Here is a 57,671-nt window from a genome sequence, read left to right on the forward strand (position 1 = left end):
TAATCCTATTGGATAAAATATGACTCTCAGGAATGCCTTGTTCACCCGTGGCCGGTAACTGCCTAAAGAAGCGGAAAAATGAGGCGTCAAACTGAGGACGACGGACAAAAGTGCCTCGCCCTTGGTTACGTTCCAATAAGCCATCATTGACCAAGCAGTCAATGGCTTTGCGTACGGTGCCGACCGCAACGCCATAGTGTTGGGTTAATTCGGCTTCTGTGGGAATGGCTTCTCCAGGTTGCCACTCGCCAGAGGCTATCTTGGCGAGCCATTCATCGCTAAGTCGCTGATAGAGCGGGAGCCGACTATCAGATGATGATGTGATCTTCATGAAAAATGATCCCAAATTGTGCCAGCATTTATTTTACACCTATCGATTAAAGTATCTAGCTATCGACCAAAATCTTCATTGCTGACGACCCCTTTATTTATCGACTAAACGCTTCATTTATCGCATTGATTAACAGGTGATGACATTGCCATGGTGAGCTTTCAATGACGGAATGTCAGCCATCGATCAAGGCCTCACCGGGTTGGCCATCGCAGCAATGAAGAGTGCCTCTTACGTTTACGGCGTCTTTTAAGTTTATTGCCTCTAAGTTTATTGCCTCAAAATCTTAAACCTTAGTCTTATTTGCCTCTTCTGAGGGGTGCTGATCGTTGACAGCGTTAGAGGGGATCGATAATGTCATCTATTCATATAAATGAATAGATATATGGATATATGGATGTACGGATGAGCCGTTCGATCAGGCTCAATAACATGACAAACGATTGCGCAGTATGAGGAACCGCCATGACGATGGCTTCTATTACCGGTGTTGATACGCACGCCCATGTTTTTCATCGGCGTCTGCCCATGGTCTCAAAAAGGCGTTATACCCCAGACTATGACGCGACTGTTGAGCAATACCTCGCTCATCTCGATACACAAGGGTTATCCCATGGGGTATTGGTTCAACCGAGTTTTCTGGGGACCGACAATGGTTATATGTTGGAAGCCATTGCACAGCATCCTGATCGGCTGAAAGGGGTTGCGGTTGTTGATCCGAGTATTTCAGAGGCGGAGCTGGATCGATTTAAGAGTTTGGGTGTCGTCGGTTGTCGTTTGAACCTGGTGGGGCTGACCTTAGAGGATTATGCCGAGCCGCGTTGGCAACAGTTCTTCAAAGCGATGGCGGCACGCGACTTATCGTTGGAAATCCATCGTACCATGGTCGATTTTGACACTTTCTTGCCCGCTATGATGGACAGTGGCGTGTCGGTTGTTATCGATCACTTCGGTTTACCCGAAGGCGGTTTAAAGCTTGAACAGGCTGGGCATCGTTGTTTTCTGGATGCTCTGGGCAGTGGTCAATTATGGGTCAAATTATCAGCCCCCTATCGCGCACAGCTTGCGCCCGATCAGGCGCTCGCCATGCTTGCTCAGATGCGTGAGGCCTGTGGTGGTCTGCATCGTTTTTTATGGGGGAGTGATTGGCCACATACCCGCTTTGAAACTGAGGTTCATTATGATCAGCAGTGGGCACGGCTTGAAGCGTTATTGCCGGATCTGAGTGAGCGTCGCAAGGTGCTCGTCGATAACCCCGATGAACTGTTCCAGTTCACTTAATTGAGATCAGGGATGTACCAATTATGATGAGTTTAATCACTGTTATTGCGATTATTGCGGCGATTACGCTGGGATACCGCACCAAAATCAATATTGGCTTGTTTGCGATTGCGTTTGCTTATCTCATTGGTTGTTTTGTGATGGGATTATCGCCCAAAGCTGTTGTCAATATGTGGCCGCTCAAGCTGTTCTTTATTATTTTCTCAGTTTGCTTGTTTTATGGTTTTGCCATTGTGAATGGGACGCTGGAACGCTTGTCTGAGCATTTGTTATACCGCTGTCGCAACTTCCCTCATTTATTGCCTTATGCCATTTTTCTGACTTCAGCGCTGATTGCGGCTATGGGCGCCGGGTATTACACCGTATTGGCCTTTATGGCGCCTTTGACGCTGTTGCTGTGCCAGCGGACTGGCATGAGCTTGATCATTGGTGGTATGTCAGTGAACTACGGGGCTTTGGGCGGGGCTAACTTTATGTCCAGCCAGAGCGGGATTATTTTCCGGGGTCTGATGACCAATAATGGCATTGCTGAGCAAGCGGCATTTGTGAATAGTTTTGGTATTTTTGCCAGCACGATGTTGATTCCATTATTGGTGATTACCTTGTTTGTCTTTATGGGGAACCACCGTCAGTCCATGCAAAATGGCGGCTTTGCCATTGAAGCACCTCAGCCCTTTACTAAGCCGCAGCGTCAAACCTTAGGATTGACGTTATTGATGATGGTTGTTGTGTTGTTGCCCCCGATTGCTCATTTGGTTGCGCCCGATAATGAGATCATCGGTTTTATCGATTCGAAACTGCACATTGGGTTGATTGCCAGTGTCTTTTCGGTCATTGCCCTGCTGATGAAGTTGGCCGATGAACGTAAAGTGATGACCAGCTTGCCCTGGAATACCATCATCATGATCTGTGGTGTGGGGATGCTGATTTCAGTGGCCATCGAGGCCGGTACGATTGATCTGCTGGCGAGCTGGATGAAGGGCAATATTCCTGCAGTCTTTGTGCCTTTGGTGATTGGACTGGTGGCGGCGGCGATGTCCCTATTTGCCAGCACCTTGGGTGTGGTCACACCCGCGCTCTTCCCGATTGTGCCGTCATTGGCCAGCTCGCTGTCGATTGATCCGATGGTGATGTTCATTTGTATTGTCGTGGGTGCTCAAGCCACTTCGATTTCGCCTTTCTCTTCTGGCGGTAGTTTGATCCTCGGCTCTTGCCCGACGGATGAAGCACGTGCAGGGCTGTTTAATAAGCTGCTTTTCCGCGCCGCACCGATTGGTTTAGGGGCTGCTTTGTTATACAACCTGGCATTAACTTTCGTGATGTGAATGTGAGGTTAGGGGGAATCGAAAAACCGCCGGATCAATGCCGGCGGTTTTTTTATGAGTCAAGGGTCGTTTGATTGTGGTGATGAGGCAGCGGTATCAGCGTTACGCTTGATAAGCGATGGGGTCGGTAATGTGGCAAGCGGCAAAAGCCCCCAGGCGTTCGCGGCAGGCGCTGCATTGACCACAGGCTTTCGCCTCACCTTGGTAGCAGGTCCAGGTCTGACTATAGTCGAGCCCTAAGTCGAGCCCTCGACGTAAAATGCTGGCCTTGTCATCTAATAGGAAAGGCGCATGAATTTTGACCGGTTGCAGGTTCGCGATTTGGCTCACGCTGTTCATGGCTTCGACAAACTCAGGTCGGCAATCAGGATAAATCACGTGATCTCCCCCATGAGCGCCATAAAAGCAGATACCCGCTTCAATATTGACGGCATAACCCACCGCCAGTGAGAGCATAATCATATTGCGATTGGGGACGACCGTGGTGGCCAGGTTATCCGGGGCATAGTCGCCTTGGGGGACCTCAATGTCACCGGTTAATGCCGAATTATCAATCAGCGGTGTGATGCTGCGTAAATCAATAACCTGATGTTTCAGTTTCAAGGATTCACAAACGGCGCGCGCGCACTCCAACTCTTTGGCGTGGCGTTGGCCGTAATGAAATGAAACGGGATAAACATCATAACCTTCTGCCAAGGCCTGATGTAATACGGTAAAGGAATCCATTCCGCCGGAATAAATGACAACGGCTCGGGCGGGGGCGGGTTGAGTCGACATGGGGTCTCCTGACACAAATTCTGCGGTGCCGACGGGCGGCATCATACTCGCCATCTGCTTGTGAAGGCACTGAGATCGATTAACGTGCGTTACAAGGGGGAGCGATCAGGCCAAGCCTAGCAGAAGCGCCGCATAAGGGCATCTCTCAGAGCTGAAGCAGCGCTCAGTGCTGTGATACAATCAATCCTGATTCCGGCAGTTTCACTGCCTTTAAATGACCCAGTGGTTTTACTGCGGTGTGATACCTGATCCAATCTTGTTAGGTCTAATGTCGATTGGAAAACACCGGCCACGTGATACCACAATATTCAGCCAAAGCGTGCAAGATGATGACCAGTGTTTATGATCAGCTCCGTGTGCGCGAGCACTTGGCCAAGGCCAAGCCGGTCGCCACACTCTCTGAAGCCGAGTCTTCAGTGTATCGGGAGCGCATTAAAAAGCGGTTACAGGAGCGTAATGCGGTCTTGATTGCGCACTATTACACAGACCCCGAAATTCAGGCACTGGCGGAAGAAACGGGCGGCTTTATCGGGGATTCACTTGAAATGGCTCGTTTCGGAGCACGCCATGAGGCGCAAACGCTGGTGGTTGCTGGTGTGCGTTTCATGGGGGAAACAGCCAAGATTTTAAGCCCAGAAAAACGGGTGTTGATGCCGACTTTAGAGGCCACCTGCTCACTGGATGTGGGCTGCCCGGCCGATGAGTTTGCTGCCTTTTGTGACCAACATCCGGACCGTACCGTGGTGGTCTATGCCAATACTTCAGCGGCGGTGAAGGCACGCGCCGATTGGGTGGTGACCTCCAGTATTGCATTGGATGTGGTGCGTCACTTGAAAGATCAGGGGCAAAAAATTCTGTGGGCACCTGATAAGCACCTAGGGGATTATGTGCGTCGTGAAACCGGTGCCGATGTGCTGCTCTGGGATGGCGCTTGCATTGTGCACGAAGAGTTTAAGGCGAAAGGGGTTTTGGATCTGAAAAAGGTTCACCCCGGTGCGGCGGTGTTGGTGCACCCTGAATCTCCTCAAAGTATGGTCGAGGTGGCCGATGTCGTGGGGTCGACCAGTCAGTTATTGAAGGCGGCGCGCGAGTTGCCTAACGATACCTTCATTGTGGCCACTGATCGCGGTATTTTTTATAAAATGCAGCAGGAAAATCCACAGCGCCGCTTTATGGAAGCGCCGACTGCGGGGAATGGCGCAACCTGCCGTAGCTGTGCGCATTGCCCTTGGATGGCGATGAACAGCCTAGAGCGCATGTTACGTGTGCTAGATGACGAGCAGCCAAGCAATCCAGAAGAAATTCATGTCAGCCCGGACCTGATCGATCAAGCGCTCAAGCCACTGACCCGTATGCTGGAGTTTCCACGCCCCTAAGCTTTGTTTGGTCGTTGCTTTGAGCCTCATTTTGGCCCCATATCAAAAGCCCGCGGTGGATGTCGCGGGTTTTTTTATAGGTTTTTTTTATATGGGCTCTTTGATCTGAAACTGAGTTGATCACTTTTGTCGAGAGAAGAGCGTTAATGGCCGTGAGTAGGGCTGTTTTTATCGCATGAGGTCATGGAACTGTTGGCGCATATCAACCAGTTCTGCGCGGCGTTCTCGTACAGCGGCTTTGGTCGCATAATGATCCGCTTTGTCCAGTGCTAGGTCCAATTGAGTCAGTGCCGCTTTGAAGCGGCCAGTGAGCTGAAAAAACTCAGCTCGTGCGCGGTGGACCTGTACTCGGTCTCCAGCCAGCCCCGCTGTTTCTGCTAGTTGATACCAAATATGCGGGTCCTGCGAGCGTGTTTGGCTCAATTGTTGGAGTAAGTGTTCGGCATCACTGGCTCGGTCTTGGCGCAAGCGCACTTTGGCCAACTCGAATTGAGCCGGGTAATAATCAGGACTCAGATCCAGTAAGGCTTCCAGCTGTTGACTGGCCTGATCCCAATGCTCTGCGCTGGCATAAGCCTCGGCCAGGGTTTCGTTGATCATCAGGCGCGTGGGATGTGCTTGTTGCAAGGCTTTGAGTCGTTGAATGGCCGCTTGCGGGTGCTGCTGATGCAAGTCTTTCAATGCCTTGGCATATTCTTGCGCGATGGGATCTGCATGCGCATTGAGAAAACGAGCCAAGGCATTTTCAGGGTCTGATTCTAAGTGCATGATCAAACGGGCCCGAACTAATGGATAGTCTCGACCATGGGCAATCGCTTTAGGTTTGAGCTGATCCGCTCGGGCTTCAGCATCGGCGATACGTGATTCGGTCAATGGGTGTGTCAATAGAAACTCTGGCGCTCGACCGCCATTGAGCATGACTTGCCGTTGCATCAAAGCAAACATCCGAGGCATGGCGCCAGGGTCATAACCCGCTCGCACCAGGGTGTCCAAACCCACCCGATCGGCTTCTTTCTCGTAGGCGCGGCTATAGGCCAGCTGGTTTTGAATGCCGGCTGCCTGACTTGACGCAATGGCCGCGACCCCCGCATCCGCTTGCCCCTGACTGGCGGCGACAATACCGGCCAGCATCGTAGCCAGCATGGGGAGTTGCATTTGCTCTGCCGCTTCTTGCTGCCGAGCAAAGTGGTGTTGACTTAAGTGTCCCAGCTCGTGGCCGACAACGGAGGCGAATTCATCTTCATTAGGCGCAAACGCAAATAATCCCGCATTGAGGCCCATAATATTACCAGGCACAGCAAAAGCATTCAGTTGGCGGTTATCGACAAGGACAACCGTGAGGTGTTTGTTGTCCAAATGAGGATTGTATGTGGCCATGCGTTGTACCAATTGTTCACTATAGGCCTGAACAAGCGGGTCATAGAGAATGTCGACCTGAGCACGAAAACTGCGCAACCAAGCTTGGCCCAATTGGCGTTCTTCATGAGGGCTAATGTCGTAACTGCTGGCATCGCCCAGGCTGGGTAGGCGAATGTCGCTGAGACCGGATACTGGCAGGGCTAAAGCCGTTATCATCAGCATTACAGCAGCACACAAAGGCCTTCTCGGGTATGCTGTTGAACGAAATCGCATGGCGTATCCTGTTGGGCATCCTATTGACGAAATATCTTAACATTGGCGTGATCGGATATCGCTATTTCGACCGACGACTGATTGAACCCCAAGATTGATTCGATTGCTGTTGGATTGAGTCAATCTGTATTTGGCTTATTGGACACGGAGACTCACGATGAATTCCACCCCCGTTATACCGGAGGCTGATCAGTCACTGGATGTGTGTGGATTACACTGTCCGATGCCTTTACTGAAAGCCAAGCTGGCATTAAATGCTATGCGCGCGGGCGCCGTGTTACATGTGTGTGCGACCGATGCGGGCTCCTGGGACGATTTTGCCGCTTACATCACCTTGAGCCCTCATCAGATGCTGCATCGTGAGGCGCGTACTGAACAGTTTCATTATTGGATTCGTAAGGGAGCCTGAGCATGGCTGTAAAGGATGTGTTGCACCATTGGCTGCAGCGGTATTTTTCAGATGATGAAGCGGTCATCTTTGCTTTGCTATTAGGTGGGTTATTTGCCGCCATTATTGTGCTAGGAGCCATGTTGGCGCCTTTTTTGATTGCGCTGGTGGTCGCCTTCTTGCTTCAGGGGGTGGTGGAAATTTTAGAGCGTTTGCATCTGCCTCGCATGCTGGCCGTGCTGTTGGCATTTAGCCTATTTGTAGGTGGGCTTTTGGCTTTGATCTTCCTGTTGATGCCGTTGATTTGGCAGCAAGGCGTTGCGTTGATGCAAGAGTTTCCAGGCATGATCCGAGCCGCGCAGCATGTCTTGGAAGAGCTGCAGGATCGTTATCCGATGTTGTTATCACAAGATCAATTGCGGCAATGGATTACGGCAGCCTCTGGAGAGCTACGTTCGGTGGGACAAACACTGGTGACTTTTTCCTTGTCCAGTATTCCCAATCTGGTGGCGTTGATGGTGTATCTGGTGCTGGTCCCCATTCTGGTGTTCTTTATGTTGAAAGATAAGGATACCTTGCTGGGGTTTGTCTCTTCTTTGATGCCCCGCCGCCGTCAATTGATGCAACGAATCTGGCAGGAAATGGACGCGCAGATTGCGAATTACATTCGCGGTAAAGTGATCGAGATATTGATTGTCGGCGTGGCCACTTACTTCGGTTTTATCGTCTTTGATCTACGCTATGCCGCTTTACTGGCGCTTTTAGTCGGTTTGTCGGTATTAGTGCCTTATATTGGCGCGGCGGTCGTGACGATTCCGGTGTTGTTGGTCGCAGCCTTTCAATTTGGTCTGAATATGGATTTTGTCTGGGTGATGGTGGTTTACGGCATTATTCAGGCGTTAGATGGTAATGTGTTGGTGCCGTTACTGTTTTCGGAAGCAGTGAACTTGCATCCTGTGTCGATTATTTTGGCGGTCTTATTCTTTGGTGGCATCTGGGGGTTCTGGGGGGTCTTTTTTGCGATACCGCTGGCGACGTTACTCAAATCGGTGATTAATGCCTGGCCGCGCTCATTAAGCGATCAGGATCAGGCGCTACAGCGATCAGATTCGGCCGTTTAATTGTGGTCGATCAGGCCGTACCGTTGCGCATCGCACAACGGTACGGTATCGGATTAATCTAACGGTTGACCCGCATGGAGGGCTTGGGCTGCTGCCAGCACTTCATCAACATGACCGGGCACTTTCACTTTGCGCCACTCTTTGACGAGAGTGCCTTCACTGTCGATTAGGAAAGTGCTGCGCTCAATGCCCATATGTTCTTTGCCATATAATTTTTTGAGTTTGATGACCTCAAATAATTGGCAGAGGGTTTCGTCTTTATCACTGATTAAGTGAAAGGGGAAATCGTGCTTGGCACGGAAGTTTTCATGGGCCTTGAGACCATCACGTGAGACCCCAATCACCCGAGTGTTCGCTGCTTCAAAGGCTGAGTGATGATCACGGAAGCCTTGGCCTTCGGTGGTGCAGCCTGGGGTATTATCTTTGGGGTAAAAATAAATCACCACTTGCTGACCTTTGAGCTCCTCAGGGGTCAAGGTCTGGTCACCGGTGGCGGATGCAGTAAACTGGGGAATGGGTTGCCCCACACTGACACTCATAACGACTCCTTGGGTTGATTAAACTCTGCCAAGAATAGGCGGATCTGCCATTGGGTGAAAGGCTTCTGGTGACCCTATGGGCGTAGACTATGTGCAAAATGGAGCGCACATGGGGGGCGTCGGTTGGTGTTGTGCTTGAGGCTGGGCTGACGTAAAACTTGTCTGCATGCTGTGGGGTGGGTAGAGTCACTCAGTTCATGATCTGAACAATAACAGCATCTGATGACTGATGATCAATAGCGACGCTTGTCGCGCTTTAGCGCCGCTATTAACATCCCATATCCAATACTCATCGTGTATTCTGATGTTGAGTTATTTATCCACCCCCTCATCTGTAGGAGAAGACGGATGTTTCAAGGCAGCATTGTCGCGCTGATCACCCCCATGACCACTGAAGGCGAGGTCGACTGGGTGGCACTTGATCGACTTGTGGACTTTCATCTCGAACATGAGACTGACGCTATTGTCGCGGCGGGGACTACTGGTGAGCCGTCCACACTGTCTTTTGCCGAGCACTTCGATGTGATCCGACGTGTGATTGAGCGGGTGAAGGGACGTATTCCTGTGATCGCCGGTACCGGCGCTAATAATACGGCTGAGGCAGTTGAGTTGACGCGATATGCGGCTAAGGTTGGGGCCGATTACTGCCTATCGGCGACCCCCTACTACAACAAGCCGACGCAAGAAGGTTTGTATCAGCATTATAAAGCGATTGCCGAAGCCAGTGACCTGCCGATTATTCTCTATAATGTGCCGGGCCGTACGGCGGTTGATATGCACAATGAAACCGTGCTGCGTTTGACTCAAGTCGACAATATCGTCGCTTTGAAAGATGCCACTGGGGATTTGGAGCGAGGTAAAGCGCTGATTGATGCCGTTGCCGGTACCGATTTCCGTATTTATTCGGGAGATGATGCGACGGCATGTGAGCTGATTCTGATGGGGGCACACGGTGATATTTCAGTCACGGCCAATGTGGCACCCAATCAGATGCATGAGATGTGTGTCGCTGCACTGAAGGGTGATGCGGCACGGGCTCACCAAATTAATACACGTTTAATGCCGCTACATACCGGATTATTTGTTGAGTCTAGTCCTATTCCGGTGAAGTGGGCTGTCCAGGCGATGGGGTTAGTGGAAGGCGGCATTCGCCTGCCCTTAACGCCTTTGTCTGATAAATATCACCCGACTGTGCGTGAAGCGCTGCAGTTGGCGGGTGTCCTGGAGGCATAATGCAAAGTTGGCAAAAGGTGCAATGCGGGGTGCTGCTGAGCATAAGCATTGCAGTGATGGCGGGGTGTAGCGCTTCTTCACCCTATCGTGATCGGGCAGAAGATTATCGCCACGCCGAGCCCTCACACTATGAATTGCCGCCTATTCCAGGGCAGCGGGATCAAATGCCGATTCCTCAAGGGAGTACACAGGGCTATACCGGTGATGAGTTTATCGCCCCTCGTCCTGAGTCAATGCAGACTGGGGTGGCAGAGCGTCCGCCGGTTGAATTGCGTAAAGATAATCAAGGGCCCTGGCTGTGGGTCAATACTGGTCCGGCTAAGGTTTGGCCCGCATTGCAGCGTTTTGCTGAAGAGAAAAATCTGGATGTGGTGTATACCAACCCGCGTAGCGGTGAATTGATGGTGCGGGCTGATGTAGGCGGTACGCCGGCCCAGCGTTTCAGTTTGCGCCAAGGGGTTGGGCGTCAGACCTCTGAAGTTCGGATCGTTTCCATGAGCAGTGGTCAGGCCTTGCCTTTTTCTGAGTTTGATCGCGAACGCATGATGGCGCTGGAACAGTATTTACTGGTCACTCAACAGCAGCAAAATGGTCGTGTATCACTGGCGGCTCAAAATCTAGATGATGGTGATCAGGTGCGCTGGGTTGACCGGGATGGTCGACGTCTGCTGGTGCTTGATTTCGCCTTTGACCGGAGTTGGGGGGAGCTGCAGAACCTCTTGAGCAATGGCTTTGATGAAGATGCGCAGCGCCTAGATGATCAGGATCGCAGCCAGGGGATTTTCTATATCCATTATTTGGCGCGGGCTGAACGTGATAGCGGCTTCTGGAGCTGGCTGTTTGGCAGTGATAATGCGGATAAAGCGAAAGCTTATCGCTTGGTCTTGACCCCTTCAGGTGATATGACTGAACTGCATGTCGAGGATGCGTCGGGTCAGCCTGCTGATATTCAGGTTGAGCAGGAGCTGTTGGACTGGATTCGACGTCAGCTGACTTGATATGACACAAGCGTTACGTTTTGCATCCTTGGGGTCGGGCAGTAAAGGCAATGCGACGCTGGTCAGTGCAGGGCAAACCCATATCTTGATTGATAATGGGTTTGCCCTACGGGATCTGACTCAGCGGCTGGCCCGTTTTGAGCTGACCCCAGATGATCTTAATGCCGTCTTGGTCACTCATGAACATGGTGATCATGTCGGTGGCGTTGGCCCCCTAATTCGGCGACACCGGCTGCCAGTGCATATGACGTATGGCACCCGTTTGGCGGCTCAAAGGCGATTAGGTCAGCTACCTCATTGGCAGATGTTGACCCCTGAAATCCCAGTGACGATCGGAGATTTGGAAGTCCTCCCGGTGACGGTACCCCACGATGCGCGTGAGCCGTGCCAGTTTCGTTTGACCGATGGTCAGTATCAGCTCGGGATCTTAACCGATCTCGGCTCGGTGACTGCTCATGTTGTGACGACTTTTCAGCATTGCGACAGCTTGGTGTTGGAAGCGAATCATGATCCTCAGATGTTGGCGCAAGGGCCTTATCCGCCTAGTTTAAAAGCGCGTGTTGCCGGTGATTATGGCCATTTGAGCAATCAGCAAGCGGCTGAGTTTTTACAGCACATCGAGACCGGCCATCTCCAGCATTTGGTGGCCTCGCATATCAGTGAACAGAATAATCAGGCGGCATTGGCCGGGCGTGTACTGGCCGAAGCACTGAACTGTACCGAGGATTGGATTACGCTGGCTGATCAGCAGCAGGGCTTTGGCTGGCGTGCTTGCCTTCCTCGTGGTTGATTGATGAACGGGGGCAATGCGCTGATTGTCAATCCAGTGTACTGATTTCTATCGGCGTTTCTCGGCTGGCTCTGATATGATATTGACTGCTTAGCCAGCCTCTTTTCGGAGGCTGGCTTTCTTCCTTCTTTCTTTGAAATACTTTGACTACGACATTTGCACTTGGAGATCCCCATGGAAAAACGTGAAGAACTGTATGCTGGCAAGGCCAAATCGGTCTTCACCACTGATGATCCTGACTATCTCGTATTGCATTTTCGCGATGATACCAGTGCCTTCGACGGTAAAAAGAAAGAGCAGTTGGCACGAAAAGGTCAGGTCAACAACCGCTTCAATGCGTTTATTATGGAAAAATTGAAAGCGGCAGGGGTTCCTACTCACTTCGAGCGTTTACTGAATGATCGTGAAGCTTTGGTCAAAAAGCTCGACATGATTCCAGTTGAATGTGTCGTACGTAATATCAGTGCAGGCAGTTTATGTCGTCGTCTGGGGGTTGAAGAAGGGTTGACGCTAACGCCCTCTACGTTTGAGTTATTTCTCAAGAATGATGCCCAGGGCGATCCGATGATTAACGAATCGCTGGCGGAGACTTTTGGTTGGGCCACGCCTGAGCAGTTGGCTCAGATGAAGACGCTGACTTATCAAGTGAATGATGTGCTCAAGCAGTTGTTCCTGGATGGCGGCATGTTATTGGTGGACTACAAGCTGGAGTTCGGGGTCTTTAAAGGCGAAATCGTATTGGGCGATGAGTTCAGCCCGGATGGTTGTCGTTTATGGGATAGCGAAACCCGTGAAAAAATGGATAAAGACCGTTTCCGTCAAGGCTTGGGGGGGGTGATCGAGGCCTATGAAGAAGTCGGTCGTCGTCTCGGTATCGAATTTGATTGATATCACGGCCGTTTTTCGCCGGTGATGACTGTTGATGTGAGCGCCGAGACTTTTGAAAAAGGGGCCTGATGAGGGCCCCTTTTTTATCGTGTTTATCGTGCTATTGAACTCAATGCGTATAGCTTAAGCCTCAGTATTGATATTCAAAACCTCAATAATTAGATCTGAAACCTCGATACTTGTTGCTTCAGCCCTTGTGCCATCTGAGTCAGGGACTCGATCGCACTACTGGTTTGGTTCGCGCTAGCTGCCGATTGAACGGATAAATCGCGAATATTGACCAGGCTTCTATCCACTTCTCGTGCGACCTGCGCTTGCTCTTCTGAGGCGCTGGCGATGACGAGGTTGCGTTCGTTAATGCCGCTAATGGCCAGTGCAATGGTTTGTAGCGCTTCTTCTGCTTGTTCGGCTGCGGCGAGTGTTTTTTGGACTCGCGAATTACTGTCACGCATCGCTTCGACAGCATCCTGTGTGCCATTTTGAATGCTGCTGATGATTTGCTCGATTTCTGTCGTGGAATCCTGGGTCCGTTGTGCCAAAGCTCTGACTTCGTCAGCCACAACGGCAAAGCCGCGCCCTTGTTCTCCTGCTCGGGCGGCTTCAATGGCCGCGTTTAAAGCCAGCAAGTTGGTCTGCTCTGAAATCTTACGAATCACATCCAACACGGTACTGATACTCTGCGCTTTTTCGGCCAGATCCTCCATGCTCGTCGAGGTTTGGCTCATATTAGTGACCAACTCCTTGATTTCTCGCGCGGTGTTCTGCACTTCCGTACGGCCATGATGCGCTGTTTTTTCTGATTCTTGTGAGGCTTCAGAGGTTGATGTCGCATTGTTCGCCACTTCTTCGACTGCCGTGGTCATTTCGGTGATTGCAGTAGCGGCTTGCTCCACTTCGTCACTCTGCTGGTGCAAGTTGCGGGTACTTTCGTCTGTTGCGCTCTGTAATTGCGTTGATGCTGTGGCCAATTGCGAGCTGGTTTCTAGAATTTGCTGAATGACTTGGCGAAGTGCTTTTTGCATATGCGTGATGGCATTCAATAGCTGAGCGGGTTCATCTTTACCTTCGACGGTGATCTCTTGGGTTAAATCGCCTTGAGCAATGCGCTCAGCGGCCATTAGGGCTGCCTGAATGGGTTGTGTGAGACTACGAGTAATCAGTATGGCCAATAAAATAGTCAGTAACGACGAGGCCACGATTAATAGAGCGACCGCTATCTTAGCATTTTCATATTGTTGACCCGCTTTTGCCGATGACTTGGCAGCACCTTGATGGTTTAAGTCTTTTAAGCGGGCTAGATCATCCGTCATCTGATCACCGGTACGGTTGATCGCATTCTCATTGGCTGGGTCCGCGGGTTGGCCATTGGCTCTTCGCTCAATCATTTGGCTTCGCGCTTGCAGGTATTCTTGTAATTCTGCTTCTAAGCTCTGGTAGACATTACGTTCTTCGCTGGATGAAATTAATGCTTGGTATTTTTTTTGGCTGTTTTGAAGGTCTTCGACCAGTTGAGGCCCCTCTGACAGAATGCCTTTGACTTCCTCCGCGCTGTCCGCCCCCATCACTTTAACGGTATGGACCCGTAGCGTTAGCATATGCTCGGTCACGTTACCTAGCTGATAAATGCTCTCCATCCAGTTTTTTTCAATCTCTTCGGCACTGGCGCGCACATTGGAGATTTGCTGGAGTGCAAACAGGCTGGTGATGATCATAAGGATAAGAATGATGCTGAAGCTGAGCGTGGTTCTAACCCCAATATTAAGTTTTCTTAGCATGGCCTTATGCTCATTGTTGGTAATGATCGTCCTGGCGCCGGGTGTCCCGTACCGGTTCTTCATGCAGCTTAGTTCAGAATCCAGCTTAGTTCAGACTGCCCGTCCTTGCGTTGAAATATCATCACGCCCGCTCGGGAGTAAATCGAGTGGCTGCCTGCTTCAATCACAGACATGAATCGCAGTAGAATCGGGTGAATCTCTTGGTAGGACTCTGCCAATCAATCAGTGAGGTTTGACTATGGCCATGCCTTCTCCTCAGGCGTTAAGACATCAGTTTCGAGATTTACTCAATCGTCAGACATGTTATTACACCGCTTCTACTTTTGATCCTATGTCAGCCCGAATCGCTGCTGATCTTGGCTTTGAAGTAGGGATTTTGGGGGGATCTGTCGCTTCACTGCAGGTATTAGCGGCGCCAGATCTTGCCCTGATTACGTTATCCGAATTTGTTGAGCAGGCGACCCGTATTGGCCGTGTGGCGCGCTTACCGATTATCGCTGATGCTGACCATGGCTATGGTAATGCCCTGAATGTCATGCGTACGGTCACTGAGCTTGAACGTGCCGGTCTTGCGGCGTTAACGATTGAAGATACGGTATTACCCGCCCGCTTTGGGCAAACACCCCCTGAGCTGATTTCGCTTGAAGAGGCTGTGGGAAAAATAGAGGCGGCTCTAGATGCGCGTATTGACCCTGCTTTTGCCATTTTGGCGCGGACCAATGCCGGGGTGCTAAGCGTCGATGACGTGGTTACGCGGGTTCAAGCCTATGAAGCTGCAGGTGCTGATGGTGTGTGTCTAGTCGGTATTCGAGATTTTAAGCATCTAGAAGCGATCAGCAGCCACCTGAGTATTCCATTGATGTTGGTGGCTTATGACAACCCCGCGCTGGCCGATCCGACCCGTTTGGCGGCCAATGGTGTTCGTGTGGTGGTCAATGGCCATGCGGCTTATTTCGCGGCGATTAAAGCCACCTATGATTGTTTGCGTGATCAGCGTGTCGCCGAAGCAGGTGATGTTGAAGCCTCTGAACTGGGCGCTTCCGCGTTATCAATGCGTTATTCGACACTGGATGAAAATCTTGAATGGGCACGGCGTTATTTGGCCATTGATACGCCGTAAAACGCAGCTTTACATGGGCTGTTATGGCGGAGTAGAGGGGAGGGCGACGTCCCTGTCGTTTTTTCGGGTTAATTCAGCGCTTGAGTCGCTCTTGGCCCGGGGGCTTCGACGCAATTACGGCCTCGCTTCTTAGCCGCATAAAGCATTTTATCCGCCAATTCAAATAAGCGGGTCATGGGTTGTTGCGCCTCCGGGATGATACTGGCTATCCCGACACTGACAGTAACGACACCGCCTACGGATGAGCGAGCATGAGGATGCTGCTGATTCACCACCATTCGTCGACAGACTTCGGCGATTTCGACGGCCTCTTCTTGCGTTGTTTCCGGCATCAGTAAGACAAACTCTTCGCCACCATAACGTGCCAGTAAGTCTGAGGGTCTTAGGGCTGCATTATCCAAGGTTTGTGCGACTTTTTTCAGGCAGTTGTCGCCTTCGGCATGACCATAGTGATCATTAAAATCCTTGAAATGGTCAATATCGAACAACGCCATTGAGATCGGACGTTGAGACTGTTGGGCTTGGGCCCAAGCAAGTTCGAGTGAGCGATCATACATGCGGCGGTTGGCAATGCCGGTTAAGGCATCGTGATAAGAGAGCGACTCCAGTTGCTTGTTCAGGCGTAGCAGCACATCTTCCATCTTTTTACGCTCGGAAATATCGAACATAAAGCCCACCAGGGCGACGGTTTTACCCGCCTCCCGAATGACATGCACGACATCGCGGACCCAAACATAGCCGCCATTTGCAGTGAGTGCACGGTAGTCCATCTCATGATCAATCCCGCACTCGGATTGCGAGACACACATATTAAAGCTGTCGGCGCGTTCATTGGGGTGAATTCGATCGACCCAGTCTTGAGCTGACTGCCAGCTTTCCTGAGGCCAACCCAGCAGTTGTTCGATTTGTGGCCCGATATATTCAAAGGCTTTAGTTTCCCAATTCATTTTCCAGGGAATGGCCTTGGTCGACTCCAGCAATGTTTTATAGAGATTATCATCTCGATCAGCCATGAGATTGACCCTCTTTGTTCTCAAAGTCGTCTTGATTGTTAGGCCAATCAGGCACGACATGGTGTGCCATGGTCTTAGTCTTTTGGTTATAGATTAGGACGGTATCGGCTTGGACAAAAGCTGAGTCGGCGACCGTAATCCCATATTCACCCACCAGCGTGCCATCGCCATGAATGGTATACGCTGGGGTATAGAGCGCTTTGCCGTAAGGAATCTGGAATGCTGTGAAGTGATAGGTGTTGCCATCGCTGAGGCGCTTGCCTATGACGATATAGCCCCCGCATTGTTCATTTAGGGGGATATGAATATGGGGAAAGTTATGGGTCTCGACAAAAATACCGCCGCCCCCTTGAGGCTGCATTAGAAAGTCCTTTTTATACTCTGGCGTATAGGTGTAGCGCATCATCACGATTTCATAATCGCGGGATTCGCAAGCCAGTACCTCATCACGGTCGATCAGCGTGAGCCCATAGTGACGCACCGTTTCAGGGGTGGCCATCACGGTGGGAATTTGGAACGCCGGGGGGACAAGTAAGGTCCCAACACCGCCAAAAGTGTTGGCACTACCGCCATGCTCAACGCGAATATTCTGCTCCAGCGCTTGCTGAGTATTCAGCCACTGAGCTTGAACATCAACATAAGGCGTAGGTGATTGACTCGGGCTGACTGGGACCAAGGGCGTTACCTGATCTGGGTTGAAATACCATGAGGTTGTACCCTTATCAATGGTGGTGACGCATCCATTTGTGGTCATCACCGCCTCTGTTGGGTCAGTCGCAGCATAACGTGTCAGCGTCGCACTTTGCTGAAGTGCTTGATTCATCAGTGGAGATAACGCAGATAACGTCAGTGTGGACTTATCATCAGTACTCATGAGCGGTTCCTTGCGAGGGAGGGATGTTTATTATTGTCTCTTATATGTGACATATTGTGTGTCTTCTTATAGATAGCATGTTCTGAAAACCTCCGTCTAGTCACTAAGTTGAGGGGGATGACATGACCATGCTATTGACGTGATGGAGTCACTTATAAGGCCAGACCCTTGATGTACTGTGATAAATTCATTGTATTCGCTCGCTACGTCTATTGGTTGAGGACCTTTAATGAACCCGTCTCAGTATTTTTATGAACCTGCTCAAGGCCATGGCCTGCCGCACGACCCCTTTAATGCCATTGTTGGACCGCGTCCGATTGGTTGGATTTCCTCCCAGGATGCCGAAGGACATTTGAACTTGGCGCCCTATAGTTTTTTTAATGCTTTTAATTACACGCCGCCGATTATTGGATTTGCCAGTATTGGGTGGAAGGATTCGGTGCGTAATATTCAAGCAACGGGAACCTTCTGCTGGAACCTGGCGACGCGCCCCTTGGCTGAGGCGATGAACGCCAGTTGTGAAGCCGTGGATGCCGATATTGATGAGTTTGAACTGGCCGGGCTAACGCCTGAGCCTTCAAAACGTATCGCGGTGCCGCGTGTTAAAGAAAGCCCGGTGGCTTTTGAGTGCCAGCTCAGTCAGCTGATTCAACTGAATACGGCACAAGGTGAAGCCGTTGACACCTGGCTGGTGCTCGGGGAGGTTGTTGGTGTGCATATTGCAGAGCACTTATTGGTTGATGGGGTTTATCAAACGACACTCGCGGAGCCGATCTTAAGAGCAGGAGGCCCCGCTGCCTATTATGGCATCAGTGATGCCGAGCGTTTCGAGATGTATCGCCCGGGTGTGCGGGGTTAACCCATTGATGGATCAATGCAACAGAGTGTCATTGCAATGTGTCAGGCGTTCCTCTATAACCATCGCTTGATGGAGCACTGATCCATCATGCTGACAGGGATGTGGCCACCAGAATCACCGTTAAACCGATTCCCGCTTTGGTCCGGGTCTTTGTGATACGTAAAGCCCCTATGAGCCATGAAATACGCTCAATGCCTGTAAGTCAGATGTTCAGTGCTTTCACATTAAGTCTGTCGGATATGCTGATCGCATGAATCCGGCTCAGGGAACCGAAGGGGATAATGTGAAAAAGCTGGTCTTGTTGTGTTTTGTGGTGCTACTCCAAGGGTGTGGTGGTAAGCCTTTCTATCTGACAACGGTGAGTCCGCCTGTTGAGTTAGGGGATTCGGCAGCGGTTCAGTCATCAAAATTATTGACATCAGATCATGTTGATCATGGGTGGGCTTCTATTGGCGATAAATTGCTAACGGTTGAGGAGTATGGTGCATCTCAGAAGTCTGGTCAGGAAGTGGCTGCTCATGCGCCTACACGTCGTGATTTTCCCCGTCGTGCTCACTGGTCAGGCCTTTATCGCTTTAATGTCGATCGTTTAGACTCGCTTTCAAGTACCCGCAAAATGCAGGGCCATGGCAATGTCTCTCCTGCGGTTGATAAGCTCCTCAATAAAGACTTAACTGGCCTCACTATTTTTACGACACCGGATTATTACCGGGGTGCTATCGGCGTTATTTTGGATGAACAGGGGCATGTTGCGACTGAAGAGCCCTTAATTCAGGTCACTGGGGGCAAGGCTGGACGTCGCTGGGCGATGGATTATCGCGGACCTTTCTTTGTCAGTACCGATGCCATTTCAGGTAAGCCGACGACCTCTTGGTCATTATTTTACAGTGGCTATCGACAAGGCAGTTATGTGCTGACGTTGACTTCTCAGACCATGAATAGCCAAGGTCGTGCGCAGGCGCAACCAGAACAGACCTTGTATGTGTCTGAGCAGGATTTACGCCAGGGCACTATGGTTAAAGGGCTCTTTATCCAAGCGTTGGCGATTAACGAGCAGGGCATGCTCAAACTTAAGATTGAAGACCGCCGTTAACCCGCGCTTACCGAGTCTCTGATCGGAAACAAGCTTTTGATCGGAAAAAGCCCCCATCGGTGTTTCGACCGGTGGGGGCTTTCTATTGGGATTGACGGGCGTTGTGCTAGACCTGTGTGATCAGTTTTGAGCAGTGTCTGAAGCCGCTCGCCAACGGAGGGCATCAATCATTAGGAAGATGATTAAGCTGACGCCCAGTACTGGTAAGCTCCAGCCTAAGAACAACGCGAGCATGACACTGATACTTTTATGTGTGTTGGAGAGTTTGGCCCAGGCCTGTAGCAAGGGTTTGGCTGTTGGCCCGGCAGCGGGGCGCCGTAGCCACCACATGCGATAACCCAGGATAATCATCACGCACAGGGTGATGCCGAATGCTGCTAGCATTAATTGGTTCGGCCAACCGAATAAAATGCCCATGTGGGCATCGATACCCCAGCGAATCAGTTTGGCAATCAACGGGAATTCAGCGAAATCAGCACGGCTGATCACTTTCATCTGATTCGGGTCAATCGCGACGCTATCGACTTGCGTGGGCCATGAGCGGTCAATTTCACGCACAAACCAAGCTTTATCTGCAGATTTAGGTGGTTTGATCTCCAGCTTGCCGGCATCGATACCCGCCGCTCTGGCAGTGGCTAAGACTTGATCAAACTGCTGAGGGGTCCATAGCGGGTGAGTTTCAGTGCTGCTCTGTATATTGCCAGCATCATGATGGGCCGCATGCGGATCATGAGCGGTTGCTTTGGGGGCCTGTGTTTCTAAGTTGAGGGAAACGGAAGGCGTCACCCAGCCAATTTGGGCGCGTAGTTGAGCAATATTACCGCCCGCCCATTTCGACCAGGTTAGGCCGGTGGCGGAGAAAAAGACCAGCCCCAGAAAGATCACCAGACCAATTTGGACGTGGCGTCGGCGATGCCTCAAGTGAGGCGTGCGTGCCGCAAATTCAGCCTTATTTTTCTTGCCGCCACGCCACCATAAATAGAGGCCACCCAAGGCTGCAATCCACATCCAAGAGGCGGCCAACTCACTGTAATAGCGCCCCCATTCGCCTTGCAGCAGCTGACGATGCAAAAAGTCTAGATTCATGCGCAGCGGCAGTATGCCGCTGGTGCCGTACACCGGGAGGTGGCCGGTGATCTGTAACGTGACAGGGTCAACAAAAACCGCGCTGGCGCCAGAGAGCTTAGAGGCCGGGTCTAAAAACATAATGCGTGTGGTTTCGCCGGGGCTCGGCGCGGGTCTGACGGCAAATAATTTTAGCTCATGGGGAAGCGATGCTTGAGCCGCTTGAATCTGTGCGGCTAGCGGCTGTTCAGGGCCTTGACTCTCAGTGGTCAGTACATCCTGATAGATGATGTTGGCTAATTGGGGCGTCAGCACATATAAGGTACCGGTCAGTGCTGCGATAAAAATAAAGGGGCCCACAAACAGGCCAATATAAAAATGCAGGCGTGTGATGAGTAACAAAAGTGCATTATTGGACTTTTGCTTTTGTTCTGGCGGTGTCGGTGTCGACATCGTCTCTCTCTCAACTAAGGCCACCATGATGCGCTGGGCTGCACTTTTGAGTGCAATCTATTCGCGCGATCTCTTAGTGCAATCTCGTTGCCTTTAATAGCGCAATCTCGTTGCTTTTAAGAAAATCTCGTGGCTGTGCATATCATGAAAAAGCCGTCAACCCAGCGCTGGAAGCCTTTTCAGACCTTGGCACAACAGGGTGACGTCTACTGATTAATCGACATGCACAGCGTAGGCGAGTCTGATGAGGAAATGCCTGGCTATGCATGCCTGAAAACACTATGTGGGGGAGAGTGAGGGTGCTTAAGCCTCACTCATTAAGCATGCGGTGGTGCGCGAGGATAAGACGATGAATAGACATCAGCTTCGTCTGCTGATGCGTGACGTACCGCTGGTAGTGGAAGGCTGGGAACCTGAGTCGTTACCAGTGGTATGGCCAGTGCTTGCATCCAGCTCAAGTGAAAGAGCAGTGAGCAGTAGCCACAAGCTTCTAAATGGGATAGATGGGAATGATGATCGCCCGCATGGTGGGGCTGCACGAGCGTATGTGTAACGGCATCAGTCGATGTGCTCTGCTGCTGTGCTGAGAATTGATGTGCCATCACCATGCCCGAAGGCATCGGTGCCGGTCGCGTCAGCTGAGAATATAAAGGCCCCAGATACAGCATCAATACGGCAAGCAGGCTTAGCCCGACCGCATGATAGTGATAGCGTTGAGAGAGGCGCATTAAACTGAAAGTCACGGCAGATTCACAATCTTAGTGAGTCACTCAACTGAGTGATCATCGTCAGTTCGTTCAATAAGTCACATGAGTACACAACCGCATTATATTCTCATGGCGCTATAATAGCATGCGCCATGTCCCTGTGAGGTGAGACGTTTTGTCGCGATGAGGGAAAACGGTCGTTGGCTCGGGCGATCAAATAAGGAGAGGCCTAAGGTGTTTAAACGTCCAGTATTTAAAGGTTCTGAGCTTAAACGTTCCGTGCTTAAAACTTTACGGTTCAAAAGCTTACGGTTCAAAAGCTTACGGTTCAAAAGTTTAGCTCATGTGTTTAAGACGCTGGAGGCCGCATACGATGTGTTGATGCGCTTGCATCATACGCCCGTTCGAAAAGTCGTGATGATGCTCATCTTATCGGGTGTGGCCATGGCGAGCCACGCAGAGAATGACAGCGTGCCTGATTTTATGCGGGGAGATTGGCTGCTTGTTTGCGATAACACGCTATTGTGTCGGGCGGCCGGTTATCCTCCTGAGCGTTATGTTGAGGCGCAACGGGCGGGCTTGATCTTGAGTCGAGCCGCTGGGCCGGGCACAGCGTTAACCGGTCGTTGGGTCTCAACAGAAGATATGGCCGAGACAACGCCTTTGCATTTATGGATGAATCAGCAAGATATGGGCGAGGTCCTTGCTGATGGGCGCTTAACGGACTCACAAGTTGGGCAATTGGTGGCGATGGCCACTCAACATGTCGATATTCGATTGGAAGGGTCGGGGATTGTCTTGCCACTGTCTGATCATGGGATCAGTGCCGTATTACGGCGCATGGATGCGGTACAGCAACGCCTTAATACCCCCGGTGCTTTGATCGTGAAAGGGTCTCGATCTGAAGCCGATATACCGACGGCGCCTCCAAAACCAGAGATTCAGCAAGCCGCCGTGTTGGAGGCTCAACTGCGACCGATCTCTACCTCGTCGGCTCAAGGACAACAATTATTGCGCGCTTTGGCCAATACCCGTGCGGCGGAATGTGATCTGTCTGAAGACTATCTGCAGTATGCGGCCCTGACGGCGGATAAAGCCTTGGTGATGAAAGCATGCTGGCGAGCGGCCTATAACGCGGGCAGTGTGGCTTTTGTGGTTGATCGCAACACCTTCAAGCCATTACAGGAAGTGACATTCAGTGCCACAGATTATGCGCAAGGCACACTGAGCATGATGCAAAAGGGAAGAGGCTTAGGCGACTGTTTCTACCTGAAGCGCTGGGTCTTTGATGGTGAAGTGTTTGTCGTCAGCCAAGAAAATTCCACCGGGTTATGCCGCTTGTTCCCCGGTGGAATGGTGACCTTGCCGAGATATACGACTCGGGTTCTTTCACCTTAAGCGATGCATCCTAGGCGATTTCACTCTGAGTGATTACCTCCGGCACGATCCTTGAAATGAAGCTGAATTGAGCCGAAGCAGGCGCATAGCATTAAATCAAGCTGGGGGTTGTATTCGTCTGCTGCCATCCGCAAATGATTAAACAAGAAGATCATGGCCGTGAATGCCATTTGAGCTTCTATTCATTTGTTTAGCACAATCGCGCAGGAGGTTGTCATGGCCTATGCAACGGTGAATCCGTTTACCGCAGAGCAAGTTAAAAGCTTTCCAAATGCTTCTGACCAGGAGATTCAGCAGGCATTGGAAGCGGCTCAAGAAGCCTTTGACGGCTGGAAAACGACGACCTTTTCCCAGCGCAGTCAAATCTTGCAAAAGGCGGCTGATTTACTGAGAGCAGAAAAACCTGATTTGGCCGGTTTACTGACCCTCGAAATGGGCAAGCTGTTTAGTGAAGCGCAAGATGAGGTCGAGATTTGTGCTGAAATTTTTGAATATTATGCCCGTCATGCTGAGACTTTATTACAGCCGGAGAAACTACCGGCCAGTGATGAACAGGGAGAATACTGGCTCAAGCACGAACCCCTAGGTGTGTTGCTGGCGGTTGAACCCTGGAACTTTCCTTACTACCAAGTTGCCCGGATTATTGCGCCTCAGTTGGCGGCAGGGAATACCGTATTACTCAAGCATGCCTCGATTGTGCCGCAAAGTGCCGCTGCTTTTGAGCAACTGATGCGAGAGGCAGGATTACCGAGCGGTGCTTTCCAGAACCTGTATGCCACCAAGGATCAGGTCGAAACCATGATTCATGATCCGTGGGTTCAAGGGGTCGCATTGACAGGCTCTGAAGGGGCCGGTGCCTCAGTTGCCGAACAGGCAGGTAAAGCTTTGAAGAAAACGACCCTGGAATTGGGTGGGGCTGATCCTTTTGTGGTTCTCCGTGATGCCGATCTCGATAAAACCATCCAATGGGCCGTCATGGGCCGGCATTTTAACGGCGGGCAGGTGTGCACGGCCTCCAAGCGCATGATCATCGACCAACATCTGTATGATGACTTTCTACAGCGCTATACCGAAGCGGTTGCTCAATTGAAGGCGGGTGATCCGATGCTGGCCGAGACGACCCTGGCCCCGCTGTCCTCTCAAGAGGCGGCGGATAACCTTAAATCCATGATTGATGAAGCGGTTCAACATGGTGCCACTGCGACCCCGGTGGGGCCTGCGGTGCCGACCCAAGGGGCTTTTGTACAGCCGACGATCCTCACGGATGTCACACCGGATAATCCGGCCTACTACAAAGAGTTCTTTGGTCCTGTTTCCATGCTGATTCGGGCGGAAGATGAACAGGATGCCATTCGCATAGCCAACGATTCCCCGTATGGGCTGGGCGGCTCTGTCTTTACCCAAGATATTGAACGGGGACAAAAAGTTGCCGACCAGATCTCAACCGGTATGATCTTTATTAACCACCCTACCGTGATTAAACCTGACCTGCCCTTTGGCGGTGTCCGTCGTTCCGGTTATGGCCGGGAATTGATTGGGCTGGGGATTAAAGAATTTGTGAATCATAAACTGGTGGGCGTTGTGGATATTGAGGCTCCCTTTTAACCATCAGCTCACGAGGGGGCTTATTTCCCTCGTGAGCCGATAGGCGTCTTGCTTGGCGCCTTGATCAAACCCCAAAGGTGCAGTGAGTTATGACTTACTGCGCCTTTTTTTGTGAACTTGTGATGATTTTATTTGTGGAATGCTTGAGCTTGCAATTATTTGGGTATAATGTTGACTACTCAAGTATATCGCAAGGAAATGTGACATGTCTGAAACAACAGAAAGTGAGCGGGTTAAAGGCGAGCTAGCCGAAAGTGATCAAGTGATGAGTCTCATCGGCCTCAACAGTAAAATACAGAAACGCATTGGCGGTGCGCTTTCCGCCCATGGTATTGGGGTCACTGAATACCTTGTACTCAACCAATTATATGCGACACCAACACAAACAATGCGCCGCAGCGATCTTGCTGAGCGTGTTGGTTTGAGCCCATCAGGTGTTACGCGCCTGATTACACCGATGGAAAAAACAGGATTAGTTCAAAAGGAAGACAATCCCCGCGATGCCAGAGTCAGCCTGGTGACTTTGTCGGCATCTGGAAAGCAAATCTACGAGGACGCGCAGGCATCATTCGCACATGCTTCAGCGGCCCTCTTGGAACCTTTAACGGATGAGCAGCTGAGGGCGTTTTCTGAGTGCTTGAAGGTTCTCTCCAAAGGTTTTTCATGAAAACCTTCTCGTAAAAGGCTACTCATCAATGCAAAAGCAAAACGCGAGACAAGCCTTGATCGACAGTGTGGGTATCCCAGTGACTCAGGCTGATGTCATGGTCGACACGATCAAGACTGCTTATTTATCAGCGGGCACGGGCTATCCTGTGATTTGTCTTCACGGAGGCGGTGCAGGTGCGGTCACTTGGTATCCTTCTATTGGCCCGTTGTCACAACATTTTCATGTTATCGCGCCTGATATTGTCGGCTATGGCGAGTCTGATAAGCCTGATGCCGCTTATGACAAAGCATATTTCGTCACCTGGCTAAAGCAGTGGTTAGACGAGCTGGGCATTACTCGTGCACACATCATCGGCTTATCTCAAGGTGGCGCCATTGCGTTACAGTTGGCGCTTGATTATCCCGAGGTCGTCGATAAGCTGGTACTGGTTGACTCTGGTGGGTTGGGGGCAAAGTCTCCGCTGTTATCGATTGTCGGAATGGTGTGGTTGAACACTTGGCCTTCATCTCTCGCGAATCGGTTCTTTTCCCGTTATATCCTGTTTGAACCCAAAAAACGCGATCCGAACCATGGGCGTTATTCAATTGAGGTTTTGAAGCAGAAAGGGGGGCAAAAGCCCTTCACGCAAGGGCGTGGTGCTGCAGTTTCAGCCCTATCGGACGCAGCGCTGAGTCGTATATCCAACAAGACGCTAGTCGTTTGGGGCGAAAATGACCGGCTTTTTCCTTTCGAATACGGTGCCAAGGCCGCCGCGATCATGCCTGATGCCACACTATGCTGCATTAAAGACGCTGGACACCTACCGCTGATGGATCAACCTGCAGTTTTTAATCAGGCCGTGATCAACTTTTTGCTGACTTAAATGAAGCCGTGATCTTAAAGAGTCAGTTTAAAGACGGTGGGTTTAAACAGGGTGGGGTTTAAATAAGCCTATCTAAATAAGGAAACACCATGAGACTTGCACATAAAACCGCATTGGTCACTGGGGCGGCGAGGGGAATCGGTGAAGCCATCGCGACACTTTTTGCGGCTGAGGGAGCCCAAGTGATTCTCTCTGATATTAATGATGAATTAGGCCGCGATGTTGCCGCCCGCATCGGTGCCAATGCTTGCTATATACCTCTTGATGTCAGCCGTGAAGATGATTGGGTTGAAGTCAGTCACTATATTCGCAGCACCTATGGTGGGCTGGATATTCTGATCAATAATGCGGGTATTGCCGGTATCTTAGAAACCTCGGGCCCGCATGACCCTGAGCACTTGGATATTGAAAGTTGGCATCAAGTCCATCGCGTCAACCTGGATGGTATGGCGCTGGGCTGTAAATACGCGATTGCGCTGATGAAAACCTCTTCGGCGGCCAGTATTGTGAATATCTCTTCACGATCCGGTCTTATCGGAATCCCCTTTGCTGCGGCTTATGCTTCCAGCAAAGCCGCTGTTCGCAACCACTCGAAATCCGTTGCATTGTATTGTGCGCAAAAGCAGTACCCCATCAGGTGTAACTCTATTCATCCGGGCGCCATATATACTCCGATATGGGATGTGATGCTTGGAGAGGGTGAAGATCGGGAAAGCGCGATGAAAGTGATTGCATCCGAGATTCCTCTGGGCACGATGGGCGAGCCGAAAGACGTGGCTTATGCCGCGCTATACCTCGCCTCTGATGAATCCAAATATGTCACCGGCATTGAAATGAATATCGATGGCGGCATTTTAGCGGGCAGTGCGGCCTCTCCACCGAGCCGTGATGCCTGATGGGGTGATGAAAAACTTACAAACTCCATGGGTTGGGTCGGTTCAAGTCACCAGCAAGATGCTGGCTTTTATGTATAAACCGTGAGCCTGTTATAAAGGGCCAAGAGGACTTTAATGTTTATTGTGTCGCTGACTTATGTATGTGAATTAAGTGAAATCGAAAAGCATCTGGCGGATCATATACAGTATCTTGATGCCTATTATGCCAAAGGGGTTTTTCTCGCCTCCGGTCGAAAAGAGCCGAGAACGGGCGGCGTGATTTTGGCTCAGATGGACAGTCGAGCAGCACTTGATCAAGTGTTAGAACAAGATCCATTTAAAATTAATGGGTTAGCCCATTACGATGTAATCGAGTTTACGCCAACCAAAACGTGTGAGGCGCTTTCTTTTTTGTGTGTTTAACGTTGGTATGATTAAAAGCGATCAATCACTTTAATAGCCCTCGTACTGCCATGATTGAGGTTTTAGCGGTTGTTTATGCGATGGGTGGCAGTACGACACAAAAGACCGTGTGTCAGGAGGTCATCAGTGATGCTTATCTGTTTGTGAGGAGGCTTTATGGCATTTTCTGAGGCTGAAAGAATGTGCTCTTATCCGTTAAAGGCGTCGGCCCTACTGTTAGCCTGTGAAGGTTTGATGGCATATTAATGGCACTTATTTTCGGGTTTATTGTGGGGTCGTTGTGGATTGTACAGTGGTTATAGAGAAGGTTATGAATTAAAGTTGTTTACGGTCGTTCTAATTAAAACGATATTGTTGAGCGCTCTTTTGACTGATTAAGATGTGTTGATTAATGACATTAAATTTTAAGTGGTCTCGCATAGAAAATCTTTCAGCTTTGGAATTACTGACCCTTATAAAAGCAAGAGAGTCAGTTTTTGTCGTGGAACAACAGTGTGCTTACCAAGAAGTCGATGAGATGGATGTGCACTCATGGCATCTAGAAGTGTTGGTCGATCATCAGTTGGCCGCCTATGCGCGGGTTGTCGATCCGGCTATTAAATATGCGCAACCCTCTATTGGCCGAGTGATGACGGTTTCAGCATTCAGAAACCTGAACATCGGGCGCGCTCTTATGAGTGAAGCCATTCGTTTTACGGAAGCACAGTATCCCGGCATGGGGATACAAATTGGGGCGCAGGCTTATTTGAAGAAGTTTTATACCTCACTAGGGTTTGAGGTTGTGAGTGATGAATATGATGAAGATGGTATCCCGCATATTGATATGGTGAAACCGCCTTTAATGACAGGCGTGTAAGCATTGTGCTTGTGGCGATATCCCTCAAGCGGGGATTGCTGGAGTGTGAGTGTCGGCTTTAACGCGAGCGATGTTGAGCCTTAAACTCTTTCGAGGGGAAACCCTGCAAAGCCGTTCAGAAAGCGGTTGTCTGAATATGACATTGCCATGTCACTGGAGATGGCTTGGTGGAATGGGGCAAAAATATCAACAGGCGTCTGTCTCTGTTTTACGCTGGCTCTGCTTTACGCTGGGATTTTTGATATGGAAAACCATTGGCTTCGGCTGGTTGTGAGCTAACCGCGTGAAGCCAAAGGAAAAAAAATGAAAAAAGTGTTTGACAGTCCCGGGGAAGAATGTAAAATGCGCCGCACATGGAGAGGGGTGGTTAGCTCAGTTGGGAGAGCACCAGCCTTACAAGCTGGGGGTCACAGGTTCGAACCCTGTACCACCCACCACTTCATGAGATCAGATAGAGAGTTGATTTGATCGTGGTTTTTGCTTAATATGCGGACCGGTAGTTCAGCTGGTTAGAATGCCGGCCTGTCACGCCGGAGGTCGCGGGTTCGAGTCCCGTCCGGTCCGCCATGGGTGGTTAGCTCAGTTGGGAGAGCACCAGCCTTACAAGCTGGGGGTCACAGGTTCGAACCCTGTACCACCCACCATTAAGCGAAGACAGATATTCAGAATGTGGACCGGTAGTTCAGCTGGTTAGAATGCCGGCCTGTCACGCCGGAGGTCGCGGGTTCGAGTCCCGTCCGGTCCGCCACTGAATATTAAGATGAAATAAATTATCGAATCGATCTATTTTGAATTATGTGGACCGGTAGTTCAGCTGGTTAGAATGCCGGCCTGTCACGCCGGAGGTCGCGGGTTCGAGTCCCGTCCGGTCCGCCATTCAAAATATCATGGTGATCTTTGATCACACCAAGAAACCTTCAAGCGAAAGCTGAAGGTTTTTTTGTTTTTAGCGTATAGACTTTCTTTTTCTTTTTTCTTACAGACCTTCGCTTCATCGTATTTTTTCTTGTTTTTCCCTCTTTTGCTTTTCCCTCTTACTGCCTGCCTGCTTCTCTATTGGCTTCTGGCTACGCCGATATGGTGGTTCTCTCTTTTCCAGCTTTTCCATGTATTTCGATGTCACGCCTTCTGTCTTGTTTTAATCATTTGCTTTGATCTGCGCTATGGTCGTTTTGCACTGATGGGGCGTCTTTATGGGTGATTTATAAGTAGACCTTCTCGGGTTGCGAATGCGATAGTCGCTGACGCCTTAATGATGATAAAGCAAGCCATGCTCGGGTCGTATCACGGTCATCAAAGACTGAGGCGTGTGCGTGGATTGTGAATGAGTTGAACGCTTGGACACGATAGTAGGACAGAATTGGCTATGACTCACATTACGCAATTGTTGGATATTCATCCGTTGCGCGAAATGCTTTACAACGAGCTGCATTCGCGTCCATTTCAGGTGATCCCCAGTCCGGCTCGGATTACCCACTTGGCGCTGCAGGTCAATGAGCAGCAAAAAGCTGAGCAATTTCGTCATTTGCAGAAACTGCATGAGTTATTGGGTTATGAAATTCCTGAACAGGTGACTCATTGCTATGAGAAAACCTTTGATCATTTTCGTATTCGTTGGGAACAGCATTTAGAGTTTACAACGTATACCCTGATTCATTTGTCGCCTGAGCCAGCGGATGATCCCTTTCGTCAAACGGCCCTTGCTGATTTACCTTCTGCTTGGCTGGCGGCATTGCCGGGCGCCTTAGTGGCAGGCTTTCATATGGCGATCGAAGATGCGCGAGAAGTTGAAGAGCCTGAGCCGACTGAGGTGAAGCCGTGGTTTGAACAGATGAGATTGATTGGTTCCAACTCTTTGGATGGCGCTGCACGGATATGGACCAGCTTTCAGCTACATCGTGATGGCTTGGGTCGGTTGCTGGTGTATAACAAGCAGTTAAGCGATTCTCAACTGGGGCGTTTAGTTCAGCGGTTGGTTGAAATTGAAACTTACCGCTTGATGGCGTTGCTGGCTTTGCCTGATGCACGCCGAATTTCGCCTCTGCTCGGTGATATGGATGACCAGTTGAACCGACTGACTGATACGTTGGCTCATCAACAGCACTGTCAAGCGGTTGATGAAAGGGCCTTACTCGCGGAGTTGACGCAGATGGCCGCCAGGGTAGAGGCCTTCCGTGCACAGACGACGTTTCGATTTACGGCGACTCGGGCCTATGCTGAGATGATCGAAACGCGCTTGCAGGCTTTGCGTGAAGATGAGGTGTCGGGACATTTGACCATCAACGAGTTTCTCAGTCGACGTTTATTACCTGCGGTCAGTACTTGTCAGGCGGTGAGTGAGCGTTTAGAGGATATTTCGCGTCGTGTGGATCGGGCCAGCGATATGATGCGCACTCGTGTTGATATGGCGATACAGCAGCAGAATCGTGAATTGCTGGGGGCGATGAATCAGCGTTCCAAAATCCAGTTGATGATGCAGCATACCGTCGAAGGGTTATCTGTTGCCGCCATTAGTTACTATTTAGTGGGCTTGGGTAAATATTTGCTGGAAGCCTTGTATGGAACTGGTTGGCATTTCAATAAGTCGTTAGCTATGGGGATTCTGGTACCGCTGGTATTGGTCAGCGTCTGGTGCGTGACACGTCATATCCATCATCGCTTTCACGCATTAGCACACGATGAGTGTGATGATGATTTTGACCGGCAGGCTCGCCCGCACAAGCGTGAGTGATGAGGCCCGCGTCTGCCCTATGGCTGGGAGACGCTTTGAGCGATATTGGTAAAAGCTTTTTTAGCTTTTTTCATAAAAGCCTTGTTGATAAAAACGTTGTTGATAAAAACCTGGATCTATAACGGCGTTGATCAAGGGGGCTTAAGCGTATTGAACTTTTGGGGGGGATTGCTAAATTGCCTTAACCCATTGAAACTATCAGTCAGTTGTTTGAATTATAATCCTGACGTGATGACTGCGCTGGCTGGGAGAGATCCATGACGACTGATGACAATGCATTCTACCCCCATTTACTGGCACCGCTAGATTTGGGGTTCACTACTTTAAAAAATCGAGTCTTGATGGGCTCGATGCATACCAATCTAGAAGAGCATCCGGGTGGGTTTAGCCGTTTGGCAGCCTTTTATGCGGAGCGAGCACAGGCGGGTGTGGGATTAATCGTCACAGGGGGGATTGCGCCGAATCATCAGGGGGTTGTGTTTGATGGGGCGGCCAAACTGACCAACGATGAGGAGGCCGCATCACATCAGCAGGTGACCGAGGCGGTTCATGGGGCAGGGGGCAAAATCTGTTTACAGATTTTGCATGCAGGGCGTTATGCCTATAGCCGCGCCCAAGTCGCGCCCTCTGCTATTCAGGCGCCGATCAACCCTTTTACACCTCATGCTTTAACCGATGACGAAGTCGAAGCCCAGATCAATGACTATGTGCGATGCGCGTTATTGGCGCAACAAGCCGGTTATGATGGCGTTGAAATCATGGGGTCAGAGGGTTACCTGATTAATCAGTTTATTTGCCGCCGGACCAATCATCGAGAGGATCGTTGGGGGGGCAGCGTGACGAACCGGATGCGTTTTCCTGTGGAGATTGTGCGCCGCATTCGTCAGGCTGTGGGGGATGACTTTATTCTGATTTACCGTCTGTCGATGCTGGATCTTGTCGAAGAGGGCTCCACTCATGATGAGGTGGTCATGCTGGGACAAGCGGTGGAAGCGGCTGGCGCGACGTTGATTAATACGGGCATTGGCTGGCATGAGGCGAGAGTGCCGACGATTGCGACCAGCGTGCCCCGAGCGGCTTTTTCTGCCGTCACTCAGCGGATGAAGGCCGCATTATCCGTCCCCTTGATTACCACTAATCGAATTAATATGCCGGAAGTGGCTGAGCAAGTGTTGGCTGAAGGGCATGCGGATATGGTGTCGATGGCGCGCCCTTTTCTGGCAGACCCTGAGTGGGTACGTAAAGCGCAAGAGGGTCGGCATGATGAAATTAATACCTGTATCGCGTGTAACCAGGCCTGCTTGGATCACACTTTCCAGATGAAACTGACCTCTTGTTTGGTCAATCCGCGAGCTTGTCATGAAACAGAACTATCGCTCACACCGGTCGATCAACCTCGTCAGATTGCGGTGGTAGGGGCTGGGCCAGCGGGCTTGTCTTGTGCCGTCAACGCCGCAGCGCGGGGCCATCAGGTGACGCTATTCGAACAGCATTCGGACATTGGTGGGCAGTTTAATTATGCGCGCCGGATTCCAGGTAAAGAAGAGTTCCACGAAACCATTCGCTATTTCCGTCGTCAGCTTGAGATTACAGGGGTGACGTTGAAACTGAATACGCGAGTTGAGTCGGATCAGCTGCTGGACTTCGATGAGGTTGTGGTTGCGACCGGGGTTACACCGCGAGTGCCAGATATTGCTGGAGTTGATCATCCAAAGGTGATGCGTTATACCGATGCCATTATGTATCCCGAGCGGGTGGGCGCGCATGTGGCGGTGATGGGCGCTGGTGGTATTGGTTTTGATGTGGCTGAACTCTTGGTGCAGCAAGGGACGTCGCCGAGTGTGGATACTGCACACTTTATGCGTGAGTGGGGGGTCGATTTGCAGGCGTCAACGCCAGGCGGGCTGATCGATCGTGAGCCCCCGATGCCTGCACGAGAAGTGTGGCTTTTACAGCGTAAGACATCCAAGCCAGGTAAAGGCTTGGGCAAAACCACGGGCTGGATTCACCGATCATCGTTAAAAATGAATCAAGTCCGTATGGTGCCTGGGTGTGATTATCAACGGATTGATGATGACGGGTTACATTTAACCGTTAACGGCGAGCCCCAGTTATTAGCAGTGGATACTGTCGTGTTGTGCACGGGGCAGGAATCTGTGAATGAATTGATCGCCCCTTTAGAAGCGTTGGGACGATCCGTTCATTTGATTGGCGGTGCCGAATTAGCCGCAGAGCTCGATGCCAAGCGTGCCATTGATCAAGGCATGCGCCTGGCGGCTCGACTGTAATCGATGGCAGGTTATCCCCATGTCGAGTGATAACCTGTGGCGAGAGATAACCTCTGGTGGGTTATAAGCCAAGGAAGGTCATGACCCAAGGAAGGCCATAATCCAAGGATGGTCATGACCCAAGAAAAGTTATAACTCGCAGAGAGTCACGCTTTGTGCCCAATTCAAGCGCTGAGATTATTCAGCGCTTGTTTCATCCCGGCTTAATGAGCGTCCTGCATCCTGTAGGGCATCGCTCATATTGGCGTAGCTCTTCACTAAGCCTCGCTTCAGATGCTGCCATGCTTCATCTGAACCCGATTTCCACTCTTGCATTTGGGCCGACAATTCGGCGCGTTGGCGCTCAATGGCTTTCATTTGGGTGCGTAATGTCGCCCGGCTAGAATCACTGAGCTGATCCCAATGTTGGTTAGCCTGCTTTTTCAGCTGATTGTACTCACTGTCCAAGCTATTCATGACTTCTTGGCCCAAAGCGACGGCTTCATCGCGCCGCTCTGCGCTATAGTCTGACAAGCGTTCTAAGTCAGTACGGACTTCTTCGCTTAGTTGGTTCCATTGACCTTCTTCGACTCGTTCATTAGCAAAGGCTGCAGAACTCGTGGTCAGCAGCATCGCAATGGCTAAGGTCATCAAGGGATGGCGTTTACCAGACATAGAAACTCCAATTTCGGGTATGGTTTGATAAGGTTGTGATGCTGCTCTTAGACCGTTTTGGCACGGGAGCCAGCTCGCACAGCCTCATCACAAACATTTTGATCTGATGCGCTCTTTTGACCGGTATGGCCCGGTGAAGGCGTGATCAGACGTTCTAGTAATGAGATGCGGTAATACATAAAAGGTTTCAAGGGGGCGAAAACATCATGAACGCTGTGTTGGTCACTCTGAATGGATTGTGGATACGTTAAAGATAAGGTGTCAGCAGGCGAGCCGTGGCATTTCGAAGTTTTAAAAGGGGTGATTGTTCAGTCAAATCTTTCAATGTCAGCAGTTTACTTTGTTGCCAATGCTGATCAAAAGTGTCGTCCATTTGAGACGCAAGCCAGTCGTCATAACATTCCACGGCACACTCAAAGTTGAGTGCCAGACTGCGTGGGTCCCAGTTGGTCGAGCCTAGCAATAACCATTGGCCATCCACGGTAAAGCTCTTGGCGTGGCTGAAGTGGCCCGGTTGTAAGGCAATGTCGATGCCACGCATCAGTAGTGGAGACAAAAGGCCACGAGAGGCCCAATCCACCATCCGAATATTGTTGTGTTGCGGCAGCAATATTTTGATTTTTACCCCTCGCAGCGCTGCCGTAATCAAGGCATCTTCAAGGCTGGCATCAGGTAAGAAATAAGGCGTTATGATATGAATTTGTTGCTGTGCCGCAGTGATGGCGCCCAGTAGTAGTTGGCGTAACGCATCATAATCCTCATCTGGGCCATCTGCGATCACGCGAGCCAAGCTGCTGCCCGGTGTTTCGGGGGCGGGGAACCAGCGGGGGCCGCTTAAGACTTCTTTACAGGTGAAGGCCCAGTCTTCAGCAAAAACGGCTTGTAGTTCGTTCACCACCGGCCCTTCAAGTTGAAAATGCAAGTCGTGGATCGGCGCAGTGGGCTTCAGGGCCAAGCAATTGCCCAGACTGATATTCATCCCGCCAGTAAAGCCGTAGCGGCCATCCACCACCAATATTTTGCGGTGGTTGCGTAGGTTGATAAAAGGCAGGGTGGTGGGCATGCGTGGGGGTAAAAAAATAGCGTGAGGCAATTGAGCCGCTTTAAGTGGACCTCGAATACTGGGCCAGGAATAGCGTAACCCCATGCCGTCAATCAAGATCCGCACCGCTACGCCTCGCTGATGAGCGGCTTGCAGGGCTTCGACAAAACGTCGGCCCATGACGTCATTGTTGAAGATGTAGCTCGACAAGGTGATGCTGGTTTGAGCCCCCTGAATGGCCTGCAGCATGGCTGGATAGGCCTCATCCCCATTGATCAGCGGTTGTATACGATTACCGGCTAATAGGGGTTGGCGAGAAACTTGGCCGGCCAGCCTTGAGAGCGGCTGTAATGTGTCAGGAATGAACTGTTCGAGAGGGGTGACTTGGTGTGGGGCCAGATCATATTGGCCTTGTACTCTTGGCATGGCTTGGCGCAGGGCTGAGGCTCGACGCTTCACTCGGTTGATACCCAACATGAGGTAAGCCGTTGCACCAATCAGCGGTGACAGCCAGATCAGCCCCATCCATGCGACCATGGCTCGGCTGTCTCGCTTGTGCAAGAGCACATGGATTGCCGCGCTTAAGGCGATGACAAAAGAGCTGGCAGCAAATAATAGAGGCCAGATGTCATAAAGAAACTCATGAATCATCAGTGACGTTGCCATCCTCTGGCCTGAATATCAGGCGTTGTGCTCGATCGAGCTTAATTCTTGAGGCGACTCTTCAGTTGGCCTTGCCTTCAGTTAGACTTGCCTTCAGTTGGCCTTGTCTTCCGCCGGCGCAAGAGTCGCCCGTAAACGTTGGCGCCACCCCCAGAGTATCAATAAAGCGCTGATAAGATAAACCGGATAAGCGCCCCAACGAGAGTAGGGGGTCATGCCTTGATAAGGTTGGAGTAACGTCTTGCGGACTTTGGCCTCAAAACGAGGTAGTGCCATGTCGACTTGGCCCTCTGGGTTGATGACAGCTGTCATCCCGTTATTAGTGACGCGGACTAGAGGCTTGGCGGCTTCTAGGGCCCTAAAACGGGCAATTTGAAAATGCTGCAAGGGGCCTGCAGAACGGCCAAACCAACTGTCATTGGAGACAGTCAGTAGCCATTGAGCGCCTTGCGCTTGTCGTGCGGCATAACCCGAGTAAGCGACTTCATAGCAAATGAGCGGCGCCATCAGGGTATTGTCGACAGCAAGTAGGGGTTGATCGGCTGGGCCGGGAATAAAGCTGGACATCGGGAGATCAAAAAAGCGGATCAGACCTCTAAGCATGCTTTCCAGTGGTACATATTCGCCAAAGGGGACCAGCTTGTTTTTGAAGTAATGGCCTTGAATGTTCAGCTTTTGATCGTAATTGGCGGTGATTACGGTATTACGAAAACGTCTTGTCGTGCCTTCTGTACTGGATTGCGACACGGTGCCCGTAATCAGTGTGGTGTGAGGCGCCTGTTGTTTTAAAGCCTCAGCCATGACGGAGTAAGCCTGATGCTCCTCCAAAGGAAGTGCTGTTTCTGGCCAAATCAAGACATCCACAGGCTTGATACTGCGACTGAGATCCCAGTAGCGGTTCACGATATCGCGCAGATAGCGTCGATCCCATTTTTCTTCCTGGGGAATATCTGGTTGTACCAAGCCAATGGTCAGTGGTTGGCCGACAGGGTGAGTCCACTGTATTTGACCGATGGCCACTATCGCCAAGAGGATGCCAATAAAGGCGGTCGGCGGTATCCAGCGTTTGGGTCGTGGCAAGAGGTCGGTAAGCCGATAGCCCATGGGGAGGCGTATTTCCAGAGTGGGAAAGCTCAGCCATATGGTACGCGCGATCAATAAACTCATGAGCACAATCACGCCGCTGACGCCATTGACGCCGATCACGGGGGCAAGATTGGCCAACCAAGTATCGGTTTGCGTTGTGCCTAAATAGAGCCAAGGAAAGCCCGTTAAAAACCAGCCTCTAAAGGCCTCCATCAGTACCCACAATGCTGGGAATGTCAGCAAAATAGGGGCTTGCTTGAGCCAGCGGCGCCAGAGCCAGCCGTGCAGGGCTGTAAAGAGTGAAAGGCCTGCGACAAATAGCAGTGTTAATACAATCGAGAGTGCTTCTGAAGCCCCCCCAAATTGATAAATGCTGACTTGAACCCAAGAGGCACCGGTACCGAAAAGCCCCATGCCAAAGATCCAGCCGCGCAGGGCCGCTAAGCCTGGTGTGACGCTATTGAGGGTGAACAGCCACAATGCAGGGGCAATAAAAGCCAGTGGCCACACATCCATGGGAGCCGTCGCCAGCGGAATAAAGGCTCCCGCGAACAACGCAACTAAGTGGCCGGGGAGTTGCGGGCCTGAAAGTGCGCCTTGCAGGCGGGCAAGCTTCATGGCAATCCTTATGAATTGATTCAGTGATTAGGCAATACTGAAGAGTTCAATAACTGAAGAGTTCAATACAGGCATTCGGCTGGGTCGTTTTAGGCCAAGTCGTTTTAGATCTGACTGCTTGGGACCTGACCGCTTTGCCTTCTTCTCCATGAGAGTGCCTGATCTTAGGGGCAAAGCGGTCTGCTGTTAAGTGCTAAATCCTTTTAGGGTCGTCATTCAGTGATTTGAGTGGGGCGAGTCTTCTTTTGTGTCAGTGTTTTCAGAGCTGACTCCCGGACAGACATGTAATAACCGAATACGTCGATTATCCGCATTGACGATAGTAAAACGATAACCATCGATGACCGTTGATTCACCACGGTGGGGGAGATGCCCAAACTTTTGCATCACGATGCCGCCAATGGTATCGAACTCATCGTCGGAAAACTGACAATGAAAATGATCATTGAAATCATCAATGGGGGTCAGTGCCGAGACCGAAAACTGACCATCAGGTAAGGGGCGAATATCATCGTCTTCGTCAATGTCGTGCTCGTCTTCAATATCTCCGACGATCTGTTCGAGAATATCTTCGATCGTGACGAGTCCGGCGGTACCACCATACTCATCCACGACAATGGCCATATGCTGATGTGTTTCACGAAATTCGCGCAGCATGGAATACAGACCTTTGTACTCAGGAACATAGGTGGCTGGACGAAGCAGAGTCCTGATGTTGAAGCTATCCATTTTGCTGGGATCAAGAATCAGCGGTAATAAATCTTTTGCCAGCAAGACGCCGAGGACTTCATCGGGGTTCTCGCCAATGATCGGAAACCTGGAGTGTGCTGATTCAATCAGCGTGGGTAAAAACTCATGAGGATGCTGACCATCACGCACCACCACCATTTGAGAGCGCGGAATCGTGACATCGCCCACCTGCATATCGGTCAGCTTGAGGGCGCCCTCAATGACGATCATCGCTTCAGTGTCGACAAGTTGGCGCTCGCCTGCATCATGCAGGAAGTCCAGTAGCTCTTGCCGGTTGCGGGGCTCGCCGGAAAAGGCATTCAGTATTTTGTCGAGCCAAGTCTTCTGCCCTGGCCCGCTACTCGATCGGTCTTCGCTCATGGTTCCCAGTAATCAATTGTGGTCCTGTGGGGTGAGAGGTGAGGTCTGTCGCTCTCCAGCACCGAATAAGACAGCCCAAAACCCGTTGGGCGCCGTTTCAATCTTGCTACGTATGAATGACGCATTTTTTGATAACGCTAAATAGTGCTATCACTTTAAGTCGTTCTAGAAAATGGTGCCAGAGCGAATGCTTTTCAATAGGCTAAAGGTTAAGCAAGGCGGCTCTGGCATAGGGGATAGGGTGCGGTGCAATTAAGTTGTGTTTTATTCCAGATGGTAAGGATCCGGGATGGAGAGTTCAGCGAGGAGCTGAATTTCAATGCTTTCCATCGTTTCGGCCTCATCCGGATCGATATGATCATACCCCAGCAGATGTAAAGTGCCGTGGATGATCATATGGGCCCAGTGGTGAAATAATGGTTTTTCCTGGGCAGCGGCTTCTTCAGCCACAATATCCGCTGCAACGACGAGATCCCCTAAAAGGGGGAGGGGAATCCCTGGTGGCGCTTCGAAGGGAAAAGATAAGACATTCGTCGGCTTATCTTTTCCTCGGTAGGTGGCATTCAGGTGTTGCGATTCTTGGTTATCGACTAAGCGAACGGTGATTTCATCGCGCGTCTCATCGGGGTGTGCGGCTAATACCGTGCTGACCCAAAGTGCCACCTGGTCATGATCCGGGCAATCCACCGTGCCGCTGTATGCGGCTTGTAGATCAAGCTCAACGTCCATTCGTCGTATCCTGGTCGCTGTTGATTGCATCCGGGTGAGGCTGGTAGCCACTGCTGTCGCTCTGGTCCGCTTCGTCATAGGCTTCAACAATGCGTTGAACCAGCGGATGGCGAACCACGTCTCGGCTTTCGAAAAATGTCATGCCAATCCCTTGCACATTTTTAAGCACTTGAATGACATGGGTGAGGCCCGATCTCGTCCCACGAGGTAAGTCAATTTGGGTAATATCGCCAGTAATGACTGCCGTTGAACCAAAACCGATACGGGTCAGGAACATCTTCATTTGCTCTCGTGTCGTATTCTGACTTTCATCCAGAATGACAAAGGCATTATTGAGTGTCCGTCCTCGCATAAAAGCCAGCGGTGCAATTTCAATGACTTGTTTTTCGATCAGCCGATTGACCTGTTCAAACCCGAACATTTCATATAAAGCGTCGTACAATGGGCGAAGATAAGGGTCAATTTTTTGTGCCAGATCTCCCGGCAAGAAACCGAGCTTTTCGCCCGCTTCTACCGCAGGCCGGACCAACAATATACGACGAATCTCATCGCGCTGAAGTGCTTCAACGGCACAGGCGACAGCTAAGTAAGTCTTGCCCGTGCCCGCTGGACCAATACCAAAATTAATATCATGGCTGCGCACCATTTCGACATAGGCTTGCTGGTTTGCCCCGCGCGGTTTGATATTCATCTTCGGTGTTCGAATGGAGACCTGGCTATTGGGCGCTGCACCTTCTTCTTCGAGCGCTTCAATGCCCGCTTCTTGCAGGTACAAATGTACGGTGTCGGGCAATAGTGTTTCGTTAGCGGTGTCTTTATAAAGACGTTCCAGAAGGCTGGCCGCTACACGCGTATTTCGGGCTTCACCGGCCACCTGAAATTCGTGGCCACGGTTGCGCATGGTCACATTGAGGCGTTTTTCAATCAGGCGCAAGTGCTCATCATGGAGACCGCATAGGTTAATCAGGCGTTGAGGGTCTGCGGGTTCTAACTGAAGTTGAATAATCCGTTGAGACTCTTCTTGAGCAGATGATGTCGAGGTCAAGGTGATCCGTCCAGGTTTACAAATGACCCACCACAGGTGGGGTTAGTCAGTCAGTTGATGATGCCGGACTGTATGGTGCTGGTTGCAGTATATCGTATTCTGAACATGTTCTACTGCGGGCGAGCCTCAGTGTCAAATGGTGGCGTCATGATGCCGCGACACTGAGTGCATGCCCTTTTTCAGGGCATGCAGGCATCGTTCCGATTCTGTGTGGTTTCTATCGAACGCAAATCGTGTCAATAGCGGGCATCACTGATGAGTTGTCCACGCAATGAATTCGGCAAGGCTTCGGTGATTTCAACATCGACAAAACGGCCGATAGTGCCTGCCGGGTCATCACAGGGGAAGTTGACGACACGATTATTTTCGGTCCTGCCTGATAACTGGCCGGGGTCTTTGGGTGAGAAGCCACTGACAAGAACTCGTTGAGTGGTGCCGACCATTCGTCGAGCAATCTGCATGGCCTGCTGATTGATGCGGTCTTGCAAGATCGCTAAACGTTGTTTCTTGACTGATTCAGGGGTCTCATCAGGTAAGTCTGACGCCGGTGTGCCAGGGCGAGCGCTGTAGACAAATGAGAAGGACAGATCAAAACCAATCTGAGCGATTAGATCCATGGTGTCGGCAAAGTCTTCATCGGTTTCGCCAGGAAAGCCCACGATGAAGTCAGATGAAAAGCAGATATCCGGACGGTTGGCCCGAATACGCTCCATTTTTTCAATATACTCATCCCGAGTATGACCACGTTTCATGGCTTGAAGGATTCTGTCAGAACCAGACTGTACCGGCAGGTGTAAGTGGCTGACTAGCTCGGGCACCGTGGCATAGGCCTCTACGAGGCTATCCGTAAACTCAACCGGGTGGGACGTGGTGAACCTGATGCGGTCGATGCCGTCAATGGCGGCGATAAAACTAATCAGCTCAGCCAAATCGATTTCATCGCCCTCGTCATTCAAGCCACGATAGGCGTTCACATTCTGCCCCAGTAGATTGACCTCGCGTACACCTTGTTCGGCCAAGTGTACGACTTCGGCAATGACATCTTCAAAAGGACGGGAGACTTCTTCGCCACGGGTATAGGGCACGACACAGAAGGTGCAGTATTTTGAGCAGCCTTCCATGATCGAGACAAAGGCTGTTGCACCTTCGACCTTTTGGGCGGGCAAACGATCAAATTTCTCAATTTCCGGAAATGTCACATCAATCATGGGAATATGATCTTTCTGAGTGGCATCAATCATATCCGGGACACGGTGTAGCGTTTGCGGACCAAAAATAAGGTCAACATGATTGGCGCGTTTACGGATGTTCTCGCCTTCTTGGCTGGCGACACAGCCGCCTACGCCAATGACCAAATCCGGGTTTTTGTCTTTGAGCTTTTTCCAGCGTCCGAGCTGGTGGAAGACTTTTTCTTGCGCCTTCTCACGGATGGAGCAGGTGTTGAGCAGTACAACATCCGCTTCGTTTTCGTCGTCGGTCAATTCCAGGGCGTGCGATTCGCCAAGTAGATCCGCCATACGGGCGGAGTCATACTCATTCATTTGGCAGCCGTGGGTCTTGATAAAAAGCTTTTTCGCCATGAGCCGGATATTGCCTCTGGAGTCGGTGATGAAGTATGTCGGGGTATCAGCATCGCCAGGTGTGGAGACACCCGGCTGACGATAATCGATATTGGTTGATAGCCGTTTAGTGCCATCTTATGTGGGGCCGATTATACGCGAGAGAGGCGAGTGGGCATACCGTCTATAATCGATCGATTGCTCGAAATAATACTCTCGTACCGGGTTGGCGCTACCATCATTATAGTGAGAGTATGCTATTCTCGCGCGCCATGAACGCTGCTGACTGGCGGCCCTTTTGACTGACAAACCTGTGACATCATTATTATGAGTAACGCAGATCCATTATATCGCATCCTGTTTGTCAATCAGGATCAAGTGTATGAGTTATATGCCCGTGGCGTGTACCAAAGTGACATGTTTGGCTTTATAGAAGTTGAAGAGTTTGTCTTTGGTGAACGGAGCGCCGTGCTGGTTGATCCTGGAGAAGAGAAGCTGCGCAATGAATTTAAGGGCGTTCGGCGAAGCTATGTGCCACTGAATGCGATTGTGCGGATTGATGAAGTGGATAACGAGGGGCCTGCGCGTTCGCGCGATTATCAAGGGGGGCCGAAGATCGCGACTTTTCCCACTTCAATGGTGCCCCCACGTCCACCTAGTGAGACATAGCGGTGGGGGATAGGGGATTGGTCATTTATTGATCATTCTGTCTTCGGCGAAGTGGGGATGCTGCTCTGCCGCGCTCATCCGAAGGATGTGCCCAGTGTTATCCACAGCCTTTGTGGAATAGTCGTCATGATGACGTTGGCTGCTTTTTGTCTGAGTGAGGTAAGATGAACCGACAATTCTGGAAGTCGATATGGGCCGAAGGCGATACAGGGTTTCATCAGCTGTCGATTAACGCCCATTTGAAAAATTTCTGGCCGACATTAGATTTAGCCGCTGGGGCTCGGGTACTGGTTCCGCTTTGTGGTGCTAGTGAGGATATGCAATGGTTGGTGCAGCAAGGCCATCGAGTGATTGGTGTCGAGCTGGCCCAGGAAGCGATTGATGCTTTTTGCACTCGTCGTCATGAAACGGTGATTCGTGATCGGTTGCCCAATTTTGTTCGTTATCGTCAAGGGGCGGTAACGTTGTTACAAGGAGATTTTTTCCATCTCCATCCAAAGGATGTCGCTCATGTGGCCTGCGTTTATGATCGCGCTGCATTGGTGGCATTACCTGAGCCGGCTCGACACCGTTATGCTTTTCATATGGCTCAGCTGCTCCGACCAGGGGCCCAATTATTGCTTGTCGCACGTGAACAGCCCGCGGATCGACGTTCTCCCCCTTTCTCTGTAACTCAACCGCATTTGGACGCATTATTTGGCGTCAATTTTCATATCGATTGTTTACACCGCCATGAGCGTGACGATGGCGTGGTTGAACCGGTTTATCGGTTAACGCGTAAAGCGCCTGTGGTCCGGAGTATTTATCGCGCTCATGGGTAATGCATATTGATTCACTTCATTTGATCTGCTTAATCTGATTAACTTAATCGAGAAAAAGCCGCTTCAAGGAGCGGCTTTTTCTCGTAGTTTGTCTGCTGTTCGCGAAAGAGGATTAGTCTGGGCTGGCCATGCTCATGGCATCCAGCAGAATACGTCCTGTCTCGGTTAATACCGCTTGATCAAGCGGTGAGTCTTCGTCGTCTTCTTTGCCGGCTTCATCGGCTTTGCTTGTGTCATCGGGTTTGTCTTCGAGACTTTTCAGCGGTTCCAGATCCAGGGCTGCCCGACGTTTATTTTCCATGTCCAGCAATGACTGTTCTTCCACTTCATGTTCTTCATGACGAACCGTTTGACTCAGGCTTACGGTGGGGCTGCCACTATGGGACTGTAACCATTCAGACTGTTCGCGCAAATATTCGAAGTTAGGATCGTGCGTGATCCGAGCCTGATGGTGCTCGCGTAGTGCGGGCAGCAGATCTTTAATACCGTGCTCACGTGGTGGAATGACCGGTCGGACCTGATCCCAGGGGAGGGCGTGAGGCAGGGCGCTTTCTCCGATCTCTTTGGGGTCGATTAATTTCGGGTATTGAATATCTGGCACGACGCCTTTTTCCTGGGTGCTACCGCCTGAGATACGGTAAAATTTGGCGCGTGTCAGTTTGAGCTGACCGTGATTCAAGTTCACCAGACTTTGTACCGTACCTTTACCGAAGCTGGGTTCACCGATAATCAGGCCACGACCATAATCTTGAATGGCGGCGGCAAAAATTTCAGAAGCCGAGGCCGACATGCGGTTAACCAGCACCGCCATTGGGCCATCGTAAAAGATCTTACCGTCTCGATCGCCCAGAATGCTGACCTCTCCATCCGCATCACGGACTTGCACGGTGGGGCCTCGCTTAATGAAAAGGCCGACCAGAGAATTGGCTTCTTGCAGTGCACCCCCGCCGTTGTTACGCAGATCAATGACCAGTGACTCCATGCCTTCTTCTTCAAGCTCTTTGATGAGCTTGGCGACATCGCGCGTGGTGCTGCGATAATCTTTGCGGCCTTCGCGGGCACCTTCAAAGTCCAGATAGAACGTCGGCAGCTTGATGACCCCTACTTTATGGGTTTGGCCATCTTGTTCGATATCGATCATCTGCTTACTCGCGGCTTGATCTTCAAGTTGAACCGCATTGCGCGTAATCGAAATCACTTTAGTCGGCCCTTTGCCGCCATGCTGGACTTGCAGGCGGACAATGCTGCCACGTTCTCCGCGAATGAGATCGACCACCTCATCTAAGCGCCAGCCCGTCACATTAACCAGCTCGCCATCTTCACCTTGTGCGACTGCCAAAATACGGTCGGCAGGTTTGAGGTCACCTTGTTTATCGGCCGGCCCCCCAGGCACCAGACTGACAACTTTGGTAAAGTCATCTTCGGCTTGCAGCATGGCGCCAATACCATCCAGAGAAAGTTTCATCTGGATATTAAAGTTCTCTGTTCGGCGGGGAGAAAAGTAATTGGTATGTGGATCTATGCTGGTGGTGAACGCATTCATAAAGCTCTGGAACACATCTTCATTGTTGGTCTGTTCCAGGCGGCGTTGCTGCTGCTTATAGCGCTTGAGTAGTTGTGCAGCCGCTTCATCGGGAGTTTTATCGCTATTTTCCATGATGCTTAACAGCTCATTAGTTAAGCGATAATCCCAGTAGGCATCCAGAGTCGACTGATCCGTAGCCCATTCGGCTTCCCGGCGATCAGGTTGAAAGCGAATGTCCTGATCAAAGTGGAAGCTGTCGACATGATCGGTGAGTCGGCTGACCACGCGCTCTAATCGAGCTTGCTGGGCTTGATGGATGGTTTGGAAAACCTCGAACGGTAGATCCAGCTCACCTTGTTGCAGTGCATTGCGGATGCTATCTGTTTGTTGATGCCATTGTTCGACTTGATCCGCCAGGACGTAGGCCCGGTTAGGATCTAGCATCTTCAGATATCCATCCAGCGTTTCAGTCATGAGTTTGTCGCTGAATTCGACATCGGCGTAATGCTCTGTGGCCAATAATTCAGAGACTTCTTCGGCCGCTTCTCGTTGTTCATCGCTTGCCTGCAGCGAAGCATGAGCCAATGCGGGTAGGCATAAAATAGTGACCAGAAGACAGCGCCAGAATGCCTGTTTCTGCTGCTCGATGAAGGACCTAAAATGAGTAGAGCGCGATAGGGGCGCGGGCATGCGGGGTCAACTCCTTGGTTCCATGTCGGACGGGCTTGGCTGCCGAGTTGTGACAGCTCTTTTGCGTCCGGTATCAACGGATTACAGGGTTAGAATAACGGAAACTATTACTAATGCACCAATGACGTCGCATTTTTCCGTTAATTTTTACGTTTTATGGCCCGATAATGAACATCTTGCGCTTTGAATGCATCTGTTCGCCTATCGTTTTGACTTGGGCGCATGGCTATCTATGATAGCGTCTTGGCATTGAGGTTCCCTGTGGTCTGAAATGTGTGCGTAACGTGTGACGTGCGACTGGGTGATCTTTAATGTGGGAGCCTTAGAGGTTTGATCATCCGCGCTCAACTTAGAAGTAGGCGCTTGAGGAGTAGTCAATGATTGATCGTGATCCTTTTAATACCGGTTTGAAGGCTTTTTTAGCCGCATCGCCTTCACCTTATCAGGCGGTGACGTCGATGGAGGCGGCTTTATCTCAAGCGGGTTTTCAAGCGCTCGACGAGGGTGACGAATGGCGCCTAATGCCAGGCCAGGGCTACTACGTCGTGAGAGGTGGGAGCTCGTTGATCGCCTTTCGTGTCGGGCTGGGCGACATCGTGAGTCAAGGTGTTCGGATGGTGGGGGCGCATACGGATAGCCCTTGTTTAAAAGTAAAACCTAATCCAGAGCTCACGCGAGAGGGGATGCTACAGCTGGGGGTTGAGGTTTACGGAGGCGCCTTGCTGGCGCCGTGGTTTGATCGAGATTTATCTTTGGCTGGCCGAGTTTATTATCGTGCGCCGGGAGAGTCGTTACCGGTATCTGCATTATTGGATTTCGAACGGCCGATTGCCTTGATTCCGAGTTTGGCGATTCATTTGAATCGTGAGGTGAATAAAGGGCTGGAAATCAATGCGCAATTGCATTTGCCCCCCGTCATTCAGCAGGCTTGCGACGGTTTTGATTTCCGGGATTTATTAAAAGATGAGTTGAGCCAACAGGGCTATGTCGTCGATCAGGTGGTGGATTACGATCTCTTCTTTTATGACACTCAGGCACCGGCAAGTGTTGGGCTGGATGAGAGTCTGTTGACCAGTGCACGCTTGGATAACTTGTTGTCCTGCTGGACTGGGCTTCAGGCGCTATGTCAGACCACTACGGATCAAACAGCGCTGTTAGTGTGTACGGATCACGAGGAGGTTGGCAGTGCTTCCGCAGTGGGTGCCGAAGGGCCATTTTTAGAAAGCGTTTTACGTCGGTTAGCCGGCGGTGAAACCGACTATCAGCGTTTGATTCATCATTCCTTGCTTATTTCCTGTGACAATGCCCATGCCATTCACCCTAACTACCGTGATCGGCATGATGAGCGCCATGGTCCTCAGCTGAATGCGGGGCCTGTGATCAAGGTGAATGCCAACCAGCGTTATGCTTCGACCAGTGAGACCAGTGCTTTATTCCGCGAGTACTGCCGTGAAGCAGGGGTGCCGGTGCAGAGCTTTGTGGTGAGGTCTGACATGGGCTGTGGCAGTACCATCGGCCCGATCAGCTCAACTCAGCTGGGTGTTCGTACCGTTGATGTGGGAGCCCCGCAATGGGCCATGCACTCGATTCGAGAAGTGTGTGGTCGAGATGATGCCTGGTACTTGGCCCGTGCGTTAGAGGTGTTCATGCAAAGTCGCGAATGTTGAACGGGTTGATCAAAACGTCAGTGCCGATCAAAACGTGATCTACAATGGAGGCAGGACTGATTGTCCTGCTTTTTTGATGCCATCTGCTTGTATAGCTATTAACTTGTATTTGGTTGGTATGTTTTTATTTTGTTCTGTTCAGATTTCATACTATGCTGACCAAGATGTGTTGAAGGTGTGCTTTCCCTTTTGCTTCTCATCGCTGCCGCTTATTTTTTAGGTTAAGGCGGCGAGGTAAGGTTTGGCGCTGAGATTGAGTTGCGAGGTTTTTGGTGCTTGAGATCAAAAAGTAAATACATCCAATCATACCGTTAGTGGTGTTGTCATCTGACCGGGGATATGTGGCCTATGGCACTTTGGACTAAAAAGCAGGATGCGTATATTCGTCAGTTAGAGGCGCAGCTGTATAGCCTTAAAGCCAAGGATCAGGCCATTGAATCTGCAATGCTCGTTATCGAGTTTTCTCCTGAGGGGAGTATTCGTTATATCAATGCTCGTTTATTGAACCTGATGGGGTATCAGGAAAGTGAGTTAATCGGGAAGCCACACCGCTTGTTGTGTCCAGAAGCGGTCATGAATGAACGTGATTATCAACAGTTCTGGAATCGCTTAAGGCAAGGTGAATCGATTAGTGGCACTTTCCCCAGGCGAGATGTTCATGATCAAACGTTATGGTTAGAAGGGAGTTATCTGCCGATCAAAGATGAGCAAGGACGTGTGACCGGAGTGCTCAAGCATGCCTCTGATGTGACACAGCAAACTCAACAGCAGATGACCCATCAAAGTGTGTTTGAGGCGTTGGATAAGGCCATGGCGATTATCGAGTTTGATATTGAAGGCCATGTCTTGACCGCGAACCAGAACTTTTTATCGGCGATGGGATATTCCTTGAGCCAACTGAAAGGGCAATCCCATCGTATTTTTTGTACCCCGGAAGCGGTCGCCAGCGATGACTACCAGCATTTCTGGTCTCAGTTACGGCGAGGACAGTTTGTCTCTGGGCGCTTCCAACGAATTGCTCAAGATGGACGTAGCGTTTGGCTGGAAGCCAGTTATAACCCCGTGATTAGCGCTTCTGGCCAGGTGTTGAAGATTGTGAAATTTGCAACCGACATCAGTGCTGAAGTTGATCAGCAGCAAGCCGAATCACAAGCGGCACACATGGCTTATGAAGTGTCATTGCAGACTCAAACGACGGCTCTACAAGGGGTTGGCAGTTTGAAGCAGTTAACAGCGTCTTTTAACCAGTTGTTTGCTGATATGCGAGAGCAGTCTCAGGAAGTGACTCGATTAGCCGAAGCTTCCGCTGAAATCGGTCAAATTCTCGGGACGATTGACAGTATTGCCGAGCAAACCAACTTACTGGCATTAAATGCAGCGATTGAGGCGGCTCGGGCGGGAGACAGTGGGCGAGGCTTTGCGGTGGTGGCGGATGAAGTACGACAGCTGTCATTGCGCACTGCAGCATCAACCCGTGAAGTGAGTAAGGTGGTGGTGCAGAACCGAGAGCTGAACTCACAAGTTGTTGAGCGTATTCAAAGTAGTTTGTCTTATGCGGATATTGCCTCTGAGCATGTCGCCCAGGTTGAGTTTGCAATCACTGATATTCAGAAAGGCGCTGACCAGGTTGTCTCAGCGATCAGTGCTTTTTCTAATACCTTATCCCATTGAGGGGGTCTCTACTTTGTATGAATAAATCCCGGCCTTAGGCCGGGATTTTGGGTTTTATGGGTGATGTCCGCTGAAAGGGTTAAGCCTGAGTCAAGGCGGTACGTACCCCTTGACCATAAGCGGGATCGATTTGGTCAAAAAGCCCAATCTGACGTTCAATAATGTCGTCAGGCACCCCAGCCATTGCCGCTGCAATATTGCGATAGAGCCGCGTTTTCTGCTCGTCGCTGAATAATTGCCACAAGGCTCTAGGTTGGCTGAAATCATCATTGCCTTCACGATGATCATAACGATCAGCATCGCCAGAGAGAGCTAAAGGCGGTTCGGCAACGTCGGGTCGAGCGACCGCGCCATTAAAAGAATTGGGTTCATAGTAGGCATCTGACTGGCCGCTTTGGTGGCCCATAAAATTCATTTGGCCATCCATGTGATAGTGGTGTACCGGACATTTGGGCTGGTTGACGGGCAAGGCTTCGTAGTGAGTCCCTAAGCGATAGCGGTGAGCGTCGGCGTAGCTGAAAAGGCGTGCTTGTAGCACCTTGTCAGGCGAGAAGCCTATACCGGGCACCACATTGGATGGCGACATGGCCAGCTGCTCGATTTCTGCAAAGTAATTGTCTGGATTACGATTGAGCGTTAATTCGCCAACCTCAATGAGTGGATAGTCGCTATGAGGCCAGACCTTGGTCAGGTCAAAGGGGTTGTATGGGGTGGTCTCGGCGTCTGCTTCTGGCATGACTTGAACGTGTAAGGTCCACTTCGGGTATTGGCCTTTTTCGATACTGCCGAAAAGGTCTTCTTGGGTTGATTCTCGGGTCTGGCCGACGATGTTGGCTGCCTCTTCATTGGTCCAGTGCTGATGGCCTTGCTGTGTTTTGAAGTGAAACTTAACCCAGAAGCGCTCACCATCATCATTCCAGAATGAGAAGGTGTGTGAGCCATAGCCATTCATATGGCGGATGTCGGTGGGTAAGCCGCGATCGGACATTAAGATCGTGACCTGGTGAAGGGATTCTGGTGATAAGGACCAGAAATCCCACATCGCGGTTGGAGAGCGTAAGTGAGTGCGTGGATGTCGTTTTTGAGTGTGAATGAAGTCAGGGAATTTCAGTGGGTCGCGGATAAAGAATACCGGCGTGTTATTGCCCACTAGGTCCCAGTTACCTTCTTCCGTATAGAATTTGACGGCAAAGCCGCGCACATCACGCTCTGCATCGGCAGCTCCCAGTTCACCTGCCACGGTTGAAAAGCGGGTGATAACAGGCGTTTGCTTGCCTACTTCACTGAATAAACGAGCCCGAGTATAGCGGCTGATATCTTGGGTCACGGTGAAAGTGCCATAAGCTCCCCAACCTTTGGCATGAACAACGCGCTCGGGAATGCGTTCGCGGTTCTGGTGAGCCAGTTTTTCGAGGAGTTGCCAATCTTGCATTAATACGGGACCGCGAGGGCCGGCCGTCAAACTGTTCTGGTTGTCGGCAATTGGGGCACCGGCAGTGGTGGTATGGTATGGACACTGGCTCATGGCGGTATTCCTCATCGTTGATAGTCACGGTCGTGCTGGCTGAACTGATGGCATCAGCATAGATGAGGCGAGTGAGCAAGGGATAACGAATTAAGTTTATCGGGGTGGTTGTTTTTGACTATTAAGGGCTCTTAGATTTAATTTAAAAACTATAAACTACACATTTGCTTTCGCCTAATCGCTTCTGTCAGTACTTTCAGCGCGTGACCATAACGACTTGCGACCCGACGCTTGAGGTGAGGCGATGTCGCCGGTTTAGAGGGTGCAGAGACTTTGATTGTTCGATCGTGGATTGCTAGATCGTGGGCGACGGGATCATCGCATAGGAGGCTGTGAAGACAGTGGGCGAAGGTGATTTCGTTATAACATGGGTCATAAAAAAAGCCCGCTTATGAATAAGCGGGCTTTTAGAATTTGGCTCCTCGAGCAGGACTCGAACCTGCGACCAATTGATTAACAGTCAACTGCTCTACCAACTGAGCTATCGAGGATTAGTGGCTCCCTGGGCAGGACTCGAACCTGCGACCAATTGATTAACAGTCAACTGCTCTACCAACTGAGCTACCAGGGAACATCTCAAGGTTGGTGCGCATTATAGGCATGGCATTTTTTATGTCAAGCCTTTGTCACCTTTGATCTTTTCGATCATCTCTCCACTTGAAAAGAGAGTGTTGGTGGCTATGCCCTGATTCGAACAGGGGACCCCATCATTATGAGTGATGTGCTCTAACCAGCTGAGCTACATAGCCCCGACAACGGAGACGCATTATACGTATTCTTTTGAGGGTTGCAACTACTTGTTTAAAAAAGTTTTTCGGCCGGTGTTTCTGCCCTTGTTTCTAATTTTTTTCAAGGCCTTACAAGGGCAAAAACGGAGTCGCTTTTATGTGAAGGCTTTTTAGAGCCAAACGCTTTAGGCCCAAACGATTGAGGTGAGAGCTCTAGTCCTGACTGAGGGCTGCTTTGACGGCAGGAAGCGCCGCTTCGCCATTCACTGTTGTGACCCCTTTCAGCCACTGGTCGAGCACGGCGGGGTTGCTTTTGAGCCAAGCTTTTGCGGCGACCATGGGCTCCACTTCATGGTACATGATGTCGGCCATGATCTGGTTTTCCATACTCAGTGTGAAAGACAAGTTATTCAAAAATCGCCCCATATTTTGGCAGTCTTGGCTATAGTGGGCTCGCGTATTCGTATAGACCTTCGCCTCTCCATAGTTGGGGCCAAAGTAGTCATCCCCGTCTTCTAGGTACGCCATGTCAAATCGCGTGTTCATGGGGTGGGGTTCCCAAGCAAGGAACACAATCCAGTCGTTGTGCTCGGTACTATGTTTCACTTCGGCCAACATCCCCGCCTCACTAGATTCAATGAGGTTGAACCGCTTCAAATCGAAGGCGTTGTCATCAATCATGGATTGAATGATGCGGTTACCATCGTTGCCAGCCTCAATGCCATAAATACGCCCGTTAAATTGACGTCGATGTTCTGCCAGGTCGCTGAATGAATGAACCCCGGCGTCATAAACATATTGAGGGACGGCAAGCGTGTATTTCGCCCCTGTCAGATTCGCTCTAATTGTTTCGACAGTGCCCTTTTGGGTGTAAGGCTCGATAATGCTGGCCATTGACGGCATCCAATTACCCAGAAAGACGTCGAAGTCATGATTTTCTAAGCCGGCGTAGGCAATCGGAACCGAGACCGTCTGACTGGTCGTCTGATAGCCCATAGCCTCTAGTACCCAGCGGCTGGTGGCGGTTGTCGCGGTGATATCAGTCCAACCTACTTCTGCAAAATCAACGGTTTGGCATTGTTGAGGGATTTCGCTAGCCCATGTTGGCGTAGCGAGCATCAATGTGGCGGCGCTGATTAAGGTTGTGGTTAATCGCTTATCTTTCATCGGTTTGGTTCCTCATTCGCAGAAAAGCCCCAGGCCCGGTTTTGGATCTATCGCCAGCCGGTATGTTGGCCCCTGGAGATGAATGTGAGCGAATTTTCGATAAATATTTGTTATTAAAATGATGCGCTATTCACTATAGTGTTTTATTAAATGATTGTTCAACCTTTTCTTGAACGATCAATTAATAAAAGATAATCTTGTCCCGTAAGTGGGCATTTGTGGGTCGGGGCCGGCGATGTGAAAACGTCGAGATATGATAATGTGCCGCCTTCCCCTATCAGCCATCAGGAGATCTCGCTGTGCCTAAAGTCGGAATGCAGCCGATTCGTCGTCGTCAGTTAATTGAAGCTACTTTAATGGCGATTAATGAGTTCGGTTTAGCTGATGCCACCATCATTCGTATTGCGCGAATTGCAGGCGTTTCTAGTGGCATCATTAGTCACTACTTCGGCGGTAAAGATGGGCTGCTTGAAGCGACGATGCGCTTCATTTTGAGTGAGCTGGGCCGGGCCGTTGCGATGCGCCGCGAGGGGTTGGCTGAGGAGGATATTCGCGGTCATCTCTATGCGATTATCGATGGTAATTTTGATCGCGGACAGCTTGATCCTTCTGTCATGAAAACTTGGTTAGCTTTTTGGTCTTCCAGTATGCATCACGCGCCTTTGGCTCGTTTACAGAAGGTCAATGAACGGCGGCTTTATTCTAATTTGTGCTATCAGTTTCGGCGTTGCTTACCTCGAGAAGAGGCCCAGATGGCGGCCAGTTCTTTGGCCGCAATGATTGATGGTCTATGGCTTAGAGGTGGGCTGAGTGGCGAAGGCGTTGACGTTGATGAATGTCGCCGCTTGGCGCGTCGTCAGGTTGAATTCTGGTTGGCCCCTGCGACTGTTTTGAAGGAGACGTCATGAGTGAGCGAACAACGAATAATGACATGCAGCATGCTGCTGTTCTGAGTAAGCCGCAAGCGACTTTGTATATTCAAGGCCAGTTGGTTGAGGGGCAAGGGACGGATACTTTTGAGACGGTGAATCCGGCGACAGGGGCTGTCATCGCTCAGATCCGGCAGGCCTCCCAGGCGGATGTGGATGACGCGGTGGCGTCAAGCCAAGCAGGGCAGAAAGTCTGGGCCGCAATGAGTGCTATGGAGCGTTCTCGTATTATGCGCCGAGCGGTTGCTTTGTTACGTGAACGCAATGATGAATTAGCGCTGATTGAAACACTCGATACCGGCAAGCCTCTGAGTGAAACTCGTGAGGTTGATATTGTGACGGGGGCCGATCAGTTGGAGTATTACGCCGGGCTGGCGCCAGCGATTGAAGGTGAGCAGATTCCGCTGAGCGAGCAGGCTTTTGTGTATACCCGCCGTGAGCCGTTAGGGGTTATTGGCGCCATTGGGGCCTGGAACTATCCCTTGCAGATTGCCTGCTGGAAAGCCGCGCCTGCTTTGGCGGCCGGGAATGCCGTGGTATTTAAGCCCAGTGAGATGACGCCTTTAACCGCACTCAAACTGGCCGAGATCCTAACTGAAGCCGGTTTGCCTGAAGGCGTCTTTAATGTGGTGCAGGGCGATGCCCGTGTCGGACAGATGCTGACGAGCCACCCGAACATCGCCAAAATTTCCTTTACTGGGGAAGCCGGTACCGGGAAGCGTGTCATGAGTGATGCTGCCGCCAGTAGCCTTAAGGATGTCACCATGGAGCTGGGGGGCAAATCTCCGCTGATTATTTTTGACGATGCTGATTTAGAACAAGCGGTGTCTGCGGCCTTAATGGCGAATTTTTATTCCAGTGGACAGATTTGCACGAATGGCACACGGGTCTTTGTGCATGAAAGCCTGAAGGCTGAATTTGAAGCGCGTGTGGTTGAGCGTGTGAACAAGATGCGAATGGGTGACCCTCAAGATATGAAGGTGAATCTGGGGCCGCTGGTGAGTTTCCAGCATATGGACAAGGTTCTCTCTTACCTTCGGTTAGGGGTTGAGGAGGGGGCGACGCTGTTAGTCGGCGGTGAGCGTGAGTCTGAAGGTCTGTTGGCTCAAGGCGCTTATGTTCAACCGACGGTGTTTACCGATTGTCGGGATGACATGCGGATTGTCAAAGAAGAAATTTTTGGCCCTGTGATGTCCATTTTGAGCTTTCGTGATGAAGCCGAGGTGATCGCGCGAGCCAATGATACTGATTATGGTCTGGCCGCTGCGGTTTTCAGCCGTGATATCAAGCGAGCTCACCGTGTGATCCATCAACTTGAGGCCGGGATCTGTTGGTTGAACAATTACAACCTTTCACCCGCTGAAATGCCGGTAGGCGGATATAAGCACTCAGGTATCGGTCGAGAAAATGGTATTGAATCTCTTCATCATTACACTCAAACCAAATCGGTTTATGTCGAATTGGGTGAGGTTGAGAGTGTGTTCTGACGTTGATGCCTTTTGATGTTTAAGCGTTCCGATATTAAACGGTTTTGATATTGAACGTCTTTGATATTAAACGGCTTCAAGCGTTTCTGTGATGAATGTTGTGGTGACCACGGTCATCACGATTAAACGCATCACTCTGCTTTTTATTCTTTTCATTATGGGTTCCACGTCTATGGCGGTGGGCATTGGCCGCTTATTGCATGGAGAAGGCTATGACTCAGGTTCGTGAATACGACTACATCATTATCGGGGCGGGATCTGCCGGTAATGTGCTGGCTGCGCGTCTGACCGAAGATGCTGAGGTGTCGGTTTTGCTTTTAGAGGCCGGTGGCCCTGATTGGCGCTTTGACTGGCGCACCCAGATGCCCGCTGCTTTGGCTTATCCGTTGCAAGGCAAGCGTTATAACTGGGCCTATCGGACAGACCCCGAGCCTCATATGAATCAGCGCCAGATGGATTGTGGCCGTGGTAAAGGGCTAGGAGGTTCTTCGCTGATTAATGGGATGTGTTACATCCGTGGCAATGCGTTGGATTATGACCATTGGGCCCAGGATTTTGGTCTCAAGAGTTGGAATTATGCGCAGTGTTTACCTTACTTCCGTAAGGCCGAAACTCGTGATATTGGGCCCAATGACTACCATGGTGGAGAAGGGCCTTTGCATGTCACAACGCCTAAGCCGGGTAATAATCCGCTGTATCATGCATTTATTGAAGCGGGTCAGCAGGCGGGTTATCCCGCCACAGAAGATGTGAATGGTTATCAGCAAGAAGGTTTTGGTCCGATGGATCGGACGACAACCGCGTTTGGCCGGCGTAGCAGTACGGCCCGCAGTTATCTGGATCAGGCCAAATCGCGTGATCACTTGACGATTGAAACCCGTGCGACAACTGATCGGATTCTCTTTGATGGTCTGCGTGCAACGGGGGTGCGCTATTGGCGCCATGGTCAGCCGCATGAGGTGTCGGCTCGGCGTGAAGTGTTGTTATGTTCTGGGGCGATTGCCTCTCCTCAGATTCTGTTACGCTCAGGGGTCGGTGATGAGCGGCAGATCACGACTTTGGGTATTCCCTCGGTCCACCACCTCCCTGGGGTGGGGGAAAATTTGCAAGATCATCTGGAAATGTACATTCAGTACGAGTGTCAACAGCCGATTTCATTATACCCGGCGTTAAAGTGGTGGAATCAGCCGAAGATTGGGGCTCAATGGATGTTCTTGGGCAAAGGGATTGGTGCTAGCAATCAGTTCGAAGCGGCGGGTTTTATTCGCAGTGATGAGCAACAATTATGGCCCAATTTGCAATATCACTTTCTGCCCGTTGCGATTAATTATAATGGCACCCATGCGGTTGAGGCTCATGGCTTTCAGGCCCATGTAGGCTCGATGCGTTCGCCGAGCCGAGGGCGGATTCGGTTACGCTCGTTGGATCCATTCGAGGCGCCGAGTATTTTATTTAACTATATGAGCCATGAGCAGGATTGGCGTGAGTTTCGAGCGGCGATTCGCCTGACCCGTGAGATTATTGCGCAACCGGCTTTCGATGGCTTAAGAGGTCGAGAGCTGGCGCCTGGCCCTGAGATACAGTCCGATGAGGCCTTGGATGAGTTCATACGTGCTCATGCTGAAACGGCTTATCATCCCTGTGGTAGCTGTGCGATGGGGGACGATGCCATGTCGGTTGTTGATGAGCAGGGGCGTGTGCATGGCTTAGAGGGGTTAAGAGTTGTCGATGCCTCCATTATGCCGCGTATTCCAACGGGCAATCTCAATGCGCCCACGATTATGATGGCCGAAAAGATCGCCGATCAGATTCGCGGCCGTGATGCATTACCGAAATCTCAAGCGCCGGTGTTTAGTGTTGCGCCAGGGAGTGCCACTAAACTCAATATGTCGTGAGGTGATCTATTGAGCGGCGTTTTCCTGATCAGGCTTATTCATTAGGCAGGCTGATGAATCAATAGACATAAAAAAAGCGGTTGATGAGTGTCATCAACCGCTTTCTTGCATGAGTCTGGTGGCAATGGCTGGATTCGAACCAGCGACCCCATCATTATGAGTGATGTGCTCTAACCAACTGAGCTACATTGCCACACGGCGGGCATATTAAGAAGCTTCTATGAGGCTGTCAAGCTCGTGTCATGAATCCTTCTCTTGGTTTGACTCGCGACTGGTCGCGAGATGCGCTTCTGTGCTGATCATGACGGTACGTAAGACTTCCATACGCTGTTTAAAAGAAGCCATTTCCGCTTTAGGGATATGCGTTGCCGTCGGAATATCGGCAGTCATTGCATTCACCGGTCGGTTATTAATATGGAGCTCGTAATGCAGGTGTGGGCCGGTGGTACGCCCTGTATTGCCTGAAAGCGCGATACGTTGACCGCGTTCGACATGCTGGCCTTTACGTACCAATATTCGGCTCAGGTGCAGGTAACGTGTTTTGTATTGGCCGGTATGTTTGATTTCAATGTATTTGCCCGCATAGGGGTGATTACGAACGCGTGTGACGACCCCTTCTCCTGTTGCCATCACGGGGGTGCCTGAGGGGGTGGCAAAATCGGTGCCATTATGTGGCGCACGACGACCCGTCACCGGATGGTGGCGGTTGGGGTTAAAAGGCGAGCTGATACGATAATGGCGCTGTGTGGGATAGCGTAAAAAAGCGCGTAGCAGGCTTTCACCATTGGGGTCGTAATAGTTGCCGTCTTTATGCATAAACGCCGAGACGACTCTATTGCGTAATAATAAGCGAACCCCTTCGACCCGGATATTACCAGTGGCGCCTTCGTCAGACATCTCAATGCCCATCACGACCTCAAAGCGGTCATCTGCGCGGACATCTCGATTGAAGTTGATCTTATCTTGTAAGATTTTTTGAATCGCGACGATATCGGCTTTATCAAGGCCAGCGCGTAATGCGGATAAGTAAAAGCTGCCCCGAATA

49 protein-coding genes and 9 tRNA genes (2 of these 58 cut by a window edge) are annotated in these 57,671 nt (G+C 50.8%); 34 read left to right on the top strand and 24 right to left on the bottom strand.

Features of this window, described 5'->3' with window-relative positions; genetic code table 11:
* On the bottom strand, window positions 1-331 hold the beginning of the coding sequence (locus BFW38_RS02540) for a GntR family transcriptional regulator (RefSeq protein WP_068996976.1). The gene continues 404 nt to the left of window position 1, outside the view; only the first 331 of its 735 coding nucleotides appear in the window; its start codon is at window positions 329-331; its stop codon lies beyond the left edge, outside the window.
* Between the two features lie 465 nt (window positions 332-796).
* Here BFW38_RS02540 and BFW38_RS02545 point away from each other — a divergent pair, with 465 nt between their 5' ends.
* Together BFW38_RS02545 and BFW38_RS02550 are read left to right on the top strand one after the other, a co-directional pair.
* Window positions 797-1,612: an amidohydrolase family protein gene (locus BFW38_RS02545; protein ID WP_068996977.1), complete on the top strand. Its 816-nt coding sequence runs from the start codon at window positions 797-799 to the stop codon at window positions 1,610-1,612.
* A 23-nt stretch (window positions 1,613-1,635) separates the two neighbouring features.
* On the top strand, window positions 1,636-2,937 hold the full coding sequence (locus BFW38_RS02550; RefSeq protein ID WP_068996978.1) for an SLC13 family permease: 1,302 nt from the start codon (window positions 1,636-1,638) through the stop codon (window positions 2,935-2,937).
* 102 nt (window positions 2,938-3,039) lie between these two features.
* On the opposite strand, the gene queC is transcribed toward BFW38_RS02550, so the two are convergent.
* On the bottom strand, window positions 3,040-3,714 hold the full coding sequence (queC, locus tag BFW38_RS02555; RefSeq protein WP_068996979.1) for a 7-cyano-7-deazaguanine synthase QueC: 675 nt from the start codon (window positions 3,712-3,714) through the stop codon (window positions 3,040-3,042).
* 326 nt (window positions 3,715-4,040) lie between these two features.
* Here queC and nadA point away from each other — a divergent pair, with 326 nt between their 5' ends.
* Window positions 4,041-5,090 (top strand): quinolinate synthase NadA, encoded by a 1,050-nt coding sequence (nadA, locus tag BFW38_RS02560; RefSeq protein ID WP_425427872.1) that lies wholly within the window; start codon window positions 4,041-4,043, stop codon window positions 5,088-5,090.
* A 168-nt stretch (window positions 5,091-5,258) separates the two neighbouring features.
* Here the strand turns inward: nadA and BFW38_RS02565 are convergent, their stop codons facing one another.
* A complete protein-coding gene (locus BFW38_RS02565; RefSeq protein WP_084004410.1) occupies window positions 5,259-6,722 on the bottom strand; it encodes a M48 family metalloprotease in 1,464 nt (487 codons plus the stop codon).
* Window positions 6,723-6,879: 157 nt separating this feature from the next.
* On the opposite strand from BFW38_RS02565, the gene BFW38_RS02570 reads away from it, so the two are divergent.
* A complete protein-coding gene (locus tag BFW38_RS02570; protein WP_068996981.1) occupies window positions 6,880-7,131 on the top strand; it encodes a sulfurtransferase TusA family protein in 252 nt (83 codons plus the stop codon).
* Between the two features lie 2 nt (window positions 7,132-7,133).
* A complete protein-coding gene (locus tag BFW38_RS02575) occupies window positions 7,134-8,231 on the top strand; it encodes an AI-2E family transporter (RefSeq protein ID WP_068996982.1) in 1,098 nt (365 codons plus the stop codon).
* A gap of 53 nt (window positions 8,232-8,284) precedes the next feature.
* Here the strand turns inward: BFW38_RS02575 and BFW38_RS02580 are convergent, their stop codons facing one another.
* Window positions 8,285-8,770, bottom strand: a complete 486-nt coding sequence (locus BFW38_RS02580) for a peroxiredoxin (RefSeq protein ID WP_068996983.1) — start codon at window positions 8,768-8,770, stop codon at window positions 8,285-8,287.
* 348 nt (window positions 8,771-9,118) lie between these two features.
* Between BFW38_RS02580 and dapA the strand changes: the two genes are divergently transcribed.
* From dapA to purC, 4 genes are all read left to right on the top strand, one after another.
* Window positions 9,119-10,003, top strand: a complete 885-nt coding sequence (dapA, locus tag BFW38_RS02585; RefSeq protein ID WP_068996984.1) for a 4-hydroxy-tetrahydrodipicolinate synthase — start codon at window positions 9,119-9,121, stop codon at window positions 10,001-10,003.
* Window positions 10,003-11,001 (top strand): outer membrane protein assembly factor BamC, encoded by a 999-nt coding sequence (gene bamC, locus BFW38_RS02590; protein ID WP_068996985.1) that lies wholly within the window; start codon window positions 10,003-10,005, stop codon window positions 10,999-11,001. Before dapA ends, bamC begins: the two co-directional genes overlap by 1 nt.
* Before the next feature lies 1 nt (window position 11,002).
* On the top strand, window positions 11,003-11,791 hold the full coding sequence (locus BFW38_RS02595) for an MBL fold metallo-hydrolase (protein WP_068996986.1): 789 nt from the start codon (window positions 11,003-11,005) through the stop codon (window positions 11,789-11,791).
* Between the two features lie 174 nt (window positions 11,792-11,965).
* Window positions 11,966-12,679: a phosphoribosylaminoimidazolesuccinocarboxamide synthase gene (gene purC / locus BFW38_RS02600; protein ID WP_068996987.1), complete on the top strand. Its 714-nt coding sequence runs from the start codon at window positions 11,966-11,968 to the stop codon at window positions 12,677-12,679.
* A gap of 158 nt (window positions 12,680-12,837) precedes the next feature.
* Here the strand turns inward: purC and BFW38_RS02605 are convergent, their stop codons facing one another.
* Entirely contained in the window at window positions 12,838-14,454 is a 1,617-nt protein-coding gene (locus BFW38_RS02605) for a methyl-accepting chemotaxis protein (protein ID WP_068996988.1), read from the bottom strand.
* Between the two features lie 238 nt (window positions 14,455-14,692).
* Between BFW38_RS02605 and BFW38_RS02610 the strand changes: the two genes are divergently transcribed.
* The gene (locus BFW38_RS02610; protein WP_068996989.1) at window positions 14,693-15,574 is read left to right on the top strand and encodes an isocitrate lyase/PEP mutase family protein; all 882 of its coding nucleotides are present in this window, start codon (window positions 14,693-14,695) and stop codon (window positions 15,572-15,574) included.
* 68 nt (window positions 15,575-15,642) lie between these two features.
* On the opposite strand, the gene BFW38_RS02615 is transcribed toward BFW38_RS02610, so the two are convergent.
* Together BFW38_RS02615 and BFW38_RS02620 are read right to left on the bottom strand one after the other, a co-directional pair.
* Window positions 15,643-16,587, bottom strand: a complete 945-nt coding sequence (locus tag BFW38_RS02615; protein WP_068996990.1) for a sensor domain-containing diguanylate cyclase — start codon at window positions 16,585-16,587, stop codon at window positions 15,643-15,645.
* Window positions 16,580-17,461: a hypothetical protein gene (locus tag BFW38_RS02620; protein WP_068996991.1), complete on the bottom strand. Its 882-nt coding sequence runs from the start codon at window positions 17,459-17,461 to the stop codon at window positions 16,580-16,582. Before BFW38_RS02620 ends, BFW38_RS02615 begins: the two co-directional genes overlap by 8 nt.
* A 229-nt stretch (window positions 17,462-17,690) precedes the next feature.
* Between BFW38_RS02620 and BFW38_RS02625 the strand changes: the two genes are divergently transcribed.
* Window positions 17,691-18,320, top strand: a complete 630-nt coding sequence (locus BFW38_RS02625) for a flavin reductase family protein (RefSeq protein WP_068996992.1) — start codon at window positions 17,691-17,693, stop codon at window positions 18,318-18,320.
* A gap of 250 nt (window positions 18,321-18,570) precedes the next feature.
* Entirely contained in the window at window positions 18,571-19,413 is an 843-nt protein-coding gene (locus BFW38_RS02630; protein WP_068996993.1) for a hypothetical protein, read from the top strand.
* Between the two features lie 120 nt (window positions 19,414-19,533).
* On the opposite strand, the gene BFW38_RS02635 is transcribed toward BFW38_RS02630, so the two are convergent.
* On the bottom strand, window positions 19,534-20,931 hold the full coding sequence (locus tag BFW38_RS02635; protein WP_068996994.1) for a PepSY-associated TM helix domain-containing protein: 1,398 nt from the start codon (window positions 20,929-20,931) through the stop codon (window positions 19,534-19,536).
* A gap of 317 nt (window positions 20,932-21,248) precedes the next feature.
* Window positions 21,249-21,674 (bottom strand): DUF2946 domain-containing protein, encoded by a 426-nt coding sequence (locus BFW38_RS02640; protein WP_139116540.1) that lies wholly within the window; start codon window positions 21,672-21,674, stop codon window positions 21,249-21,251.
* Window positions 21,675-22,019: 345 nt separating this feature from the next.
* On the opposite strand from BFW38_RS02640, the gene BFW38_RS02645 reads away from it, so the two are divergent.
* The 15 genes from BFW38_RS02645 (at window position 22,020) to BFW38_RS02710 (ending at window position 33,346) form a co-directional block, all read left to right on the top strand.
* The gene (locus BFW38_RS02645; RefSeq protein WP_218186346.1) at window positions 22,020-23,036 is read left to right on the top strand and encodes a DUF1176 domain-containing protein; all 1,017 of its coding nucleotides are present in this window, start codon (window positions 22,020-22,022) and stop codon (window positions 23,034-23,036) included.
* Between the two features lie 216 nt (window positions 23,037-23,252).
* Entirely contained in the window at window positions 23,253-24,641 is a 1,389-nt protein-coding gene (locus tag BFW38_RS02650; protein ID WP_068996997.1) for an NAD-dependent succinate-semialdehyde dehydrogenase, read from the top strand.
* 205 nt (window positions 24,642-24,846) lie between these two features.
* Complete coding sequence (locus BFW38_RS02655; protein ID WP_084004412.1) at window positions 24,847-25,308, top strand: MarR family winged helix-turn-helix transcriptional regulator; 462 nt, start codon at window positions 24,847-24,849, stop codon at window positions 25,306-25,308.
* A 28-nt stretch (window positions 25,309-25,336) separates the two neighbouring features.
* Window positions 25,337-26,173 (top strand): alpha/beta fold hydrolase, encoded by an 837-nt coding sequence (locus tag BFW38_RS02660; protein WP_068996998.1) that lies wholly within the window; start codon window positions 25,337-25,339, stop codon window positions 26,171-26,173.
* Window positions 26,174-26,262: 89 nt separating this feature from the next.
* Window positions 26,263-27,069 (top strand): SDR family oxidoreductase, encoded by an 807-nt coding sequence (locus tag BFW38_RS02665; RefSeq protein WP_068996999.1) that lies wholly within the window; start codon window positions 26,263-26,265, stop codon window positions 27,067-27,069.
* 114 nt (window positions 27,070-27,183) lie between these two features.
* A complete protein-coding gene (locus tag BFW38_RS02670) occupies window positions 27,184-27,471 on the top strand; it encodes a YciI family protein (protein ID WP_068997000.1) in 288 nt (95 codons plus the stop codon).
* 391 nt (window positions 27,472-27,862) lie between these two features.
* On the top strand, window positions 27,863-28,327 hold the full coding sequence (locus BFW38_RS02675; protein ID WP_068997001.1) for a GNAT family N-acetyltransferase: 465 nt from the start codon (window positions 27,863-27,865) through the stop codon (window positions 28,325-28,327).
* Between the two features lie 49 nt (window positions 28,328-28,376).
* Entirely contained in the window at window positions 28,377-28,601 is a 225-nt protein-coding gene (locus tag BFW38_RS17810; protein ID WP_139116541.1) for a hypothetical protein, read from the top strand.
* Window positions 28,602-28,688: 87 nt separating this feature from the next.
* A tRNA-Val gene (locus BFW38_RS02680) sits at window positions 28,689-28,764 on the top strand.
* 53 nt (window positions 28,765-28,817) lie between these two features.
* Window positions 28,818-28,894, top strand: a tRNA-Asp gene (locus BFW38_RS02685).
* Between the two features lies 1 nt (window position 28,895).
* Window positions 28,896-28,971: transfer RNA gene (locus BFW38_RS02690), tRNA-Val, on the top strand.
* A 27-nt stretch (window positions 28,972-28,998) separates the two neighbouring features.
* A tRNA-Asp gene (locus BFW38_RS02695) sits at window positions 28,999-29,075 on the top strand.
* Between the two features lie 51 nt (window positions 29,076-29,126).
* A tRNA-Asp gene (locus tag BFW38_RS02700) sits at window positions 29,127-29,203 on the top strand.
* A 490-nt stretch (window positions 29,204-29,693) separates the two neighbouring features.
* Window positions 29,694-31,058 carry a DUF3422 family protein gene (locus BFW38_RS02705; protein WP_068997002.1) on the top strand — a complete coding sequence of 455 codons (1,365 nt, stop codon included), beginning with the start codon at window positions 29,694-29,696 and terminating at the stop codon, window positions 31,056-31,058.
* Between the two features lie 257 nt (window positions 31,059-31,315).
* Window positions 31,316-33,346: an NADPH-dependent 2,4-dienoyl-CoA reductase gene (locus BFW38_RS02710; protein WP_068997003.1), complete on the top strand. Its 2,031-nt coding sequence runs from the start codon at window positions 31,316-31,318 to the stop codon at window positions 33,344-33,346.
* A gap of 177 nt (window positions 33,347-33,523) precedes the next feature.
* Here the strand turns inward: BFW38_RS02710 and BFW38_RS18075 are convergent, their stop codons facing one another.
* The 7 genes from BFW38_RS18075 to miaB form a co-directional block, all read right to left on the bottom strand.
* Window positions 33,524-34,000, bottom strand: a complete 477-nt coding sequence (locus tag BFW38_RS18075; RefSeq protein ID WP_068997004.1) for a hypothetical protein — start codon at window positions 33,998-34,000, stop codon at window positions 33,524-33,526.
* 247 nt (window positions 34,001-34,247) lie between these two features.
* Complete coding sequence (locus BFW38_RS02720; protein WP_084004413.1) at window positions 34,248-35,708, bottom strand: phospholipase D-like domain-containing protein; 1,461 nt, start codon at window positions 35,706-35,708, stop codon at window positions 34,248-34,250.
* Between the two features lie 90 nt (window positions 35,709-35,798).
* Window positions 35,799-37,409, bottom strand: a complete 1,611-nt coding sequence (gene lnt, locus BFW38_RS02725; RefSeq protein ID WP_068997005.1) for an apolipoprotein N-acyltransferase — start codon at window positions 37,407-37,409, stop codon at window positions 35,799-35,801.
* Between the two features lie 216 nt (window positions 37,410-37,625).
* Entirely contained in the window at window positions 37,626-38,519 is an 894-nt protein-coding gene (locus BFW38_RS02730) for a CorC family transporter (protein ID WP_068997006.1), read from the bottom strand.
* A gap of 264 nt (window positions 38,520-38,783) precedes the next feature.
* Complete coding sequence (gene ybeY, locus BFW38_RS02735; RefSeq protein WP_068997007.1) at window positions 38,784-39,248, bottom strand: rRNA maturation RNase YbeY; 465 nt, start codon at window positions 39,246-39,248, stop codon at window positions 38,784-38,786.
* Window positions 39,238-40,293 (bottom strand): PhoH family protein, encoded by a 1,056-nt coding sequence (locus tag BFW38_RS02740; protein ID WP_068997008.1) that lies wholly within the window; start codon window positions 40,291-40,293, stop codon window positions 39,238-39,240. The genes ybeY and BFW38_RS02740 overlap by 11 nt, the downstream gene beginning before the upstream one ends.
* Before the next feature lie 236 nt (window positions 40,294-40,529).
* Window positions 40,530-41,873 carry a tRNA (N6-isopentenyl adenosine(37)-C2)-methylthiotransferase MiaB gene (miaB, locus tag BFW38_RS02745; RefSeq protein ID WP_068997009.1) on the bottom strand — a complete coding sequence of 448 codons (1,344 nt, stop codon included), beginning with the start codon at window positions 41,871-41,873 and terminating at the stop codon, window positions 40,530-40,532.
* A gap of 306 nt (window positions 41,874-42,179) precedes the next feature.
* On the opposite strand from miaB, the gene BFW38_RS02750 reads away from it, so the two are divergent.
* Together BFW38_RS02750 and BFW38_RS02755 are read left to right on the top strand one after the other, a co-directional pair.
* Entirely contained in the window at window positions 42,180-42,521 is a 342-nt protein-coding gene (locus tag BFW38_RS02750) for a DUF1820 family protein (RefSeq protein ID WP_068997010.1), read from the top strand.
* Between the two features lie 164 nt (window positions 42,522-42,685).
* Complete coding sequence (locus tag BFW38_RS02755) at window positions 42,686-43,342, top strand: class I SAM-dependent methyltransferase (RefSeq protein WP_068997011.1); 657 nt, start codon at window positions 42,686-42,688, stop codon at window positions 43,340-43,342.
* A gap of 112 nt (window positions 43,343-43,454) precedes the next feature.
* Here BFW38_RS02755 and BFW38_RS02760 read toward each other — a convergent pair whose 3' ends face one another.
* Window positions 43,455-45,557 (bottom strand): carboxy terminal-processing peptidase, encoded by a 2,103-nt coding sequence (locus BFW38_RS02760; protein WP_084004414.1) that lies wholly within the window; start codon window positions 45,555-45,557, stop codon window positions 43,455-43,457.
* A gap of 377 nt (window positions 45,558-45,934) precedes the next feature.
* On the opposite strand from BFW38_RS02760, the gene BFW38_RS02765 reads away from it, so the two are divergent.
* Together BFW38_RS02765 and BFW38_RS18290 are read left to right on the top strand one after the other, a co-directional pair.
* Window positions 45,935-47,224 carry a M18 family aminopeptidase gene (locus tag BFW38_RS02765; protein WP_068997012.1) on the top strand — a complete coding sequence of 430 codons (1,290 nt, stop codon included), beginning with the start codon at window positions 45,935-45,937 and terminating at the stop codon, window positions 47,222-47,224.
* A 348-nt stretch (window positions 47,225-47,572) separates the two neighbouring features.
* Entirely contained in the window at window positions 47,573-48,895 is a 1,323-nt protein-coding gene (locus tag BFW38_RS18290; RefSeq protein WP_068997013.1) for a methyl-accepting chemotaxis protein, read from the top strand.
* Window positions 48,896-48,974: 79 nt separating this feature from the next.
* Here BFW38_RS18290 and BFW38_RS02775 read toward each other — a convergent pair whose 3' ends face one another.
* From BFW38_RS02775 to BFW38_RS02795, 5 genes are all read right to left on the bottom strand, one after another.
* Entirely contained in the window at window positions 48,975-50,420 is a 1,446-nt protein-coding gene (locus tag BFW38_RS02775) for a catalase (protein WP_068997014.1), read from the bottom strand.
* A gap of 415 nt (window positions 50,421-50,835) precedes the next feature.
* A tRNA-Asn gene (locus BFW38_RS02780) sits at window positions 50,836-50,911 on the bottom strand.
* Window positions 50,912-50,915: 4 nt separating this feature from the next.
* Window positions 50,916-50,991: transfer RNA gene (locus BFW38_RS02785), tRNA-Asn, on the bottom strand.
* Window positions 50,992-51,092: 101 nt separating this feature from the next.
* Window positions 51,093-51,169: transfer RNA gene (locus BFW38_RS02790), tRNA-Met, on the bottom strand.
* Between the two features lie 192 nt (window positions 51,170-51,361).
* Entirely contained in the window at window positions 51,362-52,315 is a 954-nt protein-coding gene (locus BFW38_RS02795; RefSeq protein ID WP_068997015.1) for a choline ABC transporter substrate-binding protein, read from the bottom strand.
* A gap of 299 nt (window positions 52,316-52,614) precedes the next feature.
* Between BFW38_RS02795 and betI the strand changes: the two genes are divergently transcribed.
* The 3 genes from betI to betA all read left to right on the top strand — a co-directional run bounded on the left by betI (window position 52,615) and on the right by betA (window position 56,626).
* Entirely contained in the window at window positions 52,615-53,223 is a 609-nt protein-coding gene (gene betI, locus BFW38_RS02800; RefSeq protein WP_175400919.1) for a transcriptional regulator BetI, read from the top strand.
* Between the two features lie 23 nt (window positions 53,224-53,246).
* The gene (gene betB, locus BFW38_RS02805) at window positions 53,247-54,731 is read left to right on the top strand and encodes a betaine-aldehyde dehydrogenase (RefSeq protein ID WP_069000158.1); all 1,485 of its coding nucleotides are present in this window, start codon (window positions 53,247-53,249) and stop codon (window positions 54,729-54,731) included.
* Between the two features lie 212 nt (window positions 54,732-54,943).
* A complete protein-coding gene (gene betA / locus BFW38_RS02810) occupies window positions 54,944-56,626 on the top strand; it encodes a choline dehydrogenase (RefSeq protein ID WP_068997017.1) in 1,683 nt (560 codons plus the stop codon).
* Between the two features lie 116 nt (window positions 56,627-56,742).
* Here the strand turns inward: betA and BFW38_RS02815 are convergent.
* A tRNA-Met gene (locus BFW38_RS02815) sits at window positions 56,743-56,819 on the bottom strand.
* 47 nt (window positions 56,820-56,866) lie between these two features.
* A protein-coding gene (locus BFW38_RS02820) for a peptidoglycan DD-metalloendopeptidase family protein (RefSeq protein WP_068997018.1) crosses the window boundary here: on the bottom strand, window positions 56,867-57,671 show its 3' portion. 494 nt of this gene lie beyond the right edge of the window; the window shows 805 of its 1,299 coding nt (coding positions 495-1,299); the start codon falls outside the window, past its right edge — the gene reads right to left on this strand; the stop codon is at window positions 56,867-56,869.

The organism is Terasakiispira papahanaumokuakeensis (assembly GCF_001709345.1).
Classification (GTDB): Bacteria; Pseudomonadota; Gammaproteobacteria; order Pseudomonadales; family Halomonadaceae; genus Terasakiispira; species Terasakiispira papahanaumokuakeensis.

Bases quoted from the DNA above. Each gene is read 5' to 3' on its own strand.
- BFW38_RS02705 (WP_068997002.1), top strand. From the start codon at position 29,694: ATGACTCACATTACGCAATTGTTGGATATTCATCCGTTGCGCGAAATG.
- miaB (WP_068997009.1), bottom strand. From the start codon at position 41,873: ATGGCGAAAAAGCTTTTTATCAAGACCCACGGCTGCCAAATGAATGAG.
- BFW38_RS02755 (WP_068997011.1), top strand. From the start codon at position 42,686: ATGAACCGACAATTCTGGAAGTCGATATGGGCCGAAGGCGATACAGGG.
- ybeY (WP_068997007.1), bottom strand. From the start codon at position 39,248: ATGGACGTTGAGCTTGATCTACAAGCCGCATACAGCGGCACGGTGGAT.
- lnt (WP_068997005.1), bottom strand. From the start codon at position 37,409: ATGAAGCTTGCCCGCCTGCAAGGCGCACTTTCAGGCCCGCAACTCCCC.
- nadA (WP_425427872.1), top strand. From the start codon at position 4,041: ATGATGACCAGTGTTTATGATCAGCTCCGTGTGCGCGAGCACTTGGCC.
- BFW38_RS02760 (WP_084004414.1), bottom strand. From the start codon at position 45,557: ATGCCCGCGCCCCTATCGCGCTCTACTCATTTTAGGTCCTTCATCGAG.
- BFW38_RS02750 (WP_068997010.1), top strand. From the start codon at position 42,180: ATGAGTAACGCAGATCCATTATATCGCATCCTGTTTGTCAATCAGGAT.
- BFW38_RS18075 (WP_068997004.1), bottom strand. From the start codon at position 34,000: ATGTCTGGTAAACGCCATCCCTTGATGACCTTAGCCATTGCGATGCTG.
- bamC (WP_068996985.1), top strand. From the start codon at position 10,003: ATGCAAAGTTGGCAAAAGGTGCAATGCGGGGTGCTGCTGAGCATAAGC.
- BFW38_RS02620 (WP_068996991.1), bottom strand. From the start codon at position 17,461: ATGAGTACTGATGATAAGTCCACACTGACGTTATCTGCGTTATCTCCA.
- BFW38_RS02660 (WP_068996998.1), top strand. From the start codon at position 25,337: ATGCAAAAGCAAAACGCGAGACAAGCCTTGATCGACAGTGTGGGTATC.
- dapA (WP_068996984.1), top strand. From the start codon at position 9,119: ATGTTTCAAGGCAGCATTGTCGCGCTGATCACCCCCATGACCACTGAA.
- BFW38_RS02570 (WP_068996981.1), top strand. From the start codon at position 6,880: ATGAATTCCACCCCCGTTATACCGGAGGCTGATCAGTCACTGGATGTG.
- BFW38_RS02580 (WP_068996983.1), bottom strand. From the start codon at position 8,770: ATGAGTGTCAGTGTGGGGCAACCCATTCCCCAGTTTACTGCATCCGCC.
- BFW38_RS02545 (WP_068996977.1), top strand. From the start codon at position 797: ATGACGATGGCTTCTATTACCGGTGTTGATACGCACGCCCATGTTTTT.
- BFW38_RS02605 (WP_068996988.1), bottom strand. From the start codon at position 14,454: ATGCTAAGAAAACTTAATATTGGGGTTAGAACCACGCTCAGCTTCAGC.
- BFW38_RS18290 (WP_068997013.1), top strand. From the start codon at position 47,573: ATGGCACTTTGGACTAAAAAGCAGGATGCGTATATTCGTCAGTTAGAG.
- queC (WP_068996979.1), bottom strand. From the start codon at position 3,714: ATGTCGACTCAACCCGCCCCCGCCCGAGCCGTTGTCATTTATTCCGGC.
- BFW38_RS02675 (WP_068997001.1), top strand. From the start codon at position 27,863: ATGACATTAAATTTTAAGTGGTCTCGCATAGAAAATCTTTCAGCTTTG.
- BFW38_RS02565 (WP_084004410.1), bottom strand. From the start codon at position 6,722: ATGCGATTTCGTTCAACAGCATACCCGAGAAGGCCTTTGTGTGCTGCT.
- betB (WP_069000158.1), top strand. From the start codon at position 53,247: ATGCAGCATGCTGCTGTTCTGAGTAAGCCGCAAGCGACTTTGTATATT.
- BFW38_RS02775 (WP_068997014.1), bottom strand. From the start codon at position 50,420: ATGAGCCAGTGTCCATACCATACCACCACTGCCGGTGCCCCAATTGCC.
- BFW38_RS02615 (WP_068996990.1), bottom strand. From the start codon at position 16,587: ATGGCTGATCGAGATGATAATCTCTATAAAACATTGCTGGAGTCGACC.
- BFW38_RS02625 (WP_068996992.1), top strand. From the start codon at position 17,691: ATGAACCCGTCTCAGTATTTTTATGAACCTGCTCAAGGCCATGGCCTG.
- BFW38_RS02665 (WP_068996999.1), top strand. From the start codon at position 26,263: ATGAGACTTGCACATAAAACCGCATTGGTCACTGGGGCGGCGAGGGGA.
- BFW38_RS02630 (WP_068996993.1), top strand. From the start codon at position 18,571: ATGAATCCGGCTCAGGGAACCGAAGGGGATAATGTGAAAAAGCTGGTC.
- BFW38_RS02575 (WP_068996982.1), top strand. From the start codon at position 7,134: ATGGCTGTAAAGGATGTGTTGCACCATTGGCTGCAGCGGTATTTTTCA.
- BFW38_RS02610 (WP_068996989.1), top strand. From the start codon at position 14,693: ATGGCCATGCCTTCTCCTCAGGCGTTAAGACATCAGTTTCGAGATTTA.
- BFW38_RS02635 (WP_068996994.1), bottom strand. From the start codon at position 20,931: ATGTCGACACCGACACCGCCAGAACAAAAGCAAAAGTCCAATAATGCA.
- BFW38_RS02650 (WP_068996997.1), top strand. From the start codon at position 23,253: ATGGCCTATGCAACGGTGAATCCGTTTACCGCAGAGCAAGTTAAAAGC.
- BFW38_RS02655 (WP_084004412.1), top strand. From the start codon at position 24,847: ATGTCTGAAACAACAGAAAGTGAGCGGGTTAAAGGCGAGCTAGCCGAA.
- BFW38_RS02595 (WP_068996986.1), top strand. From the start codon at position 11,003: ATGACACAAGCGTTACGTTTTGCATCCTTGGGGTCGGGCAGTAAAGGC.
- BFW38_RS02795 (WP_068997015.1), bottom strand. From the start codon at position 52,315: ATGAAAGATAAGCGATTAACCACAACCTTAATCAGCGCCGCCACATTG.
- BFW38_RS02670 (WP_068997000.1), top strand. From the start codon at position 27,184: ATGTTTATTGTGTCGCTGACTTATGTATGTGAATTAAGTGAAATCGAA.
- purC (WP_068996987.1), top strand. From the start codon at position 11,966: ATGGAAAAACGTGAAGAACTGTATGCTGGCAAGGCCAAATCGGTCTTC.
- BFW38_RS02720 (WP_084004413.1), bottom strand. From the start codon at position 35,708: ATGGCAACGTCACTGATGATTCATGAGTTTCTTTATGACATCTGGCCT.
- BFW38_RS02710 (WP_068997003.1), top strand. From the start codon at position 31,316: ATGACGACTGATGACAATGCATTCTACCCCCATTTACTGGCACCGCTA.
- BFW38_RS02550 (WP_068996978.1), top strand. From the start codon at position 1,636: ATGATGAGTTTAATCACTGTTATTGCGATTATTGCGGCGATTACGCTG.
- BFW38_RS02765 (WP_068997012.1), top strand. From the start codon at position 45,935: ATGATTGATCGTGATCCTTTTAATACCGGTTTGAAGGCTTTTTTAGCC.
- betA (WP_068997017.1), top strand. From the start codon at position 54,944: ATGACTCAGGTTCGTGAATACGACTACATCATTATCGGGGCGGGATCT.
- BFW38_RS02645 (WP_218186346.1), top strand. From the start codon at position 22,020: ATGCGCTTGCATCATACGCCCGTTCGAAAAGTCGTGATGATGCTCATC.
- BFW38_RS02730 (WP_068997006.1), bottom strand. From the start codon at position 38,519: ATGAGCGAAGACCGATCGAGTAGCGGGCCAGGGCAGAAGACTTGGCTC.